Origin of the sequence: Streptomyces sp. NPDC002138 (assembly GCF_040296485.1) — a bacterium.
Lineage (GTDB): Bacteria > Actinomycetota > Actinomycetes > Streptomycetales > Streptomycetaceae > Streptomyces.
On sequence record NZ_JBEOXE010000008.1, the window covers coordinates 1 to 56,129 of the forward strand.

The 56,129-nt window shown below is 74.3% G+C and carries 52 protein-coding genes and 1 pseudogene (1 of these 53 running past the window's edge); 22 read left to right on the top strand and 31 right to left on the bottom strand.

The features are described from left to right. From ABT084_RS07085 to ABT084_RS07160, 16 genes and pseudogenes are all read right to left on the bottom strand, one after another. A pseudogene (locus ABT084_RS07085) lies at positions 1-942 on the bottom strand (hypothetical protein); the annotation flags it as partial. Positions 943-1,751: 809 nt separating this feature from the next. Then, the gene (locus ABT084_RS07090; RefSeq protein WP_351038922.1) at positions 1,752-3,902 is read right to left on the bottom strand and encodes a phage tail protein; all 2,151 of its coding nucleotides are present in this window, start codon (positions 3,900-3,902) and stop codon (positions 1,752-1,754) included. Beyond that, positions 3,902-6,127 carry a putative baseplate assembly protein gene (locus ABT084_RS07095; protein ID WP_351038923.1) on the bottom strand — a complete coding sequence of 742 codons (2,226 nt, stop codon included), beginning with the start codon at positions 6,125-6,127 and terminating at the stop codon, positions 3,902-3,904. The genes ABT084_RS07090 and ABT084_RS07095 overlap by 1 nt, the downstream gene beginning before the upstream one ends. Positions 6,128-6,146: 19 nt before the next feature. Continuing rightward, a complete protein-coding gene (locus ABT084_RS07100; RefSeq protein WP_351038925.1) occupies positions 6,147-6,629 on the bottom strand; it encodes a GPW/gp25 family protein in 483 nt (160 codons plus the stop codon). A 70-nt stretch (positions 6,630-6,699) separates the two neighbouring features. Continuing rightward, positions 6,700-9,711, bottom strand: a complete 3,012-nt coding sequence (locus ABT084_RS07105) for a hypothetical protein (protein WP_351038927.1) — start codon at positions 9,709-9,711, stop codon at positions 6,700-6,702. Continuing rightward, the gene (locus tag ABT084_RS07110) at positions 9,708-11,237 is read right to left on the bottom strand and encodes a hypothetical protein (RefSeq protein WP_351038929.1); all 1,530 of its coding nucleotides are present in this window, start codon (positions 11,235-11,237) and stop codon (positions 9,708-9,710) included. Before ABT084_RS07110 ends, ABT084_RS07105 begins: the two co-directional genes overlap by 4 nt. Next, on the bottom strand, positions 11,234-11,899 hold the full coding sequence (locus tag ABT084_RS07115) for a phage baseplate assembly protein V (RefSeq protein ID WP_351038931.1): 666 nt from the start codon (positions 11,897-11,899) through the stop codon (positions 11,234-11,236). Before ABT084_RS07115 ends, ABT084_RS07110 begins: the two co-directional genes overlap by 4 nt. Next, positions 11,899-12,984 carry a phage late control D family protein gene (locus ABT084_RS07120; RefSeq protein WP_351038932.1) on the bottom strand — a complete coding sequence of 362 codons (1,086 nt, stop codon included), beginning with the start codon at positions 12,982-12,984 and terminating at the stop codon, positions 11,899-11,901. The genes ABT084_RS07115 and ABT084_RS07120 overlap by 1 nt, the downstream gene beginning before the upstream one ends. Then, positions 12,977-13,153 (bottom strand): hypothetical protein, encoded by a 177-nt coding sequence (locus ABT084_RS07125; RefSeq protein ID WP_351038934.1) that lies wholly within the window; start codon positions 13,151-13,153, stop codon positions 12,977-12,979. The genes ABT084_RS07120 and ABT084_RS07125 overlap by 8 nt, the downstream gene beginning before the upstream one ends. After that, positions 13,150-14,577 (bottom strand): CIS tube protein, encoded by a 1,428-nt coding sequence (locus ABT084_RS07130; RefSeq protein WP_351038936.1) that lies wholly within the window; start codon positions 14,575-14,577, stop codon positions 13,150-13,152. The genes ABT084_RS07125 and ABT084_RS07130 overlap by 4 nt, the downstream gene beginning before the upstream one ends. After that, positions 14,574-15,158 (bottom strand): phage tail protein, encoded by a 585-nt coding sequence (locus ABT084_RS07135; protein ID WP_351038938.1) that lies wholly within the window; start codon positions 15,156-15,158, stop codon positions 14,574-14,576. Before ABT084_RS07135 ends, ABT084_RS07130 begins: the two co-directional genes overlap by 4 nt. A gap of 3 nt (positions 15,159-15,161) precedes the next feature. After that, positions 15,162-17,279 carry a phage tail sheath C-terminal domain-containing protein gene (locus ABT084_RS07140; RefSeq protein ID WP_351038940.1) on the bottom strand — a complete coding sequence of 706 codons (2,118 nt, stop codon included), beginning with the start codon at positions 17,277-17,279 and terminating at the stop codon, positions 15,162-15,164. Next, on the bottom strand, positions 17,276-17,743 hold the full coding sequence (locus ABT084_RS07145) for a phage tail protein (RefSeq protein WP_351038942.1): 468 nt from the start codon (positions 17,741-17,743) through the stop codon (positions 17,276-17,278). The genes ABT084_RS07140 and ABT084_RS07145 overlap by 4 nt, the downstream gene beginning before the upstream one ends. Positions 17,744-17,786: 43 nt before the next feature. Further along, positions 17,787-19,661, bottom strand: coding sequence for a phage tail sheath family protein (locus ABT084_RS07150; protein WP_351038944.1), 1,875 nt, complete (start codon positions 19,659-19,661; stop codon positions 17,787-17,789). Further along, complete coding sequence (locus ABT084_RS07155) at positions 19,646-20,599, bottom strand: hypothetical protein (RefSeq protein WP_351038946.1); 954 nt, start codon at positions 20,597-20,599, stop codon at positions 19,646-19,648. Before ABT084_RS07155 ends, ABT084_RS07150 begins: the two co-directional genes overlap by 16 nt. Further along, entirely contained in the window at positions 20,596-21,189 is a 594-nt protein-coding gene (locus ABT084_RS07160) for a Pvc16 family protein (RefSeq protein ID WP_351038948.1), read from the bottom strand. Before ABT084_RS07160 ends, ABT084_RS07155 begins: the two co-directional genes overlap by 4 nt. A 115-nt stretch (positions 21,190-21,304) precedes the next feature. On the opposite strand from ABT084_RS07160, the gene ABT084_RS07165 reads away from it, so the two are divergent. Next, positions 21,305-22,201, top strand: a complete 897-nt coding sequence (locus tag ABT084_RS07165) for a hypothetical protein (RefSeq protein ID WP_351038950.1) — start codon at positions 21,305-21,307, stop codon at positions 22,199-22,201. A gap of 102 nt (positions 22,202-22,303) precedes the next feature. On the opposite strand, the gene ABT084_RS07170 is transcribed toward ABT084_RS07165, so the two are convergent. Both ABT084_RS07170 and ABT084_RS07175 read right to left on the bottom strand, forming a co-directional pair. Beyond that, positions 22,304-23,218, bottom strand: a complete 915-nt coding sequence (locus tag ABT084_RS07170) for a phosphatase domain-containing protein (protein ID WP_351038952.1) — start codon at positions 23,216-23,218, stop codon at positions 22,304-22,306. 3 nt (positions 23,219-23,221) lie between these two features. After that, complete coding sequence (locus tag ABT084_RS07175; RefSeq protein ID WP_351038954.1) at positions 23,222-24,430, bottom strand: RNA ligase; 1,209 nt, start codon at positions 24,428-24,430, stop codon at positions 23,222-23,224. 176 nt (positions 24,431-24,606) lie between these two features. On the opposite strand from ABT084_RS07175, the gene ABT084_RS07180 reads away from it, so the two are divergent. Beyond that, the gene (locus ABT084_RS07180; protein WP_351038956.1) at positions 24,607-24,858 is read left to right on the top strand and encodes a hypothetical protein; all 252 of its coding nucleotides are present in this window, start codon (positions 24,607-24,609) and stop codon (positions 24,856-24,858) included. A 26-nt stretch (positions 24,859-24,884) separates the two neighbouring features. Next, the gene (locus tag ABT084_RS07185) at positions 24,885-26,381 is read left to right on the top strand and encodes an immunity 49 family protein (protein WP_351038958.1); all 1,497 of its coding nucleotides are present in this window, start codon (positions 24,885-24,887) and stop codon (positions 26,379-26,381) included. Here the strand turns inward: ABT084_RS07185 and ABT084_RS07190 are convergent. Next, positions 26,378-26,995 carry a cysteine hydrolase family protein gene (locus ABT084_RS07190; protein ID WP_351038959.1) on the bottom strand — a complete coding sequence of 206 codons (618 nt, stop codon included), beginning with the start codon at positions 26,993-26,995 and terminating at the stop codon, positions 26,378-26,380. The two genes, ABT084_RS07185 and ABT084_RS07190, sit on opposite strands and share 4 nt — an antisense overlap. Positions 26,996-27,066: 71 nt before the next feature. Here ABT084_RS07190 and ABT084_RS07195 point away from each other — a divergent pair, with 71 nt between their 5' ends. Beyond that, the gene (locus ABT084_RS07195) at positions 27,067-28,098 is read left to right on the top strand and encodes a GlxA family transcriptional regulator (RefSeq protein ID WP_351038961.1); all 1,032 of its coding nucleotides are present in this window, start codon (positions 27,067-27,069) and stop codon (positions 28,096-28,098) included. Positions 28,099-28,139: 41 nt separating this feature from the next. On the opposite strand, the gene ABT084_RS07200 is transcribed toward ABT084_RS07195, so the two are convergent. Next, the gene (locus tag ABT084_RS07200; RefSeq protein WP_502968856.1) at positions 28,140-28,601 is read right to left on the bottom strand and encodes a MarR family winged helix-turn-helix transcriptional regulator; all 462 of its coding nucleotides are present in this window, start codon (positions 28,599-28,601) and stop codon (positions 28,140-28,142) included. Between the two features lie 154 nt (positions 28,602-28,755). On the opposite strand from ABT084_RS07200, the gene ABT084_RS07205 reads away from it, so the two are divergent. Continuing rightward, positions 28,756-30,261 carry an MFS transporter gene (locus ABT084_RS07205; RefSeq protein ID WP_351038963.1) on the top strand — a complete coding sequence of 502 codons (1,506 nt, stop codon included), beginning with the start codon at positions 28,756-28,758 and terminating at the stop codon, positions 30,259-30,261. Between the two features lie 24 nt (positions 30,262-30,285). On the opposite strand, the gene ABT084_RS07210 is transcribed toward ABT084_RS07205, so the two are convergent. Both ABT084_RS07210 and ABT084_RS07215 read right to left on the bottom strand, forming a co-directional pair. After that, positions 30,286-30,882, bottom strand: a complete 597-nt coding sequence (locus ABT084_RS07210) for a HutD/Ves family protein (RefSeq protein WP_351038965.1) — start codon at positions 30,880-30,882, stop codon at positions 30,286-30,288. A 65-nt stretch (positions 30,883-30,947) separates the two neighbouring features. Continuing rightward, entirely contained in the window at positions 30,948-32,705 is a 1,758-nt protein-coding gene (locus tag ABT084_RS07215; protein WP_351038967.1) for a carbohydrate binding domain-containing protein, read from the bottom strand. A 307-nt stretch (positions 32,706-33,012) separates the two neighbouring features. On the opposite strand from ABT084_RS07215, the gene ABT084_RS07220 reads away from it, so the two are divergent. The 7 genes from ABT084_RS07220 to ABT084_RS07250 all read left to right on the top strand — a co-directional run bounded on the left by ABT084_RS07220 (position 33,013) and on the right by ABT084_RS07250 (position 38,226). Then, positions 33,013-33,951 (top strand): ATP-grasp domain-containing protein, encoded by a 939-nt coding sequence (locus ABT084_RS07220; RefSeq protein WP_351038969.1) that lies wholly within the window; start codon positions 33,013-33,015, stop codon positions 33,949-33,951. After that, positions 33,948-34,790 (top strand): ATP-grasp domain-containing protein, encoded by an 843-nt coding sequence (locus tag ABT084_RS07225; protein ID WP_351038971.1) that lies wholly within the window; start codon positions 33,948-33,950, stop codon positions 34,788-34,790. Before ABT084_RS07220 ends, ABT084_RS07225 begins: the two co-directional genes overlap by 4 nt. Before the next feature lie 10 nt (positions 34,791-34,800). Continuing rightward, a complete protein-coding gene (locus ABT084_RS07230) occupies positions 34,801-35,538 on the top strand; it encodes an SAM-dependent methyltransferase (RefSeq protein ID WP_351038973.1) in 738 nt (245 codons plus the stop codon). 43 nt (positions 35,539-35,581) lie between these two features. After that, the gene (locus tag ABT084_RS07235) at positions 35,582-35,947 is read left to right on the top strand and encodes a DUF6204 family protein (RefSeq protein ID WP_351038975.1); all 366 of its coding nucleotides are present in this window, start codon (positions 35,582-35,584) and stop codon (positions 35,945-35,947) included. A gap of 70 nt (positions 35,948-36,017) precedes the next feature. Next, on the top strand, positions 36,018-36,383 hold the full coding sequence (locus ABT084_RS07240) for a YbjQ family protein (protein ID WP_351038976.1): 366 nt from the start codon (positions 36,018-36,020) through the stop codon (positions 36,381-36,383). Between the two features lie 161 nt (positions 36,384-36,544). Then, positions 36,545-37,654 (top strand): 2-trimethylaminoethylphosphonate dioxygenase, encoded by a 1,110-nt coding sequence (gene tmpA, locus ABT084_RS07245; RefSeq protein ID WP_351038978.1) that lies wholly within the window; start codon positions 36,545-36,547, stop codon positions 37,652-37,654. Beyond that, positions 37,651-38,226, top strand: coding sequence for a phosphonate degradation HD-domain oxygenase (locus ABT084_RS07250; RefSeq protein ID WP_351038980.1), 576 nt, complete (start codon positions 37,651-37,653; stop codon positions 38,224-38,226). The genes tmpA and ABT084_RS07250 overlap by 4 nt, the downstream gene beginning before the upstream one ends. Before the next feature lie 24 nt (positions 38,227-38,250). Here ABT084_RS07250 and ABT084_RS07255 read toward each other — a convergent pair whose 3' ends face one another. The 7 genes from ABT084_RS07255 to ABT084_RS07285 all read right to left on the bottom strand — a co-directional run bounded on the left by ABT084_RS07255 (position 38,251) and on the right by ABT084_RS07285 (position 45,489). Next, a complete protein-coding gene (locus tag ABT084_RS07255; RefSeq protein WP_351038982.1) occupies positions 38,251-39,003 on the bottom strand; it encodes a GntR family transcriptional regulator in 753 nt (250 codons plus the stop codon). Between the two features lie 43 nt (positions 39,004-39,046). Further along, entirely contained in the window at positions 39,047-39,688 is a 642-nt protein-coding gene (locus tag ABT084_RS07260; RefSeq protein ID WP_351038984.1) for an HAD family hydrolase, read from the bottom strand. Next, positions 39,685-40,836 (bottom strand): ABC transporter ATP-binding protein, encoded by a 1,152-nt coding sequence (locus ABT084_RS07265; RefSeq protein ID WP_351038986.1) that lies wholly within the window; start codon positions 40,834-40,836, stop codon positions 39,685-39,687. The genes ABT084_RS07260 and ABT084_RS07265 overlap by 4 nt, the downstream gene beginning before the upstream one ends. Next, a complete protein-coding gene (locus tag ABT084_RS07270; RefSeq protein WP_351038988.1) occupies positions 40,836-41,708 on the bottom strand; it encodes an ABC transporter permease in 873 nt (290 codons plus the stop codon). The genes ABT084_RS07265 and ABT084_RS07270 overlap by 1 nt, the downstream gene beginning before the upstream one ends. Next, a complete protein-coding gene (locus ABT084_RS07275) occupies positions 41,696-42,640 on the bottom strand; it encodes an ABC transporter permease (RefSeq protein ID WP_351038990.1) in 945 nt (314 codons plus the stop codon). Before ABT084_RS07275 ends, ABT084_RS07270 begins: the two co-directional genes overlap by 13 nt. 7 nt (positions 42,641-42,647) lie before the next feature. Then, the gene (locus ABT084_RS07280) at positions 42,648-43,805 is read right to left on the bottom strand and encodes an ABC transporter substrate-binding protein (protein WP_351038992.1); all 1,158 of its coding nucleotides are present in this window, start codon (positions 43,803-43,805) and stop codon (positions 42,648-42,650) included. A gap of 148 nt (positions 43,806-43,953) precedes the next feature. After that, complete coding sequence (locus ABT084_RS07285; protein ID WP_351038994.1) at positions 43,954-45,489, bottom strand: vWA domain-containing protein; 1,536 nt, start codon at positions 45,487-45,489, stop codon at positions 43,954-43,956. A 324-nt stretch (positions 45,490-45,813) separates the two neighbouring features. Between ABT084_RS07285 and ABT084_RS07290 the strand changes: the two genes are divergently transcribed. The 10 genes from ABT084_RS07290 to ABT084_RS07335 all read left to right on the top strand — a co-directional run bounded on the left by ABT084_RS07290 (position 45,814) and on the right by ABT084_RS07335 (position 55,457). Beyond that, positions 45,814-46,779 carry an urea transporter gene (locus tag ABT084_RS07290; RefSeq protein WP_351038996.1) on the top strand — a complete coding sequence of 322 codons (966 nt, stop codon included), beginning with the start codon at positions 45,814-45,816 and terminating at the stop codon, positions 46,777-46,779. 36 nt (positions 46,780-46,815) lie between these two features. Then, positions 46,816-47,121, top strand: a complete 306-nt coding sequence (locus ABT084_RS07295; RefSeq protein WP_351038998.1) for an urease subunit gamma — start codon at positions 46,816-46,818, stop codon at positions 47,119-47,121. Between the two features lie 2 nt (positions 47,122-47,123). Next, complete coding sequence (locus ABT084_RS07300) at positions 47,124-47,948, top strand: sirohydrochlorin chelatase (RefSeq protein WP_351038999.1); 825 nt, start codon at positions 47,124-47,126, stop codon at positions 47,946-47,948. 14 nt (positions 47,949-47,962) lie between these two features. After that, positions 47,963-48,502 (top strand): urease subunit beta, encoded by a 540-nt coding sequence (locus ABT084_RS07305; protein WP_351039001.1) that lies wholly within the window; start codon positions 47,963-47,965, stop codon positions 48,500-48,502. Next, positions 48,502-50,226, top strand: coding sequence for an urease subunit alpha (ureC, locus tag ABT084_RS07310; protein WP_351039003.1), 1,725 nt, complete (start codon positions 48,502-48,504; stop codon positions 50,224-50,226). The genes ABT084_RS07305 and ureC overlap by 1 nt, the downstream gene beginning before the upstream one ends. Continuing rightward, positions 50,223-50,951, top strand: coding sequence for an urease accessory protein UreF (locus ABT084_RS07315; RefSeq protein ID WP_351039006.1), 729 nt, complete (start codon positions 50,223-50,225; stop codon positions 50,949-50,951). Before ureC ends, ABT084_RS07315 begins: the two co-directional genes overlap by 4 nt. Positions 50,952-51,000: 49 nt before the next feature. Continuing rightward, positions 51,001-51,624: an urease accessory protein UreG gene (ureG, locus tag ABT084_RS07320; RefSeq protein ID WP_351039008.1), complete on the top strand. Its 624-nt coding sequence runs from the start codon at positions 51,001-51,003 to the stop codon at positions 51,622-51,624. A 107-nt stretch (positions 51,625-51,731) separates the two neighbouring features. Next, entirely contained in the window at positions 51,732-52,649 is a 918-nt protein-coding gene (locus ABT084_RS07325; RefSeq protein ID WP_502968860.1) for an urease accessory protein UreD, read from the top strand. Positions 52,650-52,701: 52 nt separating this feature from the next. Beyond that, positions 52,702-54,126, top strand: a complete 1,425-nt coding sequence (locus ABT084_RS07330) for an ammonium transporter (protein WP_351039013.1) — start codon at positions 52,702-52,704, stop codon at positions 54,124-54,126. Then, entirely contained in the window at positions 54,123-55,457 is a 1,335-nt protein-coding gene (locus tag ABT084_RS07335; protein ID WP_351039016.1) for an ammonium transporter, read from the top strand. Before ABT084_RS07330 ends, ABT084_RS07335 begins: the two co-directional genes overlap by 4 nt. A 34-nt stretch (positions 55,458-55,491) precedes the next feature. On the opposite strand, the gene ABT084_RS07340 is transcribed toward ABT084_RS07335, so the two are convergent. Next, positions 55,492-55,647 carry a hypothetical protein gene (locus ABT084_RS07340; protein ID WP_351039019.1) on the bottom strand — a complete coding sequence of 52 codons (156 nt, stop codon included), beginning with the start codon at positions 55,645-55,647 and terminating at the stop codon, positions 55,492-55,494. A 2-nt stretch (positions 55,648-55,649) separates the two neighbouring features. Next, positions 55,650-56,129, bottom strand: partial view of an IucA/IucC family protein gene (locus tag ABT084_RS07345; protein ID WP_351039021.1) — the 3' portion only. 1,086 nt of this gene lie beyond the right edge of the window; the window shows 480 of its 1,566 coding nt (coding positions 1,087-1,566); the start codon falls outside the window, past its right edge — the gene reads right to left on this strand; its stop codon occupies positions 55,650-55,652.

Sequence of the window (56,129 nt, forward strand, 5' to 3'; positions counted from 1 at the left end):
GGCCAACGGGGTGCAGAAGGTCACCGACATCGTGGATGCGTCGGCCCTCTGGTCGGGAGCGCCGCTCCCCGGGCGCCCCACGTCCACGCCGGGCGGCGCGGCGGTGGGCACGGTGGTGGCAGCGTCCGGGGCCGGGGTGGGCCGGATGCCCGGGTCCGGGGGGCGGAGATCGGTGCCGCGCCGCTCCGCCGACGCGCCGCCCGGCAACCGCAGGTGCCCGGCGAGCAACTGCGGCAGCCCGGCGGGCGGGGGGCGCCGCAGGAGCGCGGGGGCGGTGTCCGCGACGATCAGCACGGCCCACGCGGCGCAGACCGGGGCGGTGGGGCGCAGCCGGGACGCCGTGATCAGGGCCGCCAGTGGTGATCCGGCGACCAAGGTGGCCGCGAGGACGCGGGCTGCCTGCGGGGGTGGTGCACCGGGGGTGGTCGCCGCCGCGGGGGGAGCGGTCCAGGCCGCGTCCGGGGCGAGCCGCGCGGCCAGCCGCTGCCAGCCCGAGCTGCCCAGGGCCCGGTCCAGGGCGGCGACCCCGCACTGCTCGGCGGCGCGCGGCAGCGCGGCGGGGATCTGCCGGGGGTGGCGGTCCAGGGCGGCCAGGATCGCGGCGCCGGGCGAGGCCAGCGGGGAGGGGTCCCCGGACCGCAGGACGCCGGTCTGGAGCCAGGCCCACAGCCGGTCGGTCCGGCCGGAGGCGAGACCGGCCACGACGTCGGCGAGCAGCTCCCCGTCGTGCCGGTAGTGCACCAGGGTTCCGGGCCGCCCCGCCCGGACCGTCGCTTCGATCCCGGCGGCGACCGCCTCGGCCCAGCTCCGCCCGAGGGCGGGGTCGGAACGCCCGAGGTCGAGGGCGACGACCAGGTCGAGCCGGGGCAGACACCACCGCCCGGGGGGCAACTCCAGCCCCCGCAGCGCCGCTTCGAGCGCTCCCCCGAGAGCCTCCCGCAAGGCACCCCGCACCCGCCCGTACCCGGCCGACGACCGATCCCCGTCCGCCCTCAGCGTGACCGACAGCCGATCAACGGCGAGCCCCGGCGAGGACGCGGCCCCGGGTTCGTCCGAGTGCGCCGAACCCCTGAAAGCGGCGGCGGCCACGACGGCGCCGCCCTCCGTGGGCGGGCCTGAGACCACGGGGTGCGCGCTGGAGACCACCGGCACGGGAGCCCGGGCGGGCGCGGCGACCACCCCGGCGGCGGGGGCGGGGTCCGAGGAGACGCCAGGGGCACCAGCACCGGAGGCAGCCCCTCCAGGGCCTGCGGGCACGGCAGAGGCGCCGGACGCACAGCGAGCGAGGGGAGCATCGGATGCCGCGGCGCCGGGAGCGGCGAGGGCGGCAGGAACCGTCGGAGCCGCCGCCGGAGGGGCCGGGCCGGCGGGAACCGCCGGAACCACGGCAGCGGCAGGAGCCGCGGGAGCGGCCATCGCCTCGCGGGCCATGGGAGCGGATGGCCCACGGGGGACGGTGGGGGCGGCACCCGCCGCGAAGGCCCCCAGGGGGCCGGAGGCAGCCCGAGAACCGGGGGCGGCGGCCCAGCCCGGGGCCGCGAGCGGCCCGGGGACAACAAGCCTGCCGGACACGGCAGACGCACCCAAGACGGCAGGCGCGCCGGACAGGCCGGGCACTCCAAGCCCGCCGGACGCGACGGCGGGCGCGCCGGACACACCCGACACGGCAGGGTCACCGCGACCAGCAGGCACGGCTGAGGCACCGAACCCAACCGCGCCCGATGCCCCACGGCCCGGCACGCCGAAGGCGGTCATCCGACCCTCACCGCCCCGGTGATGGCGGTTTCGCCGATGCGGGAGCCGGTGGCGGGGACGCCTACGATGCCGTCGTCGCCGAGTCGGACGCTGCCGAGGACGGCGGGGCCCCAGGCCGCTCCGGGGCCGACGACCGAGGTCAGCCCCAGGTGGAGCCGTCGGCCGATCCGCATGCCCGCGCCCAGGAGGCAGATGTCCACCAGCGTGTGGGCCGGTTTGTGGGCCTCGACGACGGCCCGGACCACCTCCAGCTGTTCGCTGCCGAGGTCGGCGGGGATCAGCACACTGAACCGGTGCGCGGTGGCCGTGTACCCGTCCTCACCGGGACGGGTACCGCCGATCGTGAAGCGGCCGAGCGCTCCCGACGTGCTCGCCGCTCCACCGACGGCGGGCGCGGGAGGACCGCCGGGTCCGGCGCCGAGCACGGCACCGCCGAGCCCCCGCAGCCTCCAGCTCTCCACCACGCTGATCGGCAGCGGGAGATAGAGCCGCAGGATGCGTTCGAGGCAGGCCACGCTGCCCCGGATCCGGAACAGGTCGTAGGCCTGGGCGAGCAGCGCGCGCCGGGCGGGGACGGGCCAGCGCCGGTCGAGGACGAGGCCCAGCAGGCCCGCCAGCCAGCCGAGGGCCTCCTGGGGAGTGGAGTCCGGGTCGAGCAGCAGGGTGCGCTCGGCGGCCCGGCCGTCCAGCTCGTGCAGCAGCCCTTCGGCGGGGGCGAGGAAACGCTGGAGGAACGCCGCGTCGCCCTCGTCCCGGGTCCAGGCCCGCGGGAGGTGGCCCGGCAGCCGGTGGCCGGGCCGCTCCACCCGGAGCCCCCGCACGCGCGGGGTGAGCCGGAGGGTGCCCGTCAGCCGGAGCACGATCCACAGGTACCGGCCGGGTGGGGCCAGGACGGGCGCCTCGTACGTGTCGTACCCGTCGTCGGGGGCGATCTGAGCCCAGGGCCATTCGCGGCCGGTCGGGCGGCGGAAAAGCGGCGCGGGGTCGGGGAGCCGGGCGGCGAGCAGGTCCCGCGAGGGCAGCGGCGGCGTCAGCTCGGGGTGGCGCACGATCCGCGCGCCCCGGACCGGTGGTGCCGGGGGAAGCGGATCGGGGACGGTGTCCTCGTCGCTGGTGAGGCAGCTGATCCGCAGGTCGGTGCCGGGCGGGACGCAGGCATCCAGGAACATCCGCCCCCAGCGGGTGCGGTATTCACCGGCGTCCAGCCGGTAGCAGACCACCCTGCCGGTGGGCGCGTAGCGGGCCGCGGGCCCGGCGGTACGGCCGATTCCGGTGGCGGTGGTGAAGGCGATCCGGCCGTCGGGTGCCACGGTCAGGGCGCCGCCGTCGAAACCGGGGGCGCGCAGGGGTTCGGTCTCGGCCCAGGAGGTTCCGTCGGGGCGGAAGAGCCGGAACGGGCGGCCCGGTCCGCGGCCCACCACCAGCGTGCCGTCCGCGGTGAAGTCGAGGTCGACGGCGTCGGATACGGCGAGCGGACGGGTACCGTCCGCCCGGGCGATCACGGCGCGGCCCCCGGCCGGTCCGGTCCACAGGACATGGAGCTGCCCGGCGTGGTCGGCGATCCGGGTCGGGCGCAGGCCCTCGGCTCCGGCCGGGCGGTGCAGCGCGGGGCCGGGCCGGGGGTCGCGACGGCCCCGGAGGACCACGAGCCCGGCGGGCCGGGTCAGCAGCGCGACCACGGCGCCGCAGTGGGCGGTGAGGTCGAGCGGCCGCCGGTGCGGATGGGCCGCGGCGCGGACCGGGACCCGGCGCAGCGGCCGCTCGGCCCACAGGTCGACGACCTGGACGGCGCCCGCGCCGGATTCGGCGACATACAGCCGCTGCGCGGTGTCGACGGCGAGTCCTCGCGGGACGCACAGGACGCCGGGCGGAGGGTGCGGGCCGCCGGGCGACGAGGCCGCGGTGCCGGTGCCGCCGGCGGGGAGGAGCTCGACCCGGCCCGTCCTCGGGTACGAGCGGTAGGCGCGGCCCCACCGGTCGAAGGCGAGCCCTGCGGGCCCGTGCCCGGCGGGGCCGGGTCCCCGTTCCGGTTCGGGCTCCCAGGCCAGGCAGACCCCGCCCTCGTCCAGCAGGGCGGTGGCCTCGTGGGCGCAGCGCGCCCACTGGTCCGGGTCGGCGAGCACGCTGAGCGTCCGGTCCGCGTACATCAGCACACCTCCGGGGGCAGGGGGACGACGACGGGGTCTCCGGGCGGTGGGGGCGGAGTGCCGTATCCGCCTCCCGCGGGCAGGGGGCTGCCGGTGACCACGGTGATCTCGGCGAGCCGGGGGACCTCCCACGGCCGCAGCGGTACGAGCGGCATCGGCGTCCACACGGCGCTGTCCGCCCCCGTCCCGCTCCTGGTACCGGTCCCGGTACGGCGGGCCAGGAGCAGTTCGTCCTCGATGTACTCGAGCCCCTCCACCTGGGCGGCCACGGCCTCCAGTTCCGCCCGCCGCACCGCCCGGCCCAGCGGCCAGCCGCCGCCCTCCGGCCCGTACGGCGGGAGCGGGGCGAGGTACTGGCGCAGGATCAGCTCCACCCAGCGGCGCACCGCATCGCCCTGGTAGCCCTCCCGGGTGCGGATCCCGACGGAGACGGCGATGTCGACGTAGGTGGGCGGGATGACATACAGCTCGGTGGTGATCAGGCGGCGCGGATCGAGGTAGGCCGCCACCTGGCGCAGCAGCGCGAGGTCGGGCAGCGGCGCGCCCGGATCCCGTTGGTCCTCGGCCGGGAAGACGAGCACGCTGAGGACACCGGCGGCGGGCTGGCCGGGCGTGTCGGGGTGCAGCAGCGGCAGCGGTTCGGCGCGCCGGACCCCGGGGACCTCGAGTGCCAGCGCCCGGAAGTCCTCGGCGGTGACGGCCCGGTCGCGGCGGTGCACCTCGGCGGGCAGGGCGTCCAGGGCGTCGGCGAGGGAGGCCGGATCGGCGCCCCCGCTCGCCGGCAGCGGGTTGGTGACCTTCACCCCGGCCACCGCGGTGAGGGAGCCGACCGCTCCGGCCGCCACATTCCCCGCGGAACCACCGCCGTAACGGTAGGAGAGCACGCGGATCCGCTCGCCGATGCGGGGCAGCCTGCCGCGGGTGCCGAAGCGGACGATGCCCGCTTCGGCGTCCAGGGTGTAGTGGCGGTCGAAGGGGCTGCTGGTGGCGAAGGACTCGGCTTCGGTCCAGGGCCGCCATCCGTCGGCCTCCTCGACCTCGAGGCGCACGCTGCCCGCGACCACGGGGCGCTGGGTGAGGCGGAAGGCCTGGCCCGCGTCGGCCGTTCCGGTACCGAGGAGTTCGGGTGTGGCGGTACGGGCCTGCACGGCTCCCACCGCGTTGATCCCTACCCAGCGGATGCGGTGGATCGCGTCGTTCTCCCCGGCCGGACGGCGGACCCGGAGCCAGCCCACGACACGGGCGGCGGTCTTCTCGTCGTCGAGCGGCGGCGGGCTGTTCGCTCCTCCGGTGCCCGCGGCGCCCGGGGCGTGCGGGGGGAACGTCCCGGGCAGGACGAGGGAGACCACGCCCCGGGCGGTCAGGCCGCGGGTGGTGTCCGCCAGGACGTCGAGGGGGGTGAAGGCGGCCGGGCTCGCGGGGCCGTTCCACAGTTCGCAGAGGAATCCGGGTGGGGCCGAGAGCAGGTCGGCCGGGCGCAGCCGGGTCGGCTCGCCGGGGGCGGCGGCCACCAGGTCGTAGGGCCGCGGCAGTTCCTCGTCGGGCAGGAAGCCCAGGAAGATGCTCCGGCCGCGCAGCAGGCGGGGGTCGGCGGTGCGCTTGGCGAGCAGCGCGATCCACAGGCATCGGTCGACGGTGGCGGCGACATCGAGCGGTGGCGGCCCGTCGCCCAGCGGATCGGCGGGCACCGCGGTGGTGACGTAGAAGGCGACGGGCGCTCCGGCACAGACCCGGTCCCGCTCGGCGGACGGCAGGGCCTCCACCGCATTCTGCCGCCGCCGCTTCTCGCCGACGGCGCGGGCCGGGTCGTCGGCGGGCGGGGCCGGGGCGGCGGTCTTCCCGACCGCGAGGACCTCCAGCGGCCAGGCCACCACCTCGCCGTCGGTCTCGAAGGGGACCGCGCCCGCGCGGGCCTCGGTGCCCCGCAACACCTGGACGCCCTCGGGCCGTTCGGTGTCGAGGACCAGCAGGGTACGGGCGATCAGGGCGGGCCGGGGCCGGACGCCGAGCAGCCGCAGGAACGCGACCTTGGTGGCGTCGGGGATCTGGTTGAAGCGGAAGAGCAGGGACTCGCCGAGGTGCGCGAAGAGTTCGAGCAGGGCGATACCGGGGTCGCCCGCGTTGTGGTCGGTCCACTCGGGGGCGTAGACCGGGATCCGCTTGACCAGCTCGTCCCGGAGCTGCTCGAAGGTGCGGTCGTCGAGGATGGGACCGATCAGTGGCATGGCGCGGTCACCTCGCCCTCTACCGCAGGTAGAAGGGGTAGACGAGATTGTCCGGGCGCAGGTCCAGCAGGCGTATGTAGGCGATGTCGATCCACACCATCGTCGGTTCCTCCCCCGGGGTCACGGCGACCTCGGTGACCCTGATCCGCGGCTCCCAGCGGGTGAGCGCCTCGCCGATCTCCGCGCCGATCGCGGTGCGGGTGGCGGGGGTGTTCGGTGCCATCAGGTGGCGGCGCAGCCCGCATCCGAAGGTGGGCCGCATGACGCGCTCGCCGGGCTCGGTGTCGAGGATCGTCTCGATCGACTGCCGGATCACGGCCGTCCCGCTCAGCCAGGCGGGGGCTCCGGGACGGCCGTCGGCCGCCGGCCCGCTGCCCCCCGCGCCCGCCGGGAGCGGGCGCAAGGGGAACCGGACCCCGGTCCCGGTCCAGGTGTCGTCCGCGGGTGGGGCTCCCGGTCCGTAGCCGCCGGGGGCGTGGGTGAGGGCGTCTGCTGCTGCCATGTGCTCCATGCTCCGCACGGAGCGTCACCACAACGTTTCCGGTGTGGCGCGCGGACCGTGGAAACGGGGCTCATCGCGGGCGATTGCCCAGGATCCGCGCGATCTGCCCCAGCAGGAGCGCCTTGACCTCGTGGTACCAGCTCACCGCCCGGTTGACGGCCTCGGGCGGATACCACTTGCCGGCCCCCCTGAACTGGGGCCAGGGCACCTCCTGGCGGGCGCTGTTGGGCTGCTTCGCCTGCATGCGCAGGTTCGCCCGCTGGTGCACCAGCTCCACCCGCTCCTCGTGCCGCAGCCGGGCGACGTCCGGAAGGTCGGCGAACTCCTTCCGCGCGACCACGTGGTCCAGGCTCCAGGAACCGCGCGGGATGGGGTTCTCGCCGTACTCGTCCTTGCCGTTGGCCCGGCGGTAGATCCAGTCCCGGTCCCTGTCGCGCACCGTGGTTGTCTTCAAAGTGTCGTAGACCGTCTCGGACTTCTGCCCCGAACGCTCCGCCCATTTCCGTGCCGTCTCCGCGTTGGCGATGTTCACCTGCTTCTCATTGGCCTCCCGGGCCGCCAGTTCCTTGATGTGCGCGAGGACCATCCCCCGGGTGACCTCGGCGGGGTCCAGGCCGGGATACTCCTCCCGCAGGATCGCGCGTTCCACGGGGGTACTGCCCTGCCCCACCTTCATGGCCCCCACGGCAAGCATGCGCTGCTTCAGGGCCAGCAGATGGGCGTACGCCTCCTGATCGCCGGGGACGGCCACCTCCGCGACCGGCTTGGCGGTGGTGTCGGCCTCGATGAGCGGGGTGTCGCGGGTCGTGGGGTTCATCGAGGCCGTGATCTGCCATGCGCCGCCGCGCAGTTCGGCTTCCAGTGCGGTGAACCCGTGGGTCTTCTTGAGACCGGCCAGCGCGGCCCGCAGCTCGCGCGCGTCGTACGGGTCGCGGTGGGACCGCTCGGCGAGAGCGCCCAGTGCCTTCAGGCCGGTGAGCCAGCGTGCCTGGACGGCGGGCGCGGGCACCACGGCTTCGGTCGCACCACCCCCTTTCGCCGCGCCCTGCGTCGCCGCACCCGGTTTCACCGCACCCGGCGCCCGGCCCGGCAGCCGACCCGAGCCCGGCTTTGCGCCGACGGGCGGTATCCCAGCCGCCCCGCCGGCGCGCGCCGCGGGTGGCGGCGCCGCCCCCGGCTCGGTCCACACACCCCGCTTCGGCTCGTCTTTGGACGCCTTCGCGGGCAGCCGGTCGTCGACGAGGTCCGACAGGAACCGGTCGGGATCGAAGCTCACCTCGCCGAAGGTCACGTCGGGGACCTTCCCCGATCCCACGACGTGTTCCACATCCGCCCCGATCCCGAACTGCCCGGGCAGCGGGTACTCCCGCTGGAACACCGGCCAGTTCCAGCGGTGGTCCGGCACCGGGGACCACCACGGGCTGTCCAGCTCGACGAAGAGTTCACCGCCGAGGCCCAGGAACGGCTGCGCGGCGATCTCCAGATGACCGGCGAGGAAGAACTCGCCGTGCTTGCCCGCCCGGGGATCCGCGACCTCGCGATAGCCGATCCGGGGCGTGGCCTCCACATAGCCGCGGACGCCCGCGAGTGCGCTCAGCGCGAGGCCCGCCTTGATGTCATGGCCGACGAGCGTGGCTCCGGCGCCGCCCTCGGCCGTGAGCCGGAGCCCCGCGAAGGCGGAGACGTTGAGGGTGGCGGTCAGCCCGAAATCGCGCAGCACCTCGGGCTTGGTCGACCAGGTGCCGGTCAGTTCGATGTGGTCGAGGGTGGCCGGGCCGAGGACGGCGAGGGCCTCGAGGCCGATGTTGGCGAAGAGGAAGACATTGCCGACGAGGGGCACTCCGTAGGCCGCGCGGACCTCGAACCGGGCGAGCCGCTTCTGGACGTGCCGTTCCTCGAAGAGGGGTTTGTCCATCCGCGGGCTGATCTTGCCGACCACGGTGACGTCGCCGTGGTGGTCGACGATCACGAGGGCCTCGCCGGACAGCCAGTCGGCGAGCCGGACATGGAGGGTGCCCCAGCCCGCGATCACCCGGGGACCCGGCAGGGCGGCCGGGGCGGGTACGGCCTCCGCCGCGGGAGCGGGCGCGAGCGCGCCCGGGGCGGCCCCGGCGTCCAGCGGCCCCGCCGCCGCCTTCGCCCGGTCCGGCAGCCTGCTGTCCGTCAGCTGCCGCGCCGTTTTCGCGTCGGTGGCGACCAGGGTGATCTCGCCGTCGAACTTCTCGTTCGCATACCGCACGGTCCCCCGCACGTCGACGACGCCCGCCCCGAACGCCGCCGTCACCTGGCCGGTGAACCCGCGCAGCAGTACGTCGGCGTGCGCGCTCCCGCTCAGGGCACCGTCCGGACCGCGCCGCAGCGGAACCTCCACCGCGCCCAGCCCGGCCACGGCCCCGCGCGCGACCGCGTCGAAGGTGACCACCTCGTTCGCGAGGCCGAAGGCGCCGGTGGCGCTGAGGAAACCGCCGAGGGTGAAGGACATCCCGGCGGCGCCCACCACCAGGGTCGTGCCGCGCAGTTCGTTCTCGACGCCGGGCAGCCGCAGGCCGCCCAGGCCCACCCAGCCGAGCGCCCGGGGGTGTTGCTCCATGAGGTCGAGCAGCGCGCGGCCGCCGGTGAGCAGCCGGCCCTCGACCACGGCGGAGGCGTGCCCCTCCAGGACCCCGTCGTGGACGCGGAGCGCGAGGACGGGCTCGATGCCCTCGGCGCGCAGCGGGTGGAACAGGGGGTGGAGGAGCGGGACGGCCTGGAAGGCGTCACCCGGGCCGGTGGTCAGGCCGTTCGACGCCGTCCGGCGCAGGTGCAGGGTGCCCGCGGCGACCTGGCCGAGGCGGACCCGGACGGGGCCTCCCTCCGCTCCCCGGGCGTCGAGGTGGGCGGCGATCGCGGGGGTCGCGGTGAGTTCCGCGCCGCCCTGGAGGGCCAGTTCATCCGCGAGCGGCCCACCGGATACGGCGCCCGCGGACGCCGGGGCCGCGCCGGGCACCGGAACCGGCCGCGCGGGAACGGGCACGGGCACGGGCACCGGCTCCCGGCCGGGCCCGGTCCCGGGCACCGGCACCGGAGCGGCCCGCGCGCTCATGCCCCGCTCCCGCACAGCGGGTCCGGTGGGGAGGTCTCCGGCTCGGGCCGGGGTACGGGTCCGGGCGGTGGCGGGAGCAGGGCGTCGAGGAGGTCGTCCCCGTCCTCGTCGGCGAATCCGCTGCCCGGGTCCTGGAGCCGGGCGGCGGCGCCCGGTGTGCCCAGGAGGACGTCCAGCTCGGCCCGTTCCTCCGCCCCCATGGCCGACAGCGTTCCGCCGCCCGCGAAGTAGGCCTTGAGGGCGGCGATCGCCTCCACGGACGGGGGCAGGCAGAAGCGCAGGGCGAGCAGCCACCACAGCTGGAAGAGGAACACCACGATCGGCAGGAACATACTGAAGAGGAAGAACGCCACGATCATGAAGATCTCGAGGGCGAAGGTGCAGGTACGGGCCGTGGTACCGCCCACGGAACCGCCGCTCGGGGTGCCGCCGCCGGGGTCGAAGGCCAGCTGCGAGCCGGGCGGGCTGGTGACGGCCACTCCCCCGGAACCGGGCGGGGCTCCCGCGCGGGCGGCGACGGCCCGCAGATCCGGCAGGGTCAGGGAGACCTTCCGGTTCTTGGTGCCCTCCGGATCGTAGAAGGCGGCCAGCCGGAAGCCCTCGGTCGGCTCGCTCCATGAGGTGACCACCGGGCACCGCTCGTGCCCGGGGCGCGCGGGACGGCGTACGAAGCAGGCCAGTTCATAGACGGACTGCGCGTCGAGCTTGGGGGCGCCGAGGTCGTCGTGGTCACCGGAGGAGACGGGCACCAGGCCGAACCAGAGGGAGCGCGCGGGGGGCGGCGGCCGGTCCGGGCAGTCCCCGGAACGGGGCGGCAGCCGCCACATCGGGAACTCCTGCTCCCGGTCGGCCGGGCGGCCCGGGGGCGCGGCCGCGCCGAGAGGACGCCACTGTCCTCCGGCCGGGCCGGCCATCCAGGCCTCGGTGTGGGCCTCCAGGCCCACCTGGTCGAGCAGTTCGCGGTTGTCCCCCTCGAACCGGGTCCGCGTGAGGTCCGCCCGCAGGACGTCCCGCGCCTCCGACATCGGCACGCCCGCGGCCGCGCGCTCCGCGCCGAGCAGCTCCTGCGTGAGGCGGCCCGCGAGTCGGCGCAGTACCTGCGGTGGCGCGGTCAGCTCCATCCGGCGGCGGCGCAGCACGAAGCCGACGTCCAGCCCTTCCGAGGACTGCGGCCGGGGCAGCCCGGGCCGGTCGCAGAACAGCTCGATCACGACGGCGTAGAACCGGTCGTGGCTGGGCTGGTAGAGCTTGCGGAGCCCCGTGCGCACCAGTTGGTGCGTGGCGAACCGGGCCCGCCCGGGCCCCCGGTCGCCGAGTGCGACGGGCACGGGGTACGACCAGACGTCCTCGGCCGGGTCGAAGCGCAGAGAAGCCCTCGGGTCGACGAGGAGCCTCGGGACGAAGCCGGCGGAATCGTACTTCTGGAGGGCCGGGGCCAGGGCCCTGGGGTCGAAGCGGTCGAAGCCGCCGCGCTCGCACACATACCAGGGGGCGAGGACCCGGAAGCCGTGCTCGGCGGGGCTCACCAGATGTTCCCGGCGCCGGGCGTGTAGGCGGGCGAGATGATCCCCTGGTCGACGATGAGGGTGCCGACCTGGACGGTGCCGCTGAAGACGGAGTGTGCGGCGGTGACGTGGACGACGGGCGCGGTGATCTCGAGGGTGGAGCCGGCCTCGATCTCCACGGTGCCGTCCGTCAGCCGGATGACGCACCCGCCGCCGTGCCGGATGGTGATCTGCCGGGCGGCGTCGTCGAGGGTGACCTCGTGGCCGGAGGCCATGGTGATCCGGACCTTGGCCGCGCCGGGGGTGTCGTCGAACTGGAGCCTGCTGTCCTGCCGCGAGCGCAGCTGGCGCAGGTGGTTGGCCCGCTCCGGCTCGTGCGGCAGGGCCGCCCGGCCGTTCCAGGCGGCCCCGAGGACGTAGGGGCGGCGCGGGTTGCCGCCCTCGAAGGCGACGACGACCTGGCTGTCGACCTCGGGGAGCACCAGCAGGCCCTGTTCGTCGTCGGCGTACGGCGAGCACAGGGTGGCCCACGCCCGGACATCGCGCTCGCCCTCAGTGCCCATCCAGGGGAAGCGCACCTCGACGCGGCCGAGCCGCTTCTCGTCGACGATGTCGGTGACGAAGGCGGGGTAGACGCCGAAATATCCGGGGACGGAGCCGTCCGCCGGCGCGGGCAGGGTCATCACACCACCTCGTTCAGGGAGGAGCGTTCGGCGTCGAAGCGGGTGCGGAAGCCGTGCACCGGATCGAAGGCGTGCCGGATCCGGGTGACGTGGTACCCCTCCCCCTCGAAGGGCGCGCCGACGGAGCGCAGGGTGAGCCGGCCGCCGACGACCAGGTCCGGGCTGCCGTGGGTGGTCCCCGCGACGGTGACGAACCGACGGCCGCGGCGCAGCATTTCGGCGCGGGCCCAGGCTGCTGCCTCCTCGCTGGTGAGGGCGCTCTCGCGGACGCGCAGGCTGGTGGAGGGGCCGAGGGTCTGGGCCAGGAGCCGGGCGCCGGTGCGGCCGGCGGCCGTCTCGGCCTCCACCGTCTCGGGTCCGGCCCGCTCGTCGATGCCCTCGGCGCGATCTGCGTCGTAACCGGTGACGACGATCTCACCGCGCTGGTGGGCGAGGTCGGCGACGAGCCGGACGGAGAGCAGCTCGCTGCCGTAGACCAGGGTCTGGGCGCCGGTGCCGCGGCTGCCCCGGGGGCGGAAGTGCAGCGTACGGCCGCTGGCCCACAGCTCGGCCTGGATCAGCCGGGCCCGCTCGCGCAGGAACGCCAGGTCGCTCTGGTTGAGCTGCTGGACCAGGTCGTAGCGGGGGCCGGGGGCATCGGCATCGGCGCCGAGCCCGTGTTCGGCGGCGACGGCCTCGGCGAGTCCGGCGTCGGTGACCTCGCGGTACGTGCGCAGGCGGCGGGTCATCCGCAGGCGCATGAGCGCGTCTTCGGCGTGCACGAGGACCTGGGGTGGTTCGCCGTCGCCGAGGACGAGCTCGATGGCGGAGACCACTCCGTCGAAGACGTGGCGCATGCGGGCGGTGGGGCCGAGGGCGACCTTGAGGGCGCTGCCGAGGCCGATGGTGCTCCCGTCGAGGTGCAACAGCCGGTCCTGCGGCCCCTTGGCTCCGGCGCCGACGGCCAGGAAGTGCGCCCGCAGGGTGCGCAGGCCTTCGGTCCCCTCCGCCACGTCGAGGTGTACGCAGTCCCGCGCGAGGTCCTTGACGAGCGCTCCGCCGACTTCGAAGACGGGCGAGACGGCCGCCACCACCGGCTCAGTCATCGAAGGCCTCGGCGGCCGTCCGGGCCGCGAGCCAGGCGGCGCGCTCGCAGGCCTCGCGGTGGCGGTCGGCGGCCGCGTGCGGGTCCGCGGCGCCGGGGGCAGGGGTGGCCGGACCCTGCCCGGCGGCGGGCACGACGTCGGTGTGCAGTTCTCCGATGTACACGCTCATGGTGGGCCTCCTCGCGGTGTCCACCTCAGGGTGCGGGGGCCCGCGTCACGGCGGCGTTGCTCACAGTCGGCGGCGGTGCGGCCGGGCGGGTCGGGCGGGAGCCGTTCCCAGGGGGCGGCGCCGGGGTCGGGCGCGGGGACCTCCTGACGCCGGGCCCGATCGGCGAGGCCACGGCCGCCACCCGCCTCCACCTCGGCGAGGGTGCCGGGGTCGGCGCGCGCCCGCAGCGGCACGCCCCGGCCGTAGCCGAGCGAGCGCCGGTCGAGGGCGGCCCGGCCGGACGCGGGGCCGGACGGAGCGCCGCCCGGCCCCCCGGGGAACGCCACCGACGCGGCGGCGGGCGGTACTTCGAAGGCAGCCCGGGCCCGGGCGGTGGCACGGTCCACCGCGGCCCCGGTGACCACGGCCGCCGACGCGGCGATACCGCCCCCGGCCGAGAGCGCGAATCCCGCGGCGAGCGGATCCGCCGCTCCGCCGTACCCGGCGACGACGCGGCCCCCGCCGTCCGGACCGCCGCCCGCTCCCGGACCGCCGCCGGGGCCGGTGCTCACGCCCGCGCCCAGGCCCACGCCCAGGCCCGCCCCCAGGCCCAGCGCCCCGGCGAGCCCCTCGACGGAGGTGGCCGCGGCTCCGCCCGCGAAGCCCGCCGTCCAGGGCCCCGCCCCGGCGGCCGGTGCCGACACCTCGGCGCCCAGCTGTACGGCGGCCCCCGCCGCCAGGGTCAGCGGGCTGTCCAGCCCGCTCATCGCGCCGCGCCACCCGGCCGGGTCCAGGCCGAGCCGGGACAGCAGCTGCTGCGCCGATTCCCCCTCCCGCGCCCGCTCCACCCGGTCGGGCCGGGCGGTGCCCGAGGTGCCGGGGGCGGCGCCGCCGCGCGGGGCGCCGGGTTCGGTGGCGGTGCGCGCGTCGCGCGTACCCGGTCCCTCGGCGTGGGCCTCGTAGGCGAAGTTCTGCTCGACGAGGGTGACGCCGACCTTGGCGCGCAGCGGGGTGCCGTCCGGGGCGAAGTGGTCGAGCTCCTCGTTGACCTGGGTGACGATGCCGTTGTAGCGGAGGGTTCCCCAGACGAAGCGGACGACGGGCGGCGGGTCCGCGGGCTGTTCCGGGGGCGGTTCGGCGTACTGGCGCACCAGCGCGGTCCAGCGGCGCACGTCGACGTACTGACCGCCGGAGCGCTGCTCGGAGGTGTCGAACTCCAGGTCGAAGGTGAGGGTGGAGCCCTCCATCGCGGGGTGCTGGCGCTGCTGGGCCCGGGTGGTCGCGCCGCCCCGGTCGACGGTGTTGTTGCGGCTGATGCGCAGGGTGGTGGGGTTGAACTGGACGGCGACGGCGGGGCCGGCGGTCACGACCGCGGGCGGCTGGTCCTTGCCTCCGGAGCCGCCGCGCGCCAAGCGCTGGAGGGTGGCCTGGGCGAGGCCGCTCACGTGGTGCGCTCCAGGCGCAGGCCCTCGTGGGCGATGTGGAGTTCTTCCATGGCGATCTCTCCCGTCTTCGCGTTCAGCGAGGGGCCGATGATCTTCAGCGGCAGTCCCCGCGAGAAGGTCCAGCGGGCCACCACCCGTTGCCCGGTGGGGTCGAGCACCTCGACGTCCCCGTCGTAGCGGACGGGCGGCGGTCCACCGCCGACCATGCCCTGGAGCCAGTCCCACAGACTGGTGTCGGCGCTGCCGCCCGGTGTGGCCAGGAGCATGCCGCGTTTGAGGACGAGCGGCTGGAGCCGGACCCGGCCGACCCGGCGCACCACCTCGTCGTTCGCCCCGCCCTGCGGGTATTCGCGGAGGTCGGCCTCCAGGCCGAGCCCGGCGCATTCCTGGAACCCGCCGTCGCCGAGCCGTTCGGGGGCCGGGGCGCCGGGTCCCGGCTCGCCGCCCCGCGGGGCGACGGCGGCCGCCGGGGCGCCGTGGGTGACGTGCGCGAGGACGGGCGGGGGCAGGTCGGTGGGGCCCGGGGCGGCGCTGCGGGTGAGCCGGACGCGGAACCGGAAGGTCTGGACGAGTTCGGGCACGGCTCACCCCACCGTCACGGCGCCGTCGCCGTCCTGGGCGATCCGCAGGACGAGGTACTCCAGGGGCTGCGCGGGAGCGACCCCGATCTCGGCGACCAGCCTCCCGAGCCCTTGGGACCAGGCCGGGTTGAGGCGTTCGTCGCAGTGCACGAAGAAGGACTCCTCCTCGCGCTCGCCCGCGAACGCCCCGGCGCGGTGCAGTCCGCGCAGCAGCTGGACGACGCTTCCGCGCAGCGCGGCGCGCAGTTCGCCCGAGTGGGGTTCGAAGGCCAGGGGCTGGGCCTGCCGGTCGAGGACGAGCCGCAGCATGGTCATCAGGCGGCGCACGCCGAGCTGGCCGTAGTCGGGATCGCTGGAGAGCGTACGGGCGGAGGCGAGCCGGAAGCCGTCCCGCTCGGCCTGGAAGACGTCGATGCCGAGCAGGTGCAGCTCGTCGTGGTCGGCCCCGTCGAGCCGCTGCGCGGCGGTGACGGCCTGGACGGCCAGCTCGTTGGCGGGGCCCCAGGGCAGGCCGAGGCGCCGCTCGCGCTCGGCGATGATGCCGGCGGCGAAGCCGCAGGGCGGGACGAGGACGGCGCCGCGCCGGGGGTCGTCGGGGGGCATCACGCCGAGCCACGGGTGGTGGGCAGCGGCGTAGGAGCTGTCGAACGCGGCGCGCCAGCGGGCGACGGCGCGGACGGAGAGCCGGGGCGGTACGTCGAGCAGGGCGACGAAACGCCGCTGCCGCTCGGCGAGGGCGACGAGCCGCTGCTGGCGGCGCAGGATCTCGGGGAGGTGCGCGGCGCTGTCCAGGAGGAACGCGCGGGCGGCCGCGGGACGGGAGGTCAGCGCCACCGGCGGGGGCGGACAGGGGGCGAAGACCGGGCCGGGCGGCGTCGGGGCGGGGAGTTCGGTGCTCTCGCGCGCCTCGCTGTGTTCCCACAGCAGGTCGGGTACGGCGAGCAGCGCGACCTCGGTGACCAGCGCCATCCGGTCCATGCCGACGGCCGGGGCCGTGCCCGGGCCGGTGCCGGCGGCTCCGGAACCCTCGGCGGCGGAGTCCTCGGCGCTCTCGCTGCCGCCCACGGGCAGCAGGTCGACGGGGCCGGGGCCCTGGAAACTGCCGGGACCGATTCCCGTGTAGCGGTCGAAGCCGGGGCGGACGGGCCGGGACAGGGCGGAGCCGAGCCTGCCGTCGGGGGGCAGCAGGACCTCGGGCCAGGTCCCGTCCGGGGTGACGAGGAGGGATTCGGCGGCCAGTACGGCGCCCGCGGAGCGGGGGTGGCCGGGCCCGAGCCCGAGCCCGGCGAACCGCTCCTGGCGGGGGCGCTCCGGGTCGCCGTCGGTGACGGTGACCGTCACAGCGACGGGTTCGGCGTCCACGGCCAGGGTGACGGTCCGGCCACCGGGGCCGGTGGCGGCCGGCCGGTCCAGGACGGCGACCGGACGCGGCGGTCCCCATGCGGCCGGACCGTCCACCGGACCGGCACCCACACCCGAACCCGAACCCGAACCCACACCCGACCCCGCACCCGCACCCGCCCCGGAGCCGGCCTCCGTGAACCCGGTGATGTGGAAGAAGCCTCCGGCGGGGGGCAGTCCGGCGCCCCGCAGCCGCAGGACCGTGCCGGACGGCGGTATCCGGGCCTCGGGCAGGGTCAGCTCCCGGCCGGTCACGGTGGCCGCGAAGGGCCCGGCGCCGGTGAACTCCCACCGGACGGACAGCGCCCCTCCCCAGCCGCCTTCGTCGCGGGCCCGCAGGTCCACCTCGGCGGCTTCCGCCGGGCCCCCGGCCGCCCCCGGGCCGGAGCCGAGCCGGGTCCGGTGCACGGCGTGGGCCTCCAGGGCGGCGGGGTGCGGGGCCCGCGGGAGGGGGGCCACGCGCAGCACGTGGGCGCGGACTCCGCCCTGGGCGAAGAACGCCCGTACCGCGTAGGGCAGCAGGCCCGGGCCCTCGAAGCCGCCGAACCGGTCCAGGTAGTCCGTCCAGCGGTCAAGGGCGACGGGGGTGTCGACGGGCCCGCGCGGGGCCACCCCGACGAACCCGGCGATGTCCAGGCGCACCGGGCCGAAGGCGGGGGGCGGCCGACGGGCCTCCCGGTAGACGCCGGGCGCGCCGAGCCGCGGTCCGGCGGGGGTCACGAGGACGTCGACAGGAAGTCGATGGATTCGGCGACGAGGTGCAGTTCCTCCATGGCGACCTCGCCCCCGCCCTTGCCCTGGAGGGTGGGGCCGACCCACTTCTTGGGCTGGGCGAAGTTCAGCCGCCAGGAACAGACCGAGGTGTGTCCCTCGTCGTTGAGCGTGACGATGACCGTGAGGGGGCGGTAGAGGCCGCTGCGGGTGTCGGAGATCCACTGGAACAGGCGCAGGTCTCCGATGATCCCGCGCTTGAGGGTGATGTCGTCCGTGGTGTTGGTGTTGGCGATCTTCCGGACATGGTTGAACTGGTCGTTCCCGTTGCGGTATTCGGAGAACTTCACCTCGTTGCCCGCTCCGCTGAAATCGGAGAAGCCGCCGCCGATGTCCCCCTCGATGCCCGCGCTCGTATTGCCGAGCTGGACGAGGAAGTTGAAGGCTCCGTAGGGGTTGGTGCGCGTGGCCATGGGTCTGTCTCCAAGTCTTCCTGCGGCTGGTGGCGGGGCGCGGTCAGGCGCGCTGCGCGTCGGCCGTGAACTGTCCGATGCGGAACACGACGAACTCGGCGGGGTAGGTGGGGGCCACACCGATCAGGCAGACGAGCCGCCCGTTGTCCAGGTCGTTCTGCGTCATGGTGGTGCGGTCGCAGCGGACGAAGAACGCGTCCTCGGGCTTGCTGCCCAAGAGGGCGCCGGTCCGCCAGGTGGCGATGAGGAAGTCCTCGACCGACTGGCGGACCGATGCCCACAGCCGCTCGTTGTTCGGCTCGAACACCGCCCACTGGGTCGACTTGTCGATCGAGTGCTCCAGATAGATGAAGAGCCTGCGGACGTTCACGTACTTCCACTCGGGATCCGAGCTCATGGTCCGGGCGCCCCAGACGCGGCGGGCCCGGCCCTCGAAGAAGCGCAGGGCGTTGATGCCCTCGGGGTTGAGCACGGCCTGGCGGTCGTAGGTGACGTTCGTGGTGAAGTCGTTGATGCCGAGGAGGACTTCGTTGGCCGGGGCCTTGTGCACCCCGCGTTCGGTGTCGCTGCGGGCGTAGATCCCGGCGACGTAGCCCGAGGGCGGCACGTCCAGGATCGCCGCCGGGGAGCCGGGGTCGAGGCGGCGACCCGGGTCGGTGATGCGGACCCACGGGTAGTAGAGGGCGGCGTACTTGCTGTCGAACTGGGCCCGGAAGCGGCGCACTTCGGAGATCGAGCTGTCCCGGGGCGGGTCGATGACCGCCATCCGGTAGCGCAGCCGCTCGCAGTGGCCGATGAGGAGGTCCACGGCGGCCTTCTGCTCGGGCGGGCCGAGGGTGACGGTGTCGGGGGCGGCGACGATGGCGATGTCGTCGATCTCGGCGAGGGCGCCGAGGCCCCGGGCGGGGTCGGTGAGGCTGTCCGGATTGGCGTCCCGGCCGCCGAGGTCCGCGGCCTTGAGCGGGTCCCCGTCGCCGCCGCCGGTGAGGTAGAGGCCCTGTGCGGGGGTGAGCAGCGCGGTGAGCCGGGCGCCCGCGGTCACGGTCGGCGTGCCGGTCGCGGGCGGTACGTTCTCCAGCCAGACCAGCGCGAACTCGTCGGCCGGGTCGGCCGCCTGGAGGACCCGGGCCAGCGCGCGCGGGTGGCTGTCGTCCAGCTCCAGCTCGTTGTACACGTCGACGCGGTCGCCGCCCGAGCGGACGGTGACGGCGAGGGTGAGGTGGAAGGCGGCCGTGCCGGCCACGACCGGCTCGAAGGCGCCCTGCGCGCCGAGGTAGCCCAGCTCCCCGTCGGCGCGGCGGGCCACGATCCGGACGTTCGCCGGGACGGGCGGCGTGGCGTCGGGCAGGGCCGGTGCCTCGCCCCCGGCGAGCGGGGCGACCTCGACGGCGGCGCCGGGCTGGACCCCGGTGAGCCGGGGCAGCGCGCCCGTACGGGGGACGAGGATGTTCTTGCCGCGCCGGAAGCTCACGGCGACGCTGATCCTGGAGCCCGCCGAGCCGGGCCAGCGGGCCCGCCAGCGGACGAGGGGGGCGCCCTGGGCGGGGACGGGGGCGGAGGCGAAGTTCCGGGGGACGTCGATGACGGGGGGCGTGCCCGCCGTCCCGGTGAAGGAGAAGACCCTGGAGACGTAGAGCCGCCGCCCGCCGTTGGCGAAGAACGCGCGGGCGGCGAGGGCGAGTTGGCAGTCCTCTTCGCCGATGGTCAGGCCGCCGAAGGCCCGTTCGTACTCGGTGTAGCTGGTGACCAGGGTCGGTGCGGGCAGGACCGTGGGCCCCCCGTCGGGCAGGCTGTAGGGCACGGGGCCGTAGGCGGTGCGCCCGGCCATGCCGAAGGTGCTGGTGGGTACGCCCTCGATGGACCGGGAGCGGAAGCTGGTCTCCTCGACGTAGACGCCGGGGGTCAGGTACTCGGGCATGTACGGCTCTCCTCGGTCACGGGTGGGTCGGTGGTGTGCGGCAGGTCGCCGGCGGGGACCACCTGCCCGACGGTGAGCGTGCGGACGGTGTCCGTGGCGCAGGTGCGGTATCCGGGCGGCGGGGCGAGGCCGCGCAGGACGTCGTTGTCGAGGTCCTGGGGGCGGGGCGGGGAGACGCTGCGCACGACGGCCTCGGCCACCAGGCCGGCGAGCGGATCGGACCCGGGGGGTGGCGGCGGCCCGGCGTCCGGGGCGTGGGTGCGCAGCGCCACGTCGAACCGGGGCGGCGGCGGGAAGGGCAGCGGCGCGTCCCCGCCGATCAGCAGCAGCACCTGGCCGTGCTCGTCACCGTGGGCCCAGCCGACGAGCACCCCGCCAGGACCGAACGCCTCGACCCGGGGCCACCGCACGGGTGTGGGCGAGGGCCCGGGGCGGGTGACGCGCAGCCGGATGCCCGTCATCCCCTGCGGGAGGGGGTAGGCGGGCCCGGGGACCATCCAGGGCAGCAACAGCCGGGCGTCGGCGCGGACATGGGGGGCGGTGGGCGGAGTCGCGTCGGCGTCGGCCAGCTCGGCGCGGGTCCACAGGGGTACGGCGAAGCGCCGCGGGATCCAGCGCCGGGCCGGATCGTCGATCCGCACGCTCACGGCGGCGCCGACCTCGCCCGGGGTGCCCGAGACTCCGTACCGCAGCACGAATCCGGCCGGTTCGTGGCGCTCCAGGGAGCGGACGCGGCCGTCCTGGCCTGTGCGGCGGCCGGGGACCCGGCCGGATTCCCAGCCGACGCGCAGCCCGGGGCCGGCCGGAGCCCGCGTGTGGGCGTCGAGCGGGCGGACCGCGAGGGCGAGCCGGTGCAGTACGCCCGCCGTCCCGGGGGCGGCGGTGAGCCGGCGGCCGGGGTCCGCGCCCCGCGCGTCCGGTCCCGTGGCGGCGCTCATCGGGGCAGCTCCGAGGTGGCGGCGGCGACCGTGGTGACCTCGCCGGGGACCGCGAAGCGGCGGCCGTCGATGCGCACGACCTTGGCGAGGTAGGGCAGGGAGAGCCGGTAGTCGGTGGTCATCGCCTGGAAGGCCTCGCTCATCGATTCCATCGCCAGGTCGTCGGGGACGAGCTGGACGGAGTCCCCCGGCAGCCAGCCGCCGGTCGGGTCCAGCAGGGGGCCGGTGAGGGGTCCCGCACTCTGCAGGATCCGCACGCTCAGCCCGAGCCACTCCAGCTCGGACTCCACGAACTCGTCCCAGGCCGCGATGAGCAGGTGCATCCGCAGGGGCAGCCGCGGCAGTCCGTCCTGCGCGGCCAGGGCCGCCCACGCCGGGCGGGTGTCGTGGTCGACGCTCAGCCGGTAGCAGTACACGGACACGGCGGGGCGGCGGATGACCGCGTCCGGGGTGCCCACCCGGTCGAAGTCGACGGGGCCGGCGAGGACCGCCTCCGGGCGGCGCCCCGAGGTGATCTCCGCGCCGAAGCCCGCGTTGAGCAGCGTGACGACGCTGCGCCCCACGGCGGCGAGTGCCCGGTATCCAGCCATGGGCCGATGCTGCGGCCCGCCCCGTCACGCGGGCGTTGCGGGGCGCGGGCGACGGACCGGTGACACCCGCCCGCCCACACTCGGTGCGCCCGCCCCTTCGAGAAGGAGAGCCCTCATGAGCAGCACCTCGCACCCCCGGCCGGCCGGCACCGACTGTGACCTCGGCGCCATCGACGATCTCGCGTGCGGCGCGAAGGGGATCCAGCGCCGGGCCGAGGTCACTCAGGAACACCTGCCGCAGCTGCGGGAGTTCCAGGAGAAGTTCAATGCCGCGCGCGGGGAGTACGCCGCGGCCCGGCACACCGCGCAGGCCGATCTGGACGTGGCGGGCGAGGTCCTCGACCGGGTCCGCGAGCAGATCCGATGCCGGATCACGCCCGAGCAGCGGCACTGTCTTCGCGAGGCCGTCGACGAGGTGTTCGAGGAGATCGATGAGTGCTCGGACGACGGGGGCTGCTGTGCGGGTGAGTGCGACTGCGCGTTCGACGACGGCGTGGGGGACGACGACACGGTCGCCGCCCTGTCGGCGCGGATCGCCCGGTACACGGCGGAGGTCGCCAAGGACACGGCGTGCTTCGTCTCCCTGGACGCGGAGCTGACGGAGCTGCCGGCCCGGGCCGCGAAGATCCGCACGGACGCGGCCCAGCTGCTCGCCGACGCCGCCGACCCGGTCGTGGGCAAGGACGTCGTCCGGCTGTACGCGCGGCTGCTGGTGCTGCGGCGCCGCGTCCAGGACGCCTGGCGGGGATTCGCGACCGTCACGGCCTATGTGCGGTGCCTGTGCAAGGTGTTGCTGTGCGTGCTCAAGGGGTGGCAGGCCATCGCCGTTCTGGAGGGGGCGCGGGCCGAGCTGGTGTGCAAGGAGGAGTCCCGGAAGGCGGCGTGCGTGCGCAAGCGGAACCAGGTGGTGGAGGAGGTCATGGCCGTGTACGCCCACCTGTGCCCGCCCTGTCCGCCGGGCCACGGGGAGGGGGCGGAGGAGGAGCCCTGCGAGGAGTCCGACCCGGTGTGAGGCCTCCCGCCGCCCCGCCGCCCCGCCACGCCCGGTCGGGGGCGCGGCGGGAGACTGCGGGGTGCCGAGAAGAAGCGGCGGCCCACCCGCCCGGCGGCCCGGTCAGAAGTCGCCGTAGTTGACCTGCCAGGTGGGCAGGCCCATCCGGCGCCAGATGGCGACCACGCGGTCCCGGTCGTCCAGCGAGACCCGGACCGCGAAGCGGCTCCGCACGTGCCGGTCGAAGAGTTCGGCCTTGACCACGTCGTCCTGCCGGTGGTCACCGGAGGCCCGCATCCACAGCTCGTCGTACGGCACGTCGTGGCGCGCGAGCCATTCCTCGGTCTGCGGCCGGTGTTCCTCGCTGCGCCCGGACAGCAGCACGATCGTGTCGCCGTCGGCCCGCCGGAAGGCGGTCAGGGCGTGCCGGACCGACGGGTTGAGGAGGTCGGTCCCGCAGCGCGAGAAGTCGTACGGTCCGCGGTCGCCCCGCAGCGCGAGCGTCCCGTCGATGTCGCACATCACCGCGGCCGGCAGGGCCGGGTCGGCGACATAGGGCTCCACGGCCGGCTGGTCGTTCAGCCAGGCGTCGGTGAGCCGCCAGCCGCCCTTGGTGGCCTTGGCGTGCTTCTCCGCGAGGATCCGGATGATCTCCTCGCCGACGGACCGCTCCCGCTCGGCGTCCCGGCGTACGCACTCCTCGACCGGCACGTCGGTGAAGTCGTGGACGACGAAGGTCGCGCGCCCCGCGACGGCCGCCTTGAGCCGCTTGGGGATGTGCTGCGTCAGGTGGGTGTTGTCGACGACCACGTCGAAACCGCCGTTGACCGCGGCCCGTACGGCGGCGTCCTGGATCTCGAGGACGGTCCGTTCGTGCGCGAACGAGCGCTCCCGGTCCAGCCCGGGGACGTCGAGCATGGTCCGCAGGTCGTCGAGGTTGACGCGGCGCATCCGGCCCCCGGACTCCGCCTGGAGCGAGCGCGCGGCGGTGGTCTTGCCCGACGCGGGCAGCCCCGTCATGACGTGTACGACAGGCACTGGTCAGTTCTCCTCATCGGTCGTGAACGGGTCGGACGCCTCCGGCCGCACCGCCCGCCAGGTGACGAGGTCGGTCGGCCGCGCGTCGAGCCGCAGGAACATCGCGGCCCGGATGCCCGGGTCGGTCAGCGCACGGGCGGCGCGGGCGAAGGCGCCCCGGTCGTCGCCGAGGTGCGCGATCTCCCGGAAGGCACCGTCGATGGCGCGTTCGCGGTCGGCCGCGGCGCGTTCCATCTCCGCGATCCTCTCGCGGACCCAGTTGTCGAATTCATCCGGGACCTGTTCGAGGAGCGCGTCGAGCGGTGCGCCGCCGTGGGCCCGCACCTCGGCGAGTGAGCAGCCGAGGCCCTGGGCGACCTGCCCGGCGGGCAGCGCGGCGAACCGCTGGATGCCGTGGCCGCGCCAGATGTCGCGTTCGGTGACCCCCGTCAGCACCTTGTGGAGCCGTACGTATTCGGCGATCTTCGCCTTCACCCGGACACCGGAGGCGTAGCGCAGGACGTAGCCCTCGGCGTCGGTGCCGGTCGCGGCTCCGCCGCCGGGCAGCGTGCTGGACTCGGTCAGCGCGATCAGCTCGGCCAGCGGCATCGCGGGCCACGCGGTGACGACCGACCCGATCCCCCGCCAGGCCTCCGCGGCGCGCGCGAGCGGCAGTTCGGCGCCGTCGCGGCCCATCGCGGCGAGCAGCACCAGGTCGCGGCGGTCGCCGTAGTCGACGACGATCCGGTTCTGCGGGTAGAGGACCTCGGCCAGGTAGGTCACGCCCGGGGTGAGCGCGGAGGTGTCCTTGGTGTCGAGGAGCCGCTGGGCCCAGGTGGCCTGTTCGCTGATGAACGATCCCTTGGAGGCGACCCGCCACGCGCCCGCGTAGTGGAAGACGACCGCGAGGCTCCCGTCGACCTTCTCGTACACCTCGAACGGCTCGTCCGGCAGGGCGGGCGCGTAGGGCTGACCGCTGGTGTGCTCGCCGACGTTGAAGAACTTCGGCAGGGGCAGCGCGACGATCTCGCCGGTGGCGTCGTCGGCGACCAGTCCCCGGCAGCGGGTCGTGACCCGGTTCCAGACCCGTTCGTACTGGCAGGTCCGCGTGTAGGTGTAGATCGACAGCGGCAGCTCGGGGTGGGCCTTGCGGGTCACGTGACCGGCCTCGAGGGCCGCCGCGAGCTCGTCGGGCGGCATCAGTTCTTTGAGAGTCAGGGGCGCCTGGCTCATGGGATTCCTCCTGGTTGCGAGCCCTCAGTCTGCCCCGGCGACCCTCTGACCGGTAACGATTAAGGGTGGGCGGACCCGCGCGAGGCGGAGCCGGACGCGGTGTCAGACCCCCTCCCTATGCTGGGCGTACAAGATCGGATGAGGGCGTCCGACGGGGAGTTCGCGGGAGGTACCGGGTGCGCATCGAGCGCCATGTGGTGGGAGAGGCGGCGCTGTCCGCCGCGGTGGCGGATTTCGCCGAGCGGATGGCCGGTGACGTCCACCGGATGCAGCACGACGAGTCCCCGGAGTACGGCTGGGAAATGATCTGCGAGTCCTTCCTCGACTACCTGGGGGCCCGGTCCGTGGAGAATCCCGCGCTCGCCGGGAAGGACTGCAAGACGGCTTCGCGTCGGCCGCCGCCGCGGCGGTCGGCTCGTTCGCCCTGACCGCACGGCCGCGGCGGGTGGGGGACGTGTTCATCGAGTACACCGGTACCGGCGTGGTGTACGACAGCGAGGACTCGGGCCGCGAGGTCCCCGCGCACGACTGGCTGGACACCTTCTTCCTGGCGTTCGTCGCGGGTGACACCGACCGGGACGGGCTGCTGTTCGTCGACGCGGCGGTCTCCCGGAAGGGCCTGGAGGACCGGGCCGACGTGGCGCTCGTCCACGCCCTGCTGGCCTTCGTGTACGGGCACATCGAGGCCGCGGAGGCGGACGGCGCCCCGGGGCCGGTGTCCGACGAGCGGCGCAGTGCGGTGATCGACGGCCTGGTCCGTGAGCTGGGCCCGGGGACCGACCGGCCCCACCACCGGGCGGCGCTCGCGACGCTGCGGGCCCTCGCGGCGGGCGACCGGGCCGCCTTCACCGAGGCGTTGGCCGGGCAGTTGACGGAGTACCGCGAGCGCGAGGCGGGGATGGCCGCTCCCCGTCCCCGCACGCTGCTGCCGCTGGACGCCCTCGCGCTCGCCGCGATGGCGCAGCGGTGGAACGGCTGGCAGCTCGGCGTCGACTCCGCCTACCTGCCCGCGGCCGCGGTCGCGGGTTTCCCCCCGCCGGTGCCCCGGGTGCGGGCGTTCGGCGCGGACAAGCGGCCGGACGCCGTCGCGGAGCTGGCCGCCGGACCGCTGGTGGTGGACCGGCCGCGGCCGCCGCGGCGGGAGACGGCCGGCGATCCCGCGGAGTACGAGAGGTACCTGGGCCGCGGCGCGGAGCAGTTCGCCGACCCCGGGCAGGAGCCCGCGCGGCTGGCTTCGCGGCTGACGCGGCTGATGGAGGATCAGTACCGGCTCTGCCAGGAGCGGCTCGCGGGTGATCCGGAGGGCGTGGGCGGCGAGCGCGGGCGTGCGGCGCTGCGGCTCGCGGCCGAGGCCGGGGCGGCGGCGTTCGTGCTGGCCGGGGCCGCGTCCGGGACCGAACAGGAGGTCACCGTGGGGGGCGTGACGCGCGCGCTGCCCGCGGGGGGTCATCCGGACCGGGTGGGGCCGGGGCAGTGGCTGCGGGCCACGGCGCTGGCCATGATCGCGGGGGAAGGGGAGCTGCTGGCCGCCTGCGTCCGGGTCGGGCCCGATCCCTTCGCGCACGGCGGCCGTGCGTCGGTGCTCCGGGAGTACGCGACGGCGCTGCACGACCACCTGCGCGGGGCCGACGCCTCGCCCGCGCTGCGGCGTGCGGCGACGGAGGCGTTCCGGTTGCGCGACGTCAACTACCTCTCGCCGCCCGTGGTGTTGCTGTCGCAGCTGACGGCCGGGGACCGGGAGGGCTTCGCGCTCGCCCTGGCGGACGCGCTGGAGGCGCACCGCGACCACTACGGGGTCGGCGACAACGGCTCCGACCCCGACGCCCTCCTCAACCTGGACGTCCTGGCACTGGCCTGCCACGCCCGCCGCTCCGGCTGGGAGGTGCCGGTGGTCTCGCCGTACCTGCCGCCGCACCTGGTGGCCGGCCTGGTCGGCTGGCCGAACGGCTAGACCGGCGCGGTCGTCTGCGCGGCCGTCTGCGCGGACAGGACGGCTTCGGTGGTGACCACCTTCGCGAAGCGCATGCGGTGCAGGACGGCCGCGGTGGCGCGGGCGAGGTCCTCGGCGGCGATGGTGTCGCCGTCGGGGCCCGCCATGTCGAAGGTGTGCATCGCGTCGATCGGGAAGATCGCGTCGTAGCCGAGGTTGCCCGCCATGCGGGCGGTGGTCTCGTTGCAGACGTTCGTCATGATGCCGATGATCACCACTTGCCGGGCGCCCCGCTCCGTGAGCCAGGCGTGCAGGTCGGGGGTGCCGTAGAAGGCGCTGTTGACCGTCTTGGTGATGTGCAGGTCCGCCCGGACGGCGGCGACCGCGGGCTTCAGCTCGTACCCCGCCGTGCCCGGCTGGAGCGGGGCGGCCGCGGTGGCGTGCTGGACCACGACCACCGGGCGGCCGGCGGACTGCCAGGCGTCGGTGAGGGCGGTCATGTTCTTCTCGGCGTCCGGGTTGTCCCGGCGTCCCCAGTACGCGTGGTCCTCGAAGCCCTGCTGGACGTCGATCACGATCAGGACGGCGTCGGGGTCGAGGATGAGGGGGGCGTCGAATGCGCTGGTGTTCGTCATGGCTCCATCGTGGTGCGGGCCGGACGGGGCCCGTGAGGGGACGGGCCGCCGGTGATCGATAGATTCCTGCCATGCCCGCCGCACCCGCACCCGCCCCCGCGCCCCTCCCCACGCCCGGCCCCGTCCCCGCTTCCGCGCCCGTCCCCGCCCTCCGGGAGCTGCGGACCGTCGGCGCTCTGGTCTTCGACGGGGTCCGGGCCTTCGACTACGCCGTGATCATCGAGGTGTGGGGCCGCCTGGCCGGGGCCGAGCTGCGCGTGTGCGGCCCTGACGCGGCCCGGGTCCGGCTCGGCGGCGGCCTGGAGCGGGTGCCCGATCACGGTCTCGACGCGCTGCTGGAGTGCGATCTGATCCTGGTCCCGGGGGTGGAGGAGCCCCTCGCCACCCGCGATCCGGCCGTGCTCGAGATGCTGCGCGCCGCACACGCCCGGGGCATCGCGCTGGCGTCGCTGTGCGCGGGCGCCTTCGTCCTGGCCGAGGCGGGTCTGCTGGAGGGCCGTACCGTCACCACGCACTGGGCCCTGGCCGGGCGGCTGGCCGCGCGCCACCCCGGCGTCGGCGTCCGGCCGGAGGTGCTGTTCACCGGGGACGGGGAGATCTGGAGCTCGGCGGGGGTGGCGGCGGGCATCGACCTCTGTCTGCACCTGGTGCGCTCCGCGCACGGCCAGCGGGCCGCGGCGGCCATCGCGCGGGCGATGGTCACCGCGCCGTTCCGGCCGGGCGGGCAGGCCCAGTTCATTCCGTCGCCGGTGCCGCGGGAGCCGGCGGGCGGGCCGGAGGACCCGCTGGCCGGGGCGCGGGACGCGGTGCTCGGCGCGCTGGGGAGCGCCTGGACGGTCCGGCGGATGGCCGACGCGGCCCTGATGTCGGAGCGCACCTTCGCGCGCCGGTTCGCCCTGGCCACCGGGTCGACGCCGCTGCGCTGGCTGCTGGAGCAGCGGGTGCTGGCCGCCCAGCAGCTGCTGGAGGAGACGGACCTGCCGGTCGAGGAGGTCGCCACGCGCTGCGGCTTCGGGTCGGCGGTCTCGCTGCGGCCCGCGTTCGTACGACGCGTGGGGCTGTCCCCGCGCGCCTACCGGCAGACCTTCCGCGGCACGCCGTAACCCTGCCGGGCCGGGCGCGGCCGAGCAGGGAGCCGGGCCGCTTACAGCGCCTTGCTCTCCATGGTCGGGCGCAGCCGCTCCAGCAGGGCGGAGAGCGTCGCGCTCTCCTCCTCGTCGAGGGTGTCGAGCGCGCCGTGCGTGGCCTGCATCTCCTCGCGCACGCGCCGGATGATCTCGCGGCCCGCGTCGGTGGCCACGACGTTCTTGACGCGGCGGTCGGCGGGGTCCGCCTCGCGCCGGACCAGCTCGCGTGCTTCCAGCCGGTCGACGATCCCGGTGACGTTGGACGCGTCACACACCAGCAGGGTGGCGAGGCCCCTCATCGGGACCGGGGAGTCGAGCTGGGCCAGGGCCTTGGCCTGCGTGGAAGTCAGGCCGTGCCGGGCTGCCGCGGCGGCGAAGTCCCGCCATTGGGCGGTGGCGATCGCGGCGAGCAGCTCCAGCAGCCGGAGCTTGGCGGGCGTGGGCGGGGCGGTGGCGCTCATGCCTGGAGTGTCGCTCATGTCTGCGAGTGTACGCACAGTCCTTGAGGTCATCAATCATTTACTTGACGTCCTTAACTATCTGCGTCTAACGTCATCCCCTGACCAACTGCTTGATGCACTCAAACATCTGCGGTCTGAAGCAACCTGAAGCCATGAGAAGGTCCTGCCAGCCATGAGCACCCCCGCATCCGCCCCCGCCGCCGGGCAGAGGAACGAGACGGTCATCGTCTTCGCCCTCAGCCTCGCCGCCATGGTCGTGTCGATGATGCAGACCCTGCCCGTCCCGATCCTGGGTCTGATCCGGACCGACCTCGGCACCTCGACCGCCAACGTGAGCTGGGTCACCACGGCCACCCTGCTGTCCGCCGCGGTCTTCACCCCGCTGCTCGGCCGCTTCGGTGACCAGCACGGCAAGAAGCCGACCCTGATCGCCGTCCTCGGCGTGATGGTCGTCGGTTCGGTCATCGCCGCGCTGGCGACCTCGCTCCCGCTGCTGATCCTGGGCCGGGTGCTCCAGGGCGCCGCCACCGCGATCTTCCCGCTGGCCCTCTCGGTGCTGCGCGAGGAGGTCCGCCCGCAGAAGCTTCCCGGGGCGATGGCGCTGGTCAGCGGCACGCTCGCGTTCGGCAGCGGCCTGGCGCTCGTGGCCACCGGCCTGCTCACCTCCGGCAAGGACGCGGACTACCGCAACGCCTTCTGGATGGCGACCGGCTTCGCCGTCCTCGCCCTCCTCGCGGTCGCCTTCCTCGTCCCGGCCACCCGCCACAAGACCGGCGGCCGCACCGACATCCTCGGCGCGCTGACCCTCGGCATCGCGCTGCTGCTCCTCCTGCTGCCGATCTCCCAGGGCCACGAGTGGGGCTGGTCCTCCGGCCGCACGCTGGGCAGCTTCGCCGGCGCCGTGGTCATGGGCGGCGTGTGGGTGTTCACCGAGCTGAAGGTCCGCGAGCCGCTCGTCGACATGCGGATGTTCGTGCACCGTCCGGTGCTGATGGCCAACCTGGCCGGCATCCTCGTCGGCTTCGGGATGTTCGCGAACTTCCTCGGCGTCTCCTACCTCGTGCAGATGCCGAAGGCGCTCACCGGATACGGCTTCGACGCCTCCATCCTGCGCGCGTCCGTCCAGTTCCTGCTGCCCGGCGCGATCGTCTCGCTGCTCGCCTCCCCCGTCGGCGGCCAGCTGGTCCGCCACCGCGGGCCGCGGATCGCGCTCGCCGTCGCCGCCGCGCTCGGCGCCGTGGGCTTCGGCTGGCTGGCCCTGGACCACGAGCACACCTTCTCGGTGATCGGCGCCGGTGTCGTCGTCGGCGCGGCCGTCAGCTTCGGCTACGCGGCCATGCCCGCCGTCATCATGGCGAGCGTCCCGCACCACCAGAGCGGTATCGCCAACGGCATCAACTCCATCTCCCGCTCCACCGGCAGCGCGATCGGCAGCGCCATCGTCACCACGATCCTGGCGTCCAAGACCATCGAGCACCTGCCCGCCGGGGTCCCGCCGCTGCCCGCCGAGTCGGGATTCACCCTGACCTTCGGCATCGGGGCCGTCGCCTTCGCGCTGGTCGCGGTGATCAGCTGGCTCGGCCTGCGCGGCAAGACCGGCCCCCGCGTGGTCGAGGCGAGTGCGCCGCGGCTGCAGAGCGTGCCGGCGAAGGCGCCCGAGAGCGCCGACGCCGTCTGACCCGCACAACCCGCCTGACCCGTACTACCCGGCCGGTGTGAACCGGACCACCGCCGCGCGGCCCGCCGCGCTCAGGTGCAGGACGCCCTGCTCGCCTCCCGTGGCGAGCAGGGCGTCGTACGTTTCCAGCCGGACGCCGCCCTCGGCGCCCGCGCCCTCCAGGGACGCGGCCCCCGCCAGGGCGATCACGAGCAGCGAGCCGCCTCCGGTCGCGGCGAGGGCGAGGTCGCCCCGTACGACGGCCACCTCCGCCCGGACGGCGTCCCTGCGGTACATCACGTTGAAGTTCACGACCGGTCCGTCCAGCAGTCGGCAGCCGGTCGCCACGTCCCCGGCGAAACGCTGCGGCGCGTAGCGCTCGTCCACCAGGCGCCGTACGCCGTCCACCGTGAGGTCCATCCCGGCGCCCTCGGCGAGGGTGAGCGTGCGGTCGACCCCGGGGAAGGCCGAGAAGGGGCCGTCGGCGGCCACCTCCGCGAGGCTGACCCGCCACGCGAAGTCGCCGGTACCGGAGCCCTCGGGCCGGACCGCGATCTGCCGGGTGACTCCCCCGCCGTTCTTCCAGGCCTCGGCCGTCCGGTCGCCGGCCCGCAGGATCCTCACGTCACGCTCGCTCGTCATGGTGATCAGGATGCCCGGGCGGGCGCGGCCCGCGCGCACCCGCCCCGGCATCCCGCGGGTCGCCCTCAGTTCCTGTCGACCGAGAGGTCGTCCCCGTAGACGGATCCCTGGCCGTACCAGCCGTGCAGGTACACCGTCACCGCGCCCGAGGCCCCGGTGGTGAAGGGGACAGACAGCTTGGTCCAGGCCGCGGAGCTGGTCCACGTACTGGCGCTCGCACCGCCGCGCACGCCCAGGTAGGCGTAGCTGCCCTGGACCCATCCGCTCAGGGTGTACTTGGTGTTCGGGGTGAGCGTGAGGGTCTGCGCGCACTCCCCGGTCCGGCTCGCGGTCGGTGCGGTCCTCAGCGCGTACGCGCCCCCGTGCGCCGGGGTCGCGACCACCGCGCCCCCGCTCTCGCAGGTCCACGGCGCGAGCGCGCCGCTCTCGAAGCCGCCGTTGACCAGGGCTCCGCCGCCGCCGCCCGGGCCCGTGACGGTCAGGGTGAAGGTCGTGGAGTGGGTGAGCTGCCCCGCCGTCCCGGTGACGGTGATCGGGTACGTGCCCGGCGCGGCCGAGGCCGCCGCGGTGACGGTGAGCTGCGCGGAGCCGCCCGCCGTGACCGAGCCGGGGCTCAGCGCGGCGCTGACCCCGGCCGGGGCTCCGGCCGCGGTCAGGGCCAGGGTCTTCGCGCTGCCCGAGGTGACGGCCGTACGCACGGTCGCGGTGGTGGCGCCGCCGGGAGCCACCGAGGCCGATCCGGGGGCGACGGCGAGGGAGAAGTCGTCGGCCACCGGTCCGCCGCCCCCGGTGAAGGACGCGAAGGTGTGGGTGAAGTACCAGGGGTCCTGGGCGATGCCCGAGCAGGTGTCGGAGCCGCCGGTGCCGGGGCAGCCGCCGTTGTCGCGCTGCAGGGCCCAGAAGGACAGGGTGTTGATGCCCTTGCCGACGGCCCAGTTGTAGACGGCGGTCGCGTCGGCGGTGGTGAAGGTCTCGGCTGCGCCGAAGTCGTCGATGCCGGGCATCTCGGTGACGCCGACCATCCCCCAGAGCTGCGCGGGGGTCTTGGCCGGGTAGAGGGCGGCGAGCTGGTCGTAGAGACCGGTGGCGGCGCTCTGGGTGTCGGCCGCCATGTCGTGGCTCGCGTTGTCGTAGTAGTCGAAGGTCATCAGGTTCACGACGTCGACCTGGGCGCCCGCGGTCTTCGCGCTCTTGAGGACGGCCAGTCCACTGCTGGCGAGACCTCCGGTGGTGGTCGGCAGGGTGTAGGAGATCTGCAGCGGGCGGCCGCTCGCCGTGGCCCAGTCCTGGACCTTCTTGATGGCCTGGTTGCGGCGGTCGATCCCCGCCTTGTTGGTGAGCGAGTTGTCCTCGATGTCCATGTCGAGGCGCGCCATGTCGTAGGTGGTGATGACCTTCTCGTAGGCGGCGGCGATCGAGTCCACGCTGGTGCAGCTGTCGGCGATCTCGGTGCCGCCGTTGTCGGCCGCGTACCCGCCGAAGGAGGGGATGACGTCACCGCCGCGGGAGCGGATGGTGGCGAAGTCGGCGCCGAAGACGGAGGCGGAGACCGGCTGGCCGGTCGAGCCGTTCCAGTAGGGGGTGCACGATCCCTTGGCCTCGGTCTGGACGAACGCCATGGTGAGGTACTTCGCCCCGGACTTCTGGGCGAGGTCGGCGGGGCTGTCGTTCGCGTACGCCTCGAAGTACGGGGCGAAGACGTGCGCGGGCAGCGGGGTCGCGGCGGCGTGCGCGGCGGAGTCCGCCGCGAGGACGAGGCCGGCGGAGGCGGTGACCGTGCAGAGGGCGGCCAGTAAGGCGCGCAGGGGCCTGGGGCGTCTCATCGTTGCTCCCGGTGGGGCGTGAGCGTGCGGATGGGCGAACGCCTCATGATTGGTCTGGACCATCCCTCGGTCAAGGGTCCAGACCACTTCATTCCCAAGGGTTTGCCGATCCGGCCAACTCGGCGCCGCTCAGACCCGCTTGGGGCGCCCACCGGGACGCGGGAGCCCTTGCCGGGGCGGCCTCAGCGCACCCGGAGAGCCGGGAACGGGGCACCGATGCCTGGCTCGTGCCGGTTCATGACATCCTATGACGTCACAACTCGCCGGGCCGGACCGGTCGATGTCCGGAGCAGACAGGAATAGGTCGATGAGGCTCTGCTTTCTGGTGGAGGAGCAGTACCGCCATGACGGCATGCCGAACGAGGTGATCGGGCAGCTGACCGCGTGGGGACACCACGTGGACGTGGTGCGGCCCGGCGGTTCCCTCCTGCGCATGACCGAGGCGGTCCGCTCGGGCGCCCATGACGCGTGGGTGCTCAAGACCGTCTCCGGCGGCCCCGGGCTCACCCTGCTCGAAGCCGCCGCGGGGGCCGGGATGACCACGGTCAACGACGCCCGCTCGATCCGGGGCGTGCGGGACAAGGCGCTCGCTGCCGCCCTGGGCAGCAGCCGCGGGCTGCCGCTGCCCGTGACCTACGCGGTGGCCCGGCCCGAACTCCTGCTGGAGCTCCCGGCCGCGGAGTACCCGCTGGTGGTCAAGCCCGCCGACGGCAGCTCCGGCCGGGCCGTGCACCTGGTGTCCTCGCCGGAGCGACTGGCCGCGATGCTCCCGGAACTGGCGGGCGAGGGCATGCTGATCGCGCAGCCGTACGTACCCAACGCGGGCACCGACATCAAGGTGTACAGCGTCTGCGGCGAGCTGTACGCCACCGAGCGCCGTTCGCCGCTGCACCCCGACCACTCGGTCCGGGAGCGGCGCGTGCCGCTGTCCGCCGAAGTGGCCGCGATAGCCGGGCAGGTGGGTGCGGTCTACGGGCTGGACCTGTACGGGGTCGACGTGGTCCTCGGCCCGGACGGGCCGGTGGTGGTCGACGTGAACGACTTCCCGAGCTTCCGCCAGGTGCCGGACGCGGCGGCGCGGGTGGCCCGGGCGGTGCTCGGGCTGGCCCGCGCGGGATCGCCGGGCGCCGCGGCGTCGGCCTCGGCCGCGGGAGTGCGGGCGCCCTCGATCCCGGCGCAGCTGAGCGTGGCGACGGCGCCGGAGGCGGCCGTTCCCGCGACCGTGCCGGCGGGCGAGGGCCCGTGAGGATCGGACTGATCACCCCCGACCCCGGGCATCCGCTGCTGGCCGGGGCGAGCGCCCTGCTCGCGCCCGAGCACGGGGTCGAGGTGCTGGATCCGGGCACCACGGAGCGGCTGCCGGGTCCGCCCGCCGATGTGTACCTGCTCAAGTCCCGTACGCCGCGCGCCCTCGCCCTGGCCGCGGAGGCGGAGGCGCTCGGGGCGCCGGTGCTCAACTCGGTGGCGGCGACCACCCTGTGCCAGGACCGCACCCTGATGGCCGAGCTGGCCCTCGGGGCGGGGCTGCCGTTCGCCGCCACCCGCGCCTTCACCTCGCTCGCCGAGCTGGCCGCGGGCCCGCCGCTCGCGGGGCCGGTCGTGGTCAAGAGCCACCACAGCCGCCGGGGCGATCTGGTCGCCCGGGTCGACGACGGGGCGCAGTTGGACGCGCTGGTCCCGCGGTGGGCCGGGGAGCCGGTCGTGGTGCAGGAGTTCGCGCCGAACAGCGGCTGGGACCACAAGCTGTGGGCGATCGGGGACCGGGTCTACGCGGCGGTGCGCCGCTCCGAGCTCTCCCCCGGCGGCCGCGGCCCCAACCTGCCGCTCGCGCCCGGCGGTCTGCCGCCGGGCTGGGGGGAGCTGGTCCGCGCGGTCGGCGAGGTCTTCGCCCTGGACGTGTTCGGCGTGGACATCATCGCGACCGGGGGCGACGGGGATCCGCTGATCGTGGACATCAACGCCTTTCCCGGCATCCGGGGTCAGGCCGACGCCCCCGCGGCGCTGGCCGCGCTCGCCCTGCGCCGCGCGGGAACGGGCCGCCGGGCCACGGCGAAAACCGGGTGCGGGCGGTCCGGCCAGGTGTGAGGGTTCGATCATGAACCGTGAACAGATCTCCCGCATCGCGCACACCCGCCACCCGATCAAGGCCCCGCTCGACGACACGTCGGTGCAGCGGCTGCTGGACAGCGGCGTGGCCCGGGACCAGGCGCGCCTGGTCGATCTCGGCTGCGGCACGGCGGAGTGGCTGCTGCGCGCGCTCGCGGCCCACCCCGGGGCCCGTGCCGAAGGCGTCGACGTGTCCCCGGAGGCCCTGGAGCAGGCCTCCGCGGCGGCCCGCGCGCGCGGTCTCCAGGACCGGCTGGTGCTGCACCAGCAGGCGGCCGCGGACTTCACCGCGCCGCATCCCTTCGACCTGATCCTCAGCGTCGGTTCCACCCATGCCTTCGGCGGCCTGCTGCCCACGCTCGACGCGGCGGCGGCGCAGCTGGCCCCGGGCGGGCGGGTGCTGATCGGCGACGGCTTCTGGGAGCGGGAGCCGACCCCGGAGGCCGTCGAGATGCTCGGGAACTACGCCGACCTGGCGACCACCCTGGACAAGATCACCGCCGCGGGCTGGACCCCGGTGCTCGGGCACGTCAGTACCCGCCGCGAGCTCGACGACTACGAGTGGGCGCTCTGGGGCACGCTGGCCGACTGGGCGCTGGACCACCCGGACGACGCGGACAGCGCCCAGGCCCTGGAAACGGCCGCCGAACGGCGCTCCGAATGGCTGGGCACCTATCGGGAGAGCTTCGGTTTCCTGACCCTGGTGCTGCGCAGGACGGCCGGCTGAAAAGCCGGTGCGGCCGCCGCGGGCACCGGCCTAGAGTCGGGGGATGAGTACACGCACCTTCCGCGTCACCGTCCGCGGCGCCTTCGACGGTCTCACCCCCGAGCAGCACGCGGAGCTGCTGGCCCGCGCGCCGGAGCACGACGTGCTGCGGGCGGAGTTCACCGCCGAGGGCCACCTCAGTTACGACATCGGCGCCCGGCCGTTCTTCACCTTCCGCTTCCTGGAGTCGGGTGAGACGGAGGAGGACATCCTCGACGCGGGCGCGCGGGCCGAGCTGGCCGCCGAGGCGTGGCTGGAGGAGCGCGGATACGGATTCAAGAACATCACGTCCCAGTCCCAGGACCTCTCGCTGGCCCCGCTCGGCAAGCGCGGCCGGCGCGCGGCGGCAGCAGCCCTGCCGACCGGCTGACCGACGGCCGGCCCGCCCCGTACCCCGCTCCCGGGATGCGGGGGGCGCCGGGCGGCGGGAGAGTGGCCGCATGGGTATCGATGATTACGGCGGCGGCGCCGGGGCTCAGTCCGCGGTCCTCGTCGTCACGACGAACGACGTTCCCGGGTATCAGGTGCAGAGGGTCATCGGGGAGGTCTTCGGGCTCACCGTCCGCTCGCGCCACCTGGGCAGCCAGATCGGCGCCGGGCTGAAGTCGATGATCGGCGGCGAGTTGAAGGGGCTGACCAAGACCCTGGTGCAGACCCGCAACCAGGCCATGGAGCGGCTCATCGAACAGGCTCAGGCCCGCGGCGCGAACGCGGTGCTGATGATGCGGTTCGACGTGACCGACGCCGCCGACGTGGGCACCGAGGTGTGCGCCTACGGGACGGCCGTCGTCATCGCACCGCAGTAGCCGGGCCGCCCGCCCCGCCACCCCCGCGTCGTCCACCGCGCCGTCCACCCCGGCGCAACCTCGCCGTCATGCGCGACTGTCACGCTCCTCGGGGCCGAAGTTGTATGTACAACTTCGGCCCCTGAAGCGAATCGGAAGCGACCACGACGACGGGAGCCGTGATGACGGCAACGACGACCCTCCCCCGCCCACCCGCGCTCTGGCTGCGCGACAACTGCCCCTGCGCCGACTGCCGCGATCCGCGCAGCGGCCAGAAGCTGTTCCAGATCACCGATCTCCCGGCCGCCCTCGCGGTCGGCTCCGCCCGGGAGAGCGTCACCGCGCTCGGTGAGCCCGCCCACGAGGTCGTCTGGGCCCCGGACGGCCACCGCTCCCTCTACCCCCTGGCCTGGCTGGACGCGCACGCCCCCGGGGCCGGCGGATCCCACCCCGGCGACGGGCGGACCGAGGCCGACAAGGAGACCTGGGCCGCGGCGGACCTGGCCGGACGGCTGCCCGAGGCCGACTGGGCCGCGTACGACACCGACGACGCGGTACGGGCCCACGCCCTGGAGAGCGTCCAGCGGCTCGGCTTCGTCCTGCTGCGCGGCGTCCCCCCGCGTGACCGGCAGGTCCTCACGGTGGCCCGGACCTTCGGCCACGTCCGCGAGACGAACTACGGCGAGCTGTTCGAGGTGCGCGTCGAGGCGGAGCCCAACAACCTGGCCTTCACCGGGGCCCGGATCACCCCGCACACCGACAACCCCTACCGCGATCCGGTCCCCACGCTCCAGCTCCTGCACTGCCTGGCCAACGAGGCGCGCGGCGGGGACTCCGGGCTCGTCGACGGGTTCCACGCGGCCGCCCTGCTGCGGGCCGAGGACCCGGACGCCTTCGACGTCCTGACCCGCGTCCCCGCCGAGTTCGCCTTCGCCGACGCGCGCACCGAGCTGCGCGCCCAGCGGACGCTGATCGAGACCGACTCCCTCGGCCGCATCCGCGAGGTCCGCTTCAACAACCGTTCCCTCGCGACCCTGCACCAGCCGGCCGACCTCCTCGACGCGTTCTACCGCGCCTACCGGACCTTCGCCGCGCTCCTGCTCCGCCCGGAGCTGCGGCTGGACTTCCGGCTCACCCCGGGCGACTGCCTCGTCTTCGACAACACCCGGCTGCTGCATGCCCGTACGGCCTTCTCCGAGGCCGGCGCGCGCCACCTCCAGGGGGCCTACGCCGACCTCGACGGCCTCGCCTCCACCCTCGCCGTCCTGCGCCGCGCCGGGGGCGCCCGATGAACGCCGCCGCCGTGGACCCCGTGGACCCGCTCGACGAACTGGCCGCGCTCTTCGATGGTGAGGGCAGCGCCGAATACCTCGGCGAAGCGGTCACCCAGGCCGGGCACATGCTCCAGGCCGGCGCGCTCGCCGAGGCGGCCGGGGCGCCCGCCGCGCTGATCGCCGCCGCGCTGCTGCACGACGTGGGCCACTTCCAAGGGACCGTCACCGGACGCGACCTGATGGAGGGTCACCAGGACAACCGGCACAGCCACACCGGGGCGGACTGGCTCGGGCAGTGGTTCGGGCCCGAGGTCACCGAGCCGGTGCGGCTGCACGTGGCCGCCAAGCGGTACCTGTGCGCGGCCGAGCCGGGGTACTTCGCCCTGCTCTCCGAGGCGTCCGTGCACACCCTGCGCGTGCAGGGCGGCCCGATGACCGCCGAGCAGGCCCGCGCCTTCGAGGCGCTGCCGGGCGCGGCCGACGCGATCGCGGTGCGGCGCTGGGACGAGCGGGCCAAGGATCCGGAGCTGGCGACCCCGGGCTTCGCGCATTTCCGGCCGCTGCTGGCGTCCCTGCTCATCCGTTCCTGACGGTGCCGGCCCCTCGGCCCCCGGTCAGGGGCCGAGGCGGCGGCCCAGCGCACTGGCCGCGGTCGTGTGCACCGTGAAGGCCACCGTGCCCGGCAGGTACCGGTCCTGCGACCACTCCACCGGCGCCCCCGCCGGGTCGGTGGAGCGCCGCCGCTCCCGCAGCAGCGCCTCCCCGGCCCGGCAGCCCAGCAGTTCCGCGTCGTGACCGTCCGCCGCCACCAGGTCGATGGTGTGGTGGGCGTCCATGAACAGCACTCCGTGCAGGGCGAGTTCGGCGGAGTAGGAGACGGTGTCCAGCGGCATGGCCGCGACCAGCGCGCCGACGGCCTCCGGGTACGTCGTGCGCTCCACCATCACCGGAGCCCCGGCCAGCGTCCGCAGCCGCCGCACCCGGTACACCGCGTCCCCGGCGCCGATCCGCAGGTGCTCGGCCTCTTCGGCGTCGGCCGCCACCCGGTCCACCGCGACCGTCCGGCCGCCCGGTTCGCGGCCCAGGGAGCGCGCCCAGCGGGTGAAGCTGCGCAGTTCGGCGGAGCCCGCATCGCCCGGCGCGGCCAGGACCACCCGGCGGGTGCCCCTGCGCGAGGTGACCAGGCCGTCGGCCCGCAGCGCGGCGAGCGCCTGGCGGACGGTCCCCCTGGAAACGCCGTGACGGCGGGCGAGTTCGTCCTCCGCGGGCAGCCTGGCCCCGGAGCCGTACTCGCCCGCCGTGATGGCGGTCCGCAGGTCCGCGGCGACGCGGAGGTACAACGGGGTGGTGCGCGGGGCCTCGTTCACGGACCCAGCTTGCCACGGCCGCCGGAACGCCCGACGGCGCCCCTCACGCGCACAGCGCGCGCAGCAGCGCCGGGTCCGCGTCGGCGAGCGAGCCGAGGAGGGTCAACCCGGGGGCGGCGGCGAGGGGTTCGGTGGACGGCACCCCGAGCACCCGGCAGCCCGCGGCGAGCGCGGAGGCCACGCCCGTCGCGCTGTCCTCGACCGCGACGCAGCGGGCCGCCTCCACGCCGAGCGCGAGCGCGGCCGCGAGGTAGGGATCGGGCTCGGGCTTGGTGCGTACGGTGTCCTCCGCGCCGAAGAGCGCGTCGAAGCGGTGCCCGTCCAGGGTCCCCGCCACCTGGTCGACCACGGCCCGCGGCGAGGCGGACACCAGCGCGGTGGGCACGGACTCGGCGCGCAGCGCGGCGAGCAGCCGCAGCGCGCCGGGGCGCGGGACGGTCCCGGCGGCGAGCCGCGTGGCGAACCCGGCCCCCAGCTCGGCGGCGAGGTCCGGCTCCCGCGCGTCCAGGTACCCGGCCAGCAGCGCCGCGGTGTCCTCGACGGAGCGCCCGGTGACCGCGGTCCGGCGTACGGCGTCCAGCGCGCGCCCCCGGCGCACGGCGGCGGCCTCGACCACCTCCAGCCAGACGCCCTCGGTGTCCACCAGGGTGCCGTCCATGTCGAAGAGGACCGCCTGCAGGCTCACGCGGCGCCGTCCCGGGCGGAGGCGCCGCGTACCGGGCCGTCCTGCGGCGCGAGCAGCACCGGGCGCGGCTGCGGCCGTACGTCGACGCGGGCGCCGGGCAGCAGGCCGGCCGCGGCGTGCGTGGGGACGTCCGCCTTGAGTTCGCTCCCGCGGGCCGGGCCGTCGGTCAGCGCGATCCGCACCCGGACGGTCGGGCCGTGGAACGCGGTGCCGAGGACGCGGCCGGGGCCGTCGTCCAGAGCCGTGACCTCGAGGCTCTCGGGGCGCAGCAGGGCCTCGACCGGCCCGGGGGCGGGCGCCGGGCCGTCGACGGGCAGCCGGACGCCGAGCACCTCGACGGTGCCGTCGGCGGCGGCCTGCCCGGGCACCCGGTTCATGGCGCCGATGAAGTCGGCGACGAATCCGGTGGCGGGGCGGGCGTACAGCTCGGTGGGCGTGGCGCACTGTTCGAGGCGGCCGCCGCGCATCACGGCGACCCGGTCGGCCATGGAGAGGGCCTCTTCCTGGTCGTGCGTGACGAAGACGGTGGTGATGCCCAGCTCCAGCTGGAGGCGGCGGATCTCCTCGCGCAGCGTCACCCGGACCTGCGCGTCGAGGGCGGACAGCGGCTCGTCGAGGAGCAGCAGCCGGGGGCGCAGGGCGAGCGCGCGGGCGAGGGCGACGCGCTGCTGCTGGCCGCCGGAGAGCTGGTGCGGGTAGCGGCCGCCGTGGCCGGGCAGGCCGACCAGCTCGAGGAGTTCGGCGGCGCGCGTGCGCCGTTCGGCGGCGGAGACGCCGCGCATCCGCAGGCCGAAGCCGACGTTGTCGGTGGCGCTCAGGTGCGGGAAGAGGCTGTACGACTGGAACACCATGGCGGTGTCGCGGCGGTTGGCCGGGACCGCCGCGATGTCCTTGCCGTCGAGCAGGACCGCTCCGGCGTCGGGCCGTTCGAACCCGGCGAGGACCCGCAGGGCGGTGGTCTTGCCGCAGCCCGACGGGCCGAGCAGGGCCAGGAGTTCGCCGGGGGCCACTTCGAGGTCGAGGCCGTCGAGGGCCACGGCGGAGCCGAACTCGCGGCGCAGGCCGCGCAGTTCGAGGCGCGCTCCGGCGCCGGTCCCGGCCTTCACGGGCGTCTCGGGTGTCGCGGTCGTCGCGGTCGTCGCGTTCATCAGGGGGTGACTCCTACGGATACGGACTTCGTGCGGGGGGTGCGGTGGTGGCGCTTGCGGCCGGCCACCGTCAGGGCGAGCAGCAGGATCCAGGTCAGCAGCAGGCTCAGCAGGGAAACGGCGACGGACAGCCGGGCGTCGGAGCCGGAGGCCTGCACGACCCACACCGTGAAGGGTTCGAAGCCCAGCAGCTGGGCGACGGTGAACTCGCCCAGGACCAGGGCCAGCGCGAGGAAGGAGGCGTTCAGCAACGCGCCCCGCAGATTGGGCAGTACGGCCAGGACCAGCGCGCGCGGCCAGGACGCCCCGAGGTCACGGGCCGCCTCGACCAGGGTGCGTACGTCCACCGCGCGCAGCCCGGCGTCGAGCGCCCGGTAGACGAACGGCAGGGCCATCACGGCGTAGGCGAGGACCAGGATCAGCGGGAAGGAGGGGTTCTGGACGGCCACGAAGGTCTGGTAGAGCGGGGTCGCGGCGAGCTGTTCGGGCCCCCAGCGCAGCACCGTGGTGATCCCGGCGGTCAGCGCGACCGGCGGCACCACCAGCGGCAGGGTGCACACGACCTCCAGGACCGAGCGCAGCCGGGGCGCCCCGAGCCGCACCGCGACGGCGGCCGGGACGGTGACCAGCAGCACCAGGGCCACGGTCGCGGCGGCCAGGCCGAGGGAGAGGGTCAGCGCGGCGAGGAAGCCGTCGGCGTGCACGATCCGGGTGTAGGCGGAGAGGGTCCAGCCCTGGCCCGGGATGTCGAGCGTGAAGACGGCGGAGGCGAGCAGCGGGACCAGGAAGTACGTCGCCGCGAGCAGCAGGACGATCATGCGGCCGGGGCGCGGGGCTCCCGCGGTCCGGACGGCCGGGATCAGGCGAGCCATCGGGTGCTCCTTCGCTGCAGGGGCAGGTGGACGGCCATGACCAGGACCGCGACGAGCACCATGTCCAGGCTGAGCGCGAGCGCCACGTTCTCCTGGCCGATCAGTACGTTCCCGGACAGCGCGTCGGCGATCTGCAGGGTGACGAGGGGGACGGAGCTGCCGACCATCGCGGCGGCGGTGGCGTAGGCGGCGAAGGCGCTGCCGAAGAGCAGGACGAACCCGCCGAGCAGGGTGGGCAGCAGCACGGGGATCCCGATGTGGCGCCAGTAGCCCCAGGTGGAGGCGCCGCAGTCCTGGGCGGCCTCGCGCCACTGGGGGCGCAGGCCGTCGAGGGCGGGCGCCACGGTGAGCACCATCAGCGGGACCAGGAAGTAGAGGTAGGTCAGCGACAGGCCCCAGAAGCCGTACAGGGACCAGCCGTGGGCCTCGAGCCCGAGGCCGGTGGTGAGGACGCCCGCGTTGCCGAGGGTGGCGACGAAGGCGAAGGCCAGCGGGACGCCGCCGAAGTTGGCGAGCACCCCGGAGGCGGTCAGTACGGCTTCGCGCAGCACGCGGCTGCGGGAGCTGACGACGGCCTGGGCGACGAGCAGCCCGAGGAGGGCGCCCGCGGCGGCGGTGAGCGCGGACAGTTTCACGCTGCCGACGAGGGCGGTGCGGTAGGCGCCGTCGACCGAGCGGGTGAGGTTGTCCATGCCGTACGCGGAGGTGCCCGCGACCGGGTCCTTGACGCTGAAGGCGCCGAAGACCATGGCCAGGGCCGGGAGCCCGAAGGCGAGGGCGACCAGGAGGAGCAGCGGGAGGGCGGCGAGCCAGGCGCCGGGGCGGCGCGGGCGGCGTGCGGGCCGGGACCGCGCGGGGGCTGCGGGGGCGGGGACCGCCGCCGCGCCGGGCACGGAGCCCGGCGTGGCGGCGACCGGTGCGTGAGGGGTCATCTGCGCGTCAGCCGGCGATCGCCTTGGCCCAGCCGCCGGCCAGGATCTCCTTGGCCTTGGCGGTCTGCTCCTGGCTCGGGAACTTCGGGGTGCCGGTGACGGCGGGCAGGGCGGCGGCAGCGGCCTTGTCGAGGGTGCCGTCGGCCTCCATGACGGGCATCAGCACGGGCCGGGCGTGGCCGCCCAGCCACAGGTTCTGGCCCTCGGCGCTGTACAGGTACTCCTGCCACAGGCGGGCGGCCGCCGGGTGCGGGGCGTCCTTGTTGACGGCCTGGGAGTAGTACTGGGCGAACTGGCCGTCGGCGGGGACGGCGACCTTCCAGTCGATGCCCTTGGGCTTGAACTGCTCGGCGTAACCGGCGTTCAGGTAGTCCCAGTCGATGCTGATGGGCGTCTCGCCCTTCTCGACGGTGGCCGGGGTGGACTCGACGGGGTTGTAGTTCCCGTTCTTCTTGAGCTTGCCGAAGAAGTCGAGGCCGGGCTGGATGTCGTCGAAGGAGCCACCGCTCGCGAGGGAGGCGGCGTAGACGCCGGCGAAGGCGGAGCCGGACTTGGTGGGGTTGCCGTTGAGGGCGACCTGGCCCTTGTACTCGGGCTTCAGGAGGTCCGCGAAGGTCTGCGGGCAGACCTTGACGCGCTTGGCGTCGCAGCCGATGGAGACGTAGCCGCCGTAGTCGTTGGCCCAGCGGCCCTGCGGGTCGCGCTGGCCTTCGGGGATCTTGTCGAAGCCGGCGACCTTGTACGCGGCGAGGAGGTTCTCGGCGGTCGCGGACTGGGCGAAGGCCGCGCCCAGGTCGAGGACGTCCGGGGCGCGGTCCTGACCCTTGCGGGACTTGACCGCGTTGATCTCGTCCTGGCTGGAACCGTCCGGGTTCTCCACCTTGACCTGGATCCCGTACTTCTTGGTGAAGCCGTCGATCAGGGCGCCGTAGTTCGCCCAGTCGCGGGGCAGCGCGATGGCGTTGAGGGCGCCTTCCTTCTTCGCTGCGGCGACCAGGGCGTCCATGCCGCCGAAGTCGGCGGCGGAGGCGGCGGTGGCGGCGTTCTTGCCGTTCGCCGTGGTCGCGGCCGCCTTGTCGGGGGCGGCGCCGCAGGCGGAGAGGGCCAGGGCGCTGAGGGCGAGACCGGCGGCGAGCGCGACGGTCCGGGTGTGCGCGGTGATCACGTGGAGGCTCCAAGTTGTATGGACAACTGAGCCCATTACCGGAGTCCCGGATGTCGCCCCGGTGAATGGCAGGCGGCATCCGGACAGCGAGTGGCGGTCGTTTCCGGCCACTGACGACGCCGGTGACCGGAAGCGATCGCCGGCGGAGTCAGTTCGTCAGTCGCGAAGCCCGCCGGACGGTGTCGGCGAGCCCGCGCACGTCCGCGTCCTCCGTCCGGGCCGCCGCCTCGGAGGCGCGGTCGGCGAGCCGGTCGAGCGGAACGGCGCCGGGTACGGGCTCCCAGCCGCCCCCGCGCTCGCGCAGGGCCGAGGCGAAGTAGGCGGCCACGGCCGTGACCTGGAAGCGCGGGTCGGCCTCGGTCCAGGAGCGGCCCGTCAGCGCGGCCGCCTCCACGGAGGCCGATTCCTCGTGCGGGGCCCGGGTGGCGGGGTCGAGCCAGCGGACGGTGGCCGTCGCGATGTGCCCGGCCGCCCCGGGGCGCGTACGGACCGCGTACAGGGCGGTGACGCTGTGGCCGGGGCCGACCTCGCCGCCGTCCACCGCGTCGTCGCGGAAGTCCTCGTCGGCGACGCGCCGGTTCTCGTACCCGATCAGCCGGAACTTCTCCACGGTCTGCGGATCGAAGGCCACCTGGGCCTTGGCGTCGCGGGCCCGCAGGTCTATCTGGGCGGGCAGGTCGTCGAGGAACACCTTCCGCGCCTGTTCGGCATCGGAGACGTAGACGGTGTGCCCGTCGCCCCGGTCGGCGAGGGTCTCCATCAGCGCGTCGCCGTAATCACTGCCCACGCCCACACCGAACAGGGTGATGCCCTTGTCCTTGCGCGCCGTCTCGACCCGTTCGAGGATCCCGTCCGCCGAGGTGTCACCGGAGTTGGCGAGGCCGTCCGAGAGGACCACGACCCGGTTGGTGGCGCCCTCGCGCAGGCCCTTGACCGCCTCCTCGTAGCCGCGGGTCACCCCGGCCTCGACGTTGGTGGAGCTGTCGGGCCGCAGGGAGGAGACGACCTCGTGGATGTGCTCCCGGTGACCGCCGAGGCGGGTCATCGGAATCCGGGTCCTGGCCTTGCCGCTGAAGGTCACCAGGGCGATCGAGTCGTCGTCGCGGAGCCGGTCGGTCATCAGCTCCATGGAGGTGCGGACCAGGTCCAGGCGCCCCGGCTCCTCCATCGATCCGGAGACGTCGACGACGAAGGTGAGGGCGGCGGGCTTGCGGACCGCGTCCGCGGCGGGGGCCCCGGTGGTGAGCCCGACCCGCATCAGCGACCAGTTCCCGTCGTCGGTCCGGGCCCCGTCGACGGCCACGGAGAAGCCGTTGCCCTCCGGGCGGCGGTAGTCCTGGCGGAAGCTGTTGACGAACTCCTCGGGCCGCACGGTCCGCGGATCCGGCAGCCGGCCCGCACCGATCGTGCGGCGGGCGAAGCCGTAACTGGCGGTGTCCACGTCCAGGGCGAAGGTGGACAGGTAGTCGGCGGGCGGAGCGCTGCGCTTCGCTCCGTCGCTCTCCCCCTCCGACTCCCCCTGGCCGGCGGTCCGGCCGCCGCCGTCGGGGGCGGCGTAGCGGGTCCCCGATCCGTTCCTGCTCGAGCCGTTCGCACCTCCGGCCGCGCTGCAGCCGGTCAGCAGGATGCCGCCCACCGCGAGCGCGGCGACCGCCCTCGTGTACGTCCTCGCGCGAAGTCTCATGCGGTGCTCCTCCGTTGGCCGTGCGCCGACTGTCCGTTGGGCGTTCCCGGTACTGGTGAATGTGACGTCCCGGCGGGCCTTCCGGACGAGTCGGAGGCGTTGCGAATGCGTCTCGAAGCGACAACGGCAGGCGGAACATCAAGGTCTGGGCTCGATACGGCCACGATGACCTCACGGCGGACAACCCCGGCCCGACCGGGAGCCGATTTAAATGACATCCCTATGTGCGGCGCCCCGGACAACCCCGCCGGGACACCGGTATTCACCGGAGCAACACCCCGTCGCATCGAATGGAATTGACGGCCCGGAAGCTAGGGTTGACGCATGAACGGTTCGCTTACCGAGCCCCGTACCCCAGCTCCCGCCCAACCCGCGAGCTTTGTTCAGGAAGTATTACGGGGTGTCGCCCAAGTCGATTTCATGCCCCATGCGGTCACGGGCATTTTCTTCATCGGCGCCCTCGCCGCGGCGGGCTGGGAGTTCGCCCTCTACGGGCTGCTCGGCAGCGTGGTCGGAACCGCCACCGCCTACGCCTTCGGAATCGACCGCACCCTCGTCTCGGCCGGCCTGCGCGGTTTCAACGGAACACTCGTCGCATTGTCGTTCGCCGTCTTTCTCGGCGCCCGGCATCTCTCGACGGTGCTGCTGGCCATCGGCGGGTGCATCACGGTCGTCGTGATCACCTCGGCGCTCGCGACCATTCTCGGCACCTGGGACATCCCGACCTTCACAATGCCGTTCTGCATCATGGCGAGCGTCATGACGGTCGCGGCGCCCAATTTCTCCCGGGTATGGCACGGCGGTCCCGATCTCGCCGCACTCCCCAAACCGGCCGTGGACACGACCGCATTGGACTGGGAACAGCTCTGGCACGGTTTCTTCGCCAATTTCGGCCAGATCTTCTTCATGCCGCAGTGGTACGTCGGCCTCGTCTTCCTCGCCGGAATCACCGTCGCGAGCCGGGTCGCCGCGGCGATGGCCTGCGTGGGCAGCGCCGTGGCCCTCTTCGTCGCCTGGGCCATGGGTTCGCCCGCCAAGGGCGTCTCCGAGGGCCTGATGGGTTACAACAGCGTCCTCGTCGCCATGGCCCTGTGCGGGGTGTTCCTCGTGACCGGCGGCTGGAGCTTCGGCTACGCGGTGCTCGGCGCCGCCGCCGCGACCGGCCTGACGACCGCCATGGCCGCGTTCTTCGCCCCCTTCGGCGGCCACACCTTCACCTGGCCGTTCGTCCTGACCTCGCTGGTGTTCGTCGCGGCGGTACCGGCGATCCCCCGGCTGCGCCGCACCTGAACTCCCCCAGCCCACCCGCCCGAAAGTGAGTGACCGATGAATCTCGCTCCCCGTGAGATGGACAAGCTCTGGATCTACGTCGTCGCCGATCTCGCCCGCAAGCGGCGCGACCGGGGCGTCAAGCTCAACTACAGCGAGGCCTGCGCCCTGATCAGCGAGGGCATCCTGGAGGGCGCCCGGGACGGCAAGACCGTCGCGGAGTGCATGGAACTCGGCAAGCAGGTCGTCGCGGCGGGCGACGTCATGGCCGGGGTCCGGGAGATGCTGCCGCTGCTCCAGGTCGAAGCCGCCTTCGCCGACGGCACCAAGCTGGTCTCCTGTCACGACCCCGTCGGGGCCTGAGGGTGACCACGGTCGTGGACGCGGCCGAACAGAGCGGTCACGACGGCCAGGCGCCGCCCGCCGCCGTGGTCCTGGGCGCGGGGCACGAGGGCGGGGCCGCCATCGGCGGGGTGGCCGCCGGGCGGCCGCTGGCCGAGGCGGTCCGCGCGGCGCTCGCCGCCTCTCCCGGCCCGGTGTGCGTGGTTCCCATGACCCTGGGGCGGGACCCGCGGCTGATCGCCGACTGCGCCCGCGCCCTGCGCTGGCTCGGGCGCGGCGAGGGCCGGGACCGCCTGGCGCTGGCGCCGCCGTTCGCCACCGTCGACCACCTCACCGCGTGGCTGCGCACGGCCGCGCTGAGGGCGGTGCGGTCGGCTCCGCAGACCTCGGCGGTGCTGATCACGGCGCCCGCCGCGGGCCCGTTCGAGGACGCCGACCTCTTCCGGGTGGCCCGGCTGGTGCGGCAGTACGGCGCGCACCGCTGGGTCGAGGTCGCCTTCGACGGGGGCGACCCGGACCTCGCCGAGGGCGTGGAGCGGTGCCGCCGCCTCGGGGCCCGCCATGTCGCCCTGCTCCGCGCGGCGTTCGGGCCCCTGGACGACGTACGGGGCGTGCCCGCGGGCGTGCTCGACACCGGGCCGCTGCTGACCGAAGCCGCCATCGCCGAGGTGCTGCGGTCCCGGGTCGCGCACGCCCTGCACCGCCTGGCCCACGGGGACGACGGCACGGGCGCCGGGCTGGACGCGGAACACGGGCACGGCTACGCGCATGCGCACGGCCCGGACGGCGGCCACGACCACGCGCACCCGCGCGCGCACCCGCACGACCCCGACCACTCCCCCCACTGAAGGGAACCACCACCATGTCCGGTGGCGCCACCTACCTCTACGGCGAAGGCACCGTGGAGATCAACGCAGGCCGCCGCAAGGCCACGGTCTCTGTGTCCAACACCGGCGACCGCGCCGTCCAGGTCGGTTCGCACTACCACTTCTTCGAGGCCAACCGGGCCCTGGACTTCGACCGCAACGCCGCCTACGGCATGCACCTGGACCTCCCCGCGGGCACCGCGGTGCGCTTCGAGCCCGGTGACACCCGCGAGGTCCACCTGACCGCGTTCGGCGGCCACGGCCGCCTCATCGGCTTCAGCTCGCTCGTCGACGGCGGGCTCGGCTCCACCGACACCCGCAACCGCGCGCTGCGCCGGGCCGTCGAACTCGGCTTCCTGGGCGCCCGCATCGAGGAACCCGGACGGCCCGGCGCCGCCGCGGCCTCCGGCGACGAGGACGGGCACGAGGGGCCCGGCGGCGACGGTCACGGCGGCGACGGCGACGGCCACGGCCACGGCGGCGACGGCCACAAGAAGAAGAACAAGAGCCACAGCCACAAGAAGGGCGAGAACTGATGGCCGTCCTGAGCCGCAAGCAGTACACCGACCTGTTCGGGCCGACCATCGGGGACCGCTTCCACCTGGCGGACACCAATCTGGTCGTCGAGGTCGAGAAGGACCACAACGAGGGGCACTACGGCGACGAGGCCGTTTACGGCGGTGGCAAGGGCATCCGCGACGGCATGGCCCAGGACCCGCAGGCCACCAGCCTGCAGGGCGCCCTCGACCTCGTGATCACCAACGTGGTCGTGATGGACGCGGTGCTCGGCGTGGTCAAGGGCGACCTCGGCGTCAAGGACGGGATGATCGCCGGCCTGGGCAAGGCGGGCAATCCGCACACCCAGTCCGGGGTGCACCCCAAGCTGGTCATCGGCCCCGGCACCGAGGTGATCTCCGGCGAGCACCTGATCGCCACGGCGGGCGGGATCGACACCCACATCCACTTCATCGCCCCGCAGCAGGCCGAACACGGGCTCTCCAACGGCATCACCACCCTCATCGGCGGGGGCACCGGCCCCTCCGACGGCACCAACGGCACCACCTGCACCCCCGGCCCCTGGAACATCGGGCGGATGTACCAGGCCGTCGAGGACCTCCCGGTCAACGTGGGCCTGCTGGGCAAGGGCAACGGCTCGCTGCCGGACGCGCTGATCGAGCAGGTCGAGGCGGGCGTCTGCGGGCTGAAGGTGCACGAGGACTGGGGCACCACACCGGCCGCGCTGAGCAAGGCCCTCGACGTCGCGGACGACTACGACGTCCAGGTCGCGGTGCACACCGACACCCTCAACGAGTCCGGTTTCTTCGAGGACACCCGCTCCGCCATCGACGGGCGCACCATCCACACCTTCCACACCGAGGGCGCGGGCGGCGGGCACGCCCCGGACATCATGCGGATCGCGGGCGAACCCAACGTCCTGCCCTCCTCCACCAACCCGACGCTTCCCTACACCGTCAACTCGGTGGACGAGCTGCTCGACATGGTGATGGTCTGCCACCACCTCTCGCACGACATCCCCGAGGACGTCTCCTTCGCCGATTCCCGCGTGCGGGCCGAGACGATCGCGGCGGAGACCGTCCTGCACGACGAGGGCGTCATCTCGATCTTCTCCTCGGACTCCCAGGCCATGGGCCGGATCGGCGAGTCCTGGACCCGCGCGTTCCAGACCGCGCACCACTGCAAGGACCAGCGCGGCAAGCTGGCCGGGGACACCGAGCGGAACGACAACTTCCGGGTCATGCGCTACCTGGCGAAGATGACGATCAACCCGGCCATCGCCACCGGCACCGCCGAGCACATCGGCTCGCTGGAGACGGGCAAGCTCGCCGACATCGTGCTGTGGCCGATGCACTCCTTCGCCGCGAAGCCGAAGATGGTCATCAAGGGCGGCCTGATCAACTGGGCACTGATGGGCGATCCGAACGCCTCGCTGCCGACCCCGCAGCCGGTCTACTACCGGCCGATGTTCGGGGCGTACGGCAGGGCGAAGCAGGCCACCCGGGTCTCCTTCATGTCGCAGGCCGCGATCGCGCTCGGCGTGCCGGAGCGGCTGGGGCTGGACAGCAGGGTGCTGCCGGTGCGCCACTGCCGGACCATCGGCAAGCAGCACATGCTCCACAACGACGCGCTGCCCGAGATCACCGTGGACCCGGAGACCTACAAGGTCACCCTGGACGGGGTGCCCGCCACCATCGAACCGGCCCGCGAACTGCCTCTGAACCACCTGTTCTACCTGGCATGAGCACCCCGCGCGGTACGAGCGCCACGGCCGACGGCGGTATCGGCTCCGCCGCCCTGCTGGTCAGCCTCCAGCTGACCGACTCCTCCTTCCCCAGCGGCTTCTACACGCTCTCGCACGGCCTGGAGGGATACGCCCAGGCCAAGGCCGTGACCCCCGAGGGCGTGCCGGAGCTGCTGGCCGACCTGCTGCGGCATTCGGTGGGGCCCTCCGACGCCACCGCGCTGGCGCTGGCCCACCGGGCCGCGGCCGCGGGCGACTGGGCGGGGCTCGGCGAGATCGACCGCAGGCTGTACGCGGCCAAGCTGAACGAGGGACTGCGGCGCGCGGCCACCCGGACCGGACGCCAGCTGCTGGACATCGCCCGCGAGTGTGTGGGCGGCGCGCCCTTGGAGCGGTATGCGGAGCTGGTCGCCGCCCAACGGGCGCCCGGGACGCAGGCCGTGGCCGCCGGGGTCGCGTACGCGGCGGCGGCCGTCCCGGCGCGGGCGGCCGTGGTCAGCGACCTGTTCGCGTTCTCGGCGAGCTTCACCGGGGCCGCGCTGCGGCTGCGGCTCACGGACCACCGCCGGGCCCAGGTCGTGCTCCGCGCCACCGCTCCCGTCATCGAGGAGGTGGCGGAAGCGGCCCTGCGGCGCGAGCTCGCCGACCTCGGCGGGTGCGTCCCCCTGGCCGACGTGATGTCGGCCCGGCACGAGCGGGCCGAGGCCCGCCTGTTCGCCACCTGATCACTCCCCCTCCTCCTACTGCTCCTACTGCGAGAGGCAAGAACAGCCCATGAGAGACGACCACGTCCTGCGGGTCGGTATCGGCGGTCCCGTCGGCTCCGGCAAGACCGCGCTGATCGAGGCGCTGGTGCCGGTGCTGATCGCCCGCGGTCACCGGCCCGCCGTGATCACCAACGACATCTACACCCAGGAGGACGCCCACCACGTCCGCCGCACCCTCGCGGGGGTGCTGGACCCCGAGCGGGTGGTCGGCGTGGAGACCGGAGCCTGTCCGCACACGGCGGTGCGCGACGACCCGACCATGAATCTGGCCGCGGGCGCCGAGATGCTGGAGCGCTTCCCCGATGTGGACACGCTGCTGTACGAGTCGGGCGGGGACAATCTCACGCTGACCTTCAGCCCGGTGCTGGTGGACCTGTTCCTGTTCGTGCTGGACACCGCCGAGGGCGAGAAGATGCCCCGCAAGCGGGGGCCCGGCATCACCGAGTCCGACCTGCTGGTCATCAACAAGATCGACATCGCCCAGTACGTCCGCGCCGACCTGGGGGTGATGGAGCGCGACGCCCACCACGTGCGCGAGGGGCGCCCGGTGGTGCTCACGAACTGCCTGACCGGATACGGCCTGGAGGAGATCGCGACCTTCGTCGAGTCCTTCCGCCGGGTACCGGCGTGAGCATCGTGGCCGTCCCGCCGACCGCCGTCCCCGCCCCTGTTCCCCCTCCTGGCCCTGGCCCTGGCCCCGCACCGCACCGGGCGACGCCCGCCCGGTCCCCCGGGCGGCTGGAGCCCGCGCACTACGAACCCCCGCGCGTCCCTCCGGAGGTGCGCCGCCACTCCGCCGTCCCCGACACCCTCGGGGTCGGCCGCCCCGGCAAGGTGGGCCTGCTGGAGCTCGGCTTCGAGCGGCGCGGGGGCCGCACCGAGCTGGTGCGGCACTACCAGAAGTCCCCGCTCCAGATCATGCGGCCGCTGTACTTCGACCCGCACCGCCCGGATCTGCCGGTGACCTTCCTGATGTCCACCGGCGGCGGCGTCATCCAGGCCGACCGGCTGCGCCAGGACCTGGTGTTCGGGCCCGGCACCGCGGCCCACGTCACGACCCAGGCCGCGACCAAGGTCTACCGGATGGAGCACGACTACGCGGTCGCGCAGACGCTCCTGACCGCCCGAGCGGGCGCGTACGTCGAGTACCTGCCCGATCCGGTGATCCCCTACGTCGAGTCCCGCTTCTACCAGCGCACCGTCATCACCGCCGACCCCTCCGCCACCGTGCTCGCCAGTGAGACCGTGCTGGCCGGGCGGCTCGCGCGCGGTGAGCGCCACGCGTACGCCGTCTTCGCCTCCGACTTCGAGGTGCGGCGCCCCGACGGCGGCCTGGTCGCGCTGGACACCGTACGGCTGGAGCCCGGTGGCGGCGGGGTCACCGGACCGGCCGTGCTGGGCGGGCACGGCGTGATGGCGGCCTTCTTCGTCGTGACCCCGCTGGCCCCGGCCCGCGAGGTGGCCGACCTGCTGCACGCGACCCTGGCGGACTGCGGGCTGCCGCACGGGGTCAGTGTGCTGCCGCAGGAGTGCGGGGCCTGGGTCCGGGTGCTGGGCGAGCGCGGCCAGGAGGTCTCGCGGGCCCTGTCCGCCGCGTGGAACGCCGTACGCCTGCGGCTCATCGGCAGCCCGGCGCCCGACCTCCGCAAGACCTGACCGCGCACGACCCGACCCGACCCCACCTGCCCAACCGAAGGATCCGCCCCCCATGCCTCCTGGCTACGACACGGGTAACACCGCCTGGATGATGGCGAGCACCGCGATGGTGCTGCTGATGACCCCCGGCCTCGCCTTCTTCTACGGCGGCATGGTCAAGACCAAACACGTCCTGGTGATGCTCAAGATGAGCTTCGCCTGCCTGTCGCTGGTCACCATCATCTGGCTCGCGGTCGGTTACTCCCTCGCCTTCGGCAAGGACGCCGGCGCCGGCCTGATCGGCGATCTGGACCACGCCTTCTTCCGCGGCGTCGGGATGACCACCCTGCACGGCTCGATCCCGACCGTGATCTTCGCCTGCTTCCAGATGTCGTTCGCGATCATCACGGTGGCACTGATCAGCGGCTCGATCGCGGGCCGGGCCACCATGAGGGGCTGGCTCGTCTTCGTCATCGCCTGGACCCTGATCGTGTACGTGCCCACCGCCCACTGGGTGTTCGCGCCGGACGGGTGGATCGCCGCGTCGCTCGGCGCCCTCGACTACGCGGGCGGCCTGCCGGTGGAGCTCAGCTCGGGCGCCTCGGGCCTCGCGGTGGCCATCGTGCTGCGGGGGCGCCGGGACTTCGAGCGCGATCCGATCCGGCCGCACAACCTGCCGCTCGTGGTGATCGGGCTGGCCCTGCTGTGGTTCGGCTGGTTCGGCTTCAACGCCGGATCGGCCCTCCAGGTCGAGGGCAGCGCGCCGGTCACCTTCCTCAACACCCAGCTCGCGGCCGCCGGAGCGATGATCGGCTGGCCGGTCATCGAGAAGTGGCGGCTCGGGCACGTCGAGATGCTGGGCGTGGCCTCGGCGGCCGTCGCGGGCATGGTCGCGATCACCCCGGCCTGCGGTGAGGTCTCCCCGGTCGGCGCCCTGATCATCGGTTTCGCCGCCGGTGTGGTCTGCTGCTTCGCCATCAACATGAAGTACAAGATCGGCGTGGACGACACCCTCGACGTGGTCGGCGTGCACGGCTGGGGCGGCATCGTCGGGGTGCTGTCCATCGGGTTCTTCGCGACCGCCGCGATGAGCGGCAGGAAGGGCCTCTTCTACGGGGGCGGGCTCGACCAGCTGTGGCGCCAGGCCCTCGCCGTCCTGGCCGTCGGCACTTTCTCCTTCACGATGACCTGCATCATCGCGCGGATCATCGACAGGACGGTCGGTTTCCGCACCTCCGAGGAGTACGAGAACGTCCCCGGGCGCGAGGAGGAGGTCGCCTACGACTCCGAGACGCTGGAGCAGATCCGCGACCGGATGGGCGAGCGGGGCGAGGAGCCCGGCCGGGCCCCCGCCCGGTCCCGGACCGGGGTCGGAGCCGGGCCCGGGCCCAGGCTCGGCGAGGCGGCCGACGGGCGGTCGGCCGACCCGGCCGCGCAGGACGCCGCACTGCTGGCCGAGGTCCTCTCGGTCCTGGAACGACGGGAGCGGGACAAGTGACGACGATCGGGGACTCGGGCAACGCCTCGTGGCTGATGACGGCCACGGCCCTGGTGCTGCTGATGGCGCCCGGACTGGCGTTCTTCTACGGCGGGATGGTCCGCACCGGCCAGATCATCGCCATGCTCAAGATGTGCTTCTTCTGCGTGGTGATCGTCACCGTGCTGTGGTTCGCGGTCGGTTACTCGCTGGCGTTCGGGCCGGACGCGGGCGGCCTCGGGATGATCGGCACCCTCGACCACGCCTTCCTGCGCGGGGTCCGCATCGACTCCCTGACCGGTGACGTGCCGACGGTGACCTTCGTGGTCTTCCACATGTCCTTCGCCATCGTCACGGTGGCCCTGATCAGCGGCTCCATCGCGGGCCGGGCCTCGATGAACGGCTGGATCGCCTTCGTCTGCGCCTGGACCCTGCTGGTCTACATCCCCATGGCGCACTGGGTGTTCGACCCGCGGGGGTGGGTGGCCGAGCAGCTCGGCGCCGTCGACTTCTCCGGCGGTACGGTCGTCGAGATCGGCTCCGGGGCCGCGGGCCTCGCGCTCGCGATCGTCGCGGGCAAGCGCGCCGACTTCGAGCGCCAGGGCATCCGTCCGCACAACCTGCCGCTCGTCGTCATCGGTCTGTCGCTGCTGTGGTTCGGCTGGTTCGGCTTCAACACCGGTTCCTCCCTGGGCACTCCGGGCGGGGCCGCGATGGCCTTCCTGAACAGCCAGCTCGCGGCGGGTGCCGCGATGGCCGGCTGGGCCGTCACCAGCTGGTGGCGGACCCGGCAGGTGGGGCTGCTGGACATGTGCATGGGCGCGGTCACGGGTCTGGTCGCCATGACCCCGCTGGCCGGTGGCGTCACCCCGGTGTGGGCCACCGTCACCGGCTTCCTCGCGGGGCTGACCTGTGCGGTCGCGATCAGCTGGAAGTACCGCCTCGGCGTGGACGACACCCTCGACGTGGTCGGCATCCACGGGTGGGGCGGCATCGTCGGCATGGTCATGGCCGGCCTCACCGCGACCGGCGCGCTCACCGGGAAGAAGGGCCTGTTCTACGGCGGTTCCTGGGAGCTGCTCGGCCGGCAGCTCACCGCAGTGGTGGTCCTCGGGCTCTTCGCCTTCGTCATGACCGCGCTCATCGGCAAGGCCATCGGGGCGACCATCGGGCTGCGCCGGCCCGGCGGGATGATCGAGCACGAGCAGGCCTACGCCGAGGTGCTGTCCGACCACCTGAAGCAGCTCGCGGCGGACGACACCGCGCCGCCGCCGCGGGAGGAGCCGGAGAGCGCCTCGGAGCTGGTGGCGCGGCTCCGGGAGGTCCTGATGACGGGCCGGCCGGACCAGTGATGCGCGCCGGTCCCTCTCCGCGGCGGCGCGGCGGTCAGTTGGCCGGGACGGTGTCCTCGAAGGACGTGCCCGCCGCGCGGTAGGCGTTGACCTCGGCGGTGACCTGGGCCGGGGTCAGCAGCTGGTCCTTGACGTGCACCGGTGAACTGACGGCCCGGGGCGGCTGGTTCACGGTTGCCGCGCGGTTCACGGTCACTCCGGCCCGCGCAGCGGGTTCGGCAGCGGGACGTAGCGGGCGGCGGCGCCGTCGGCTCGGGTCCAGCGCAGCAGCAGGTTCGTCTTGCCCGGCAGCGTCGGCGCGCTCAGCAGGGCCCGGACCTCGGGGAGGCCGTGGGTCTCGTCGTAGCGGCGGAACTCCGCCCGGGCGGCGGGCCACAGCTCCCCGGCGACGCCCGGATGGCGGTCGGCGAGGGTCGCGGCGATCTCGCTGAGGTGGTTGACGACCAGGCAGTACACCAGCCGCTGCCAGCCCTCCTCCCGGCCCGTCTCCGGCAGGAGTTTGACGCCCTCCGCGTCCCGGAAGAGGGCCTGCACCGGGGTGCCGGAGCGGTCGACCGCGATCAGGGTGTTCTGGAGGTGAGCCTCCAGGACGACTCCGTGGCGCGCGAAGACCTCCAGCGCCGGGGGCACCACCTGGCGCAGGTACGCGCGCCACCAGCCGGCCGGATCGGC

Excerpts from the sequence above, each read along its gene's own strand:
- ABT084_RS07330 (WP_351039013.1), top strand. The coding sequence starts at position 52,702 with ATGCCTCCTGGCTACGACACGGGTAACACCGCCTGGATGATGGCGAGC.
- ABT084_RS07305 (WP_351039001.1), top strand. The coding sequence starts at position 47,963 with ATGTCCGGTGGCGCCACCTACCTCTACGGCGAAGGCACCGTGGAGATC.
- ABT084_RS07230 (WP_351038973.1), top strand. The coding sequence starts at position 34,801 with ATGAACCGTGAACAGATCTCCCGCATCGCGCACACCCGCCACCCGATC.
- ABT084_RS07115 (WP_351038931.1), bottom strand. The coding sequence starts at position 11,899 with ATGACCCTGCCCGCGCCGGCGGACGGCTCCGTCCCCGGATATTTCGGC.
- ABT084_RS07220 (WP_351038969.1), top strand. The coding sequence starts at position 33,013 with ATGAGGCTCTGCTTTCTGGTGGAGGAGCAGTACCGCCATGACGGCATG.
- ureG (WP_351039008.1), top strand. The coding sequence starts at position 51,001 with ATGAGAGACGACCACGTCCTGCGGGTCGGTATCGGCGGTCCCGTCGGC.
- ABT084_RS07210 (WP_351038965.1), bottom strand. The coding sequence starts at position 30,882 with ATGACGAGCGAGCGTGACGTGAGGATCCTGCGGGCCGGCGACCGGACG.
- ABT084_RS07240 (WP_351038976.1), top strand. The coding sequence starts at position 36,018 with ATGGGTATCGATGATTACGGCGGCGGCGCCGGGGCTCAGTCCGCGGTC.
- ABT084_RS07155 (WP_351038946.1), bottom strand. The coding sequence starts at position 20,599 with ATGAGCGCCGCCACGGGACCGGACGCGCGGGGCGCGGACCCCGGCCGC.
- ABT084_RS07200 (WP_502968856.1), bottom strand. The coding sequence starts at position 28,601 with ATGAGCGACACTCCAGGCATGAGCGCCACCGCCCCGCCCACGCCCGCC.
- ABT084_RS07150 (WP_351038944.1), bottom strand. The coding sequence starts at position 19,661 with ATGCCCGAGTACCTGACCCCCGGCGTCTACGTCGAGGAGACCAGCTTC.
- ABT084_RS07275 (WP_351038990.1), bottom strand. The coding sequence starts at position 42,640 with ATGACCCCTCACGCACCGGTCGCCGCCACGCCGGGCTCCGTGCCCGGC.
- ABT084_RS07195 (WP_351038961.1), top strand. The coding sequence starts at position 27,067 with ATGCCCGCCGCACCCGCACCCGCCCCCGCGCCCCTCCCCACGCCCGGC.
- ABT084_RS07095 (WP_351038923.1), bottom strand. The coding sequence starts at position 6,127 with ATGCCACTGATCGGTCCCATCCTCGACGACCGCACCTTCGAGCAGCTC.
- tmpA (WP_351038978.1), top strand. The coding sequence starts at position 36,545 with ATGACGGCAACGACGACCCTCCCCCGCCCACCCGCGCTCTGGCTGCGC.
- ABT084_RS07100 (WP_351038925.1), bottom strand. The coding sequence starts at position 6,629 with ATGGCAGCAGCAGACGCCCTCACCCACGCCCCCGGCGGCTACGGACCG.
- ABT084_RS07105 (WP_351038927.1), bottom strand. The coding sequence starts at position 9,711 with ATGAGCGCGCGGGCCGCTCCGGTGCCGGTGCCCGGGACCGGGCCCGGC.
- ABT084_RS07270 (WP_351038988.1), bottom strand. The coding sequence starts at position 41,708 with ATGGCTCGCCTGATCCCGGCCGTCCGGACCGCGGGAGCCCCGCGCCCC.
- ABT084_RS07265 (WP_351038986.1), bottom strand. The coding sequence starts at position 40,836 with ATGAACGCGACGACCGCGACGACCGCGACACCCGAGACGCCCGTGAAG.
- ABT084_RS07315 (WP_351039006.1), top strand. The coding sequence starts at position 50,223 with ATGAGCACCCCGCGCGGTACGAGCGCCACGGCCGACGGCGGTATCGGC.
- ABT084_RS07175 (WP_351038954.1), bottom strand. The coding sequence starts at position 24,430 with ATGAGCCAGGCGCCCCTGACTCTCAAAGAACTGATGCCGCCCGACGAG.
- ABT084_RS07145 (WP_351038942.1), bottom strand. The coding sequence starts at position 17,743 with ATGGCCACGCGCACCAACCCCTACGGAGCCTTCAACTTCCTCGTCCAG.
- ABT084_RS07250 (WP_351038980.1), top strand. The coding sequence starts at position 37,651 with ATGAACGCCGCCGCCGTGGACCCCGTGGACCCGCTCGACGAACTGGCC.
- ABT084_RS07125 (WP_351038934.1), bottom strand. The coding sequence starts at position 13,153 with ATGAGCGTGTACATCGGAGAACTGCACACCGACGTCGTGCCCGCCGCC.
- ABT084_RS07235 (WP_351038975.1), top strand. The coding sequence starts at position 35,582 with ATGAGTACACGCACCTTCCGCGTCACCGTCCGCGGCGCCTTCGACGGT.
- ABT084_RS07090 (WP_351038922.1), bottom strand. The coding sequence starts at position 3,902 with ATGTACGCGGACCGGACGCTCAGCGTGCTCGCCGACCCGGACCAGTGG.
- ABT084_RS07205 (WP_351038963.1), top strand. The coding sequence starts at position 28,756 with ATGAGCACCCCCGCATCCGCCCCCGCCGCCGGGCAGAGGAACGAGACG.
- ABT084_RS07190 (WP_351038959.1), bottom strand. The coding sequence starts at position 26,995 with ATGACGAACACCAGCGCATTCGACGCCCCCCTCATCCTCGACCCCGAC.
- ureC (WP_351039003.1), top strand. The coding sequence starts at position 48,502 with ATGGCCGTCCTGAGCCGCAAGCAGTACACCGACCTGTTCGGGCCGACC.
- ABT084_RS07160 (WP_351038948.1), bottom strand. The coding sequence starts at position 21,189 with ATGGCTGGATACCGGGCACTCGCCGCCGTGGGGCGCAGCGTCGTCACG.
- ABT084_RS07295 (WP_351038998.1), top strand. The coding sequence starts at position 46,816 with ATGAATCTCGCTCCCCGTGAGATGGACAAGCTCTGGATCTACGTCGTC.
- ABT084_RS07165 (WP_351038950.1), top strand. The coding sequence starts at position 21,305 with ATGAGCAGCACCTCGCACCCCCGGCCGGCCGGCACCGACTGTGACCTC.
- ABT084_RS07285 (WP_351038994.1), bottom strand. The coding sequence starts at position 45,489 with ATGAGACTTCGCGCGAGGACGTACACGAGGGCGGTCGCCGCGCTCGCG.
- ABT084_RS07290 (WP_351038996.1), top strand. The coding sequence starts at position 45,814 with ATGAACGGTTCGCTTACCGAGCCCCGTACCCCAGCTCCCGCCCAACCC.
- ABT084_RS07215 (WP_351038967.1), bottom strand. The coding sequence starts at position 32,705 with ATGAGACGCCCCAGGCCCCTGCGCGCCTTACTGGCCGCCCTCTGCACG.
- ABT084_RS07120 (WP_351038932.1), bottom strand. The coding sequence starts at position 12,984 with ATGACTGAGCCGGTGGTGGCGGCCGTCTCGCCCGTCTTCGAAGTCGGC.